The sequence below is a fragment of the Chryseobacterium sp. RU37D genome (assembly GCF_900156075.1).
Classification (GTDB): Bacteria; Bacteroidota; Bacteroidia; order Flavobacteriales; family Weeksellaceae; genus Chryseobacterium.
In genome coordinates this window covers 1-57,671 of sequence record NZ_FTMM01000019.1, presented here as the reverse complement: position 1 = coordinate 57,671, position 57,671 = coordinate 1, and the positions used below count along the sequence as shown (strand labels likewise).

The 57,671-nt window shown below is 34.6% G+C and carries 53 protein-coding genes and 1 tRNA gene (1 of these 54 running past the window's edge); 35 read left to right on the top strand and 19 right to left on the bottom strand.

Annotation, left to right across the window (positions count from 1 at the left end; translation table 11 throughout):
* The 7 genes from BW926_RS10290 to BW926_RS10260 form a co-directional block, all read left to right on the top strand.
* Positions 1 to 2,175, top strand: partial view of a BAR domain-containing protein gene (locus tag BW926_RS10290; protein ID WP_076446821.1) — the 3' portion only. Its footprint begins 1,539 nt before the window's first position; the window shows 2,175 of its 3,714 coding nt (coding positions 1,540-3,714); its start codon lies off the left edge, out of view; the stop codon is at positions 2,173 to 2,175.
* Positions 2,176 to 2,240: 65 nt separating this feature from the next.
* The gene (locus tag BW926_RS10285; RefSeq protein WP_076446819.1) at positions 2,241 to 3,506 is read left to right on the top strand and encodes a hypothetical protein; all 1,266 of its coding nucleotides are present in this window, start codon (positions 2,241 to 2,243) and stop codon (positions 3,504 to 3,506) included.
* Positions 3,503 to 3,874, top strand: a complete 372-nt coding sequence (locus BW926_RS10280) for a hypothetical protein (protein WP_076446817.1) — start codon at positions 3,503 to 3,505, stop codon at positions 3,872 to 3,874. The genes BW926_RS10285 and BW926_RS10280 overlap by 4 nt, the downstream gene beginning before the upstream one ends.
* Before the next feature lie 351 nt (positions 3,875 to 4,225).
* Positions 4,226 to 6,562, top strand: coding sequence for an EcoAI/FtnUII family type I restriction enzme subunit R (hsdR, locus tag BW926_RS10275; protein WP_076446816.1), 2,337 nt, complete (start codon positions 4,226 to 4,228; stop codon positions 6,560 to 6,562).
* Positions 6,563 to 6,566: 4 nt separating this feature from the next.
* Positions 6,567 to 8,057 carry a type I restriction-modification system subunit M gene (locus tag BW926_RS10270; RefSeq protein WP_076446814.1) on the top strand — a complete coding sequence of 497 codons (1,491 nt, stop codon included), beginning with the start codon at positions 6,567 to 6,569 and terminating at the stop codon, positions 8,055 to 8,057.
* Positions 8,047 to 9,921: a restriction endonuclease subunit S gene (locus BW926_RS10265; protein WP_076446808.1), complete on the top strand. Its 1,875-nt coding sequence runs from the start codon at positions 8,047 to 8,049 to the stop codon at positions 9,919 to 9,921. The genes BW926_RS10270 and BW926_RS10265 overlap by 11 nt, the downstream gene beginning before the upstream one ends.
* 67 nt (positions 9,922 to 9,988) lie before the next feature.
* Positions 9,989 to 11,008, top strand: a complete 1,020-nt coding sequence (locus BW926_RS10260) for a restriction endonuclease (RefSeq protein ID WP_143756534.1) — start codon at positions 9,989 to 9,991, stop codon at positions 11,006 to 11,008.
* A 156-nt stretch (positions 11,009 to 11,164) separates the two neighbouring features.
* Here the strand turns inward: BW926_RS10260 and BW926_RS10255 are convergent.
* A tRNA-Gln gene (locus BW926_RS10255) sits at positions 11,165 to 11,238 on the bottom strand.
* A gap of 310 nt (positions 11,239 to 11,548) precedes the next feature.
* Here BW926_RS10255 and der point away from each other — a divergent pair.
* Both der and BW926_RS10245 read left to right on the top strand, forming a co-directional pair.
* The gene (der, locus tag BW926_RS10250; protein ID WP_076446806.1) at positions 11,549 to 12,859 is read left to right on the top strand and encodes a ribosome biogenesis GTPase Der; all 1,311 of its coding nucleotides are present in this window, start codon (positions 11,549 to 11,551) and stop codon (positions 12,857 to 12,859) included.
* An 8-nt stretch (positions 12,860 to 12,867) separates the two neighbouring features.
* Positions 12,868 to 13,509, top strand: a complete 642-nt coding sequence (locus tag BW926_RS10245) for a 4'-phosphopantetheinyl transferase family protein (RefSeq protein ID WP_179078005.1) — start codon at positions 12,868 to 12,870, stop codon at positions 13,507 to 13,509.
* 104 nt (positions 13,510 to 13,613) lie between these two features.
* On the opposite strand, the gene BW926_RS10240 is transcribed toward BW926_RS10245, so the two are convergent.
* A complete protein-coding gene (locus BW926_RS10240; RefSeq protein WP_076446803.1) occupies positions 13,614 to 14,096 on the bottom strand; it encodes a GNAT family N-acetyltransferase in 483 nt (160 codons plus the stop codon).
* A gap of 94 nt (positions 14,097 to 14,190) precedes the next feature.
* A complete protein-coding gene (locus BW926_RS10235; protein ID WP_076446801.1) occupies positions 14,191 to 18,105 on the bottom strand; it encodes a Pls/PosA family non-ribosomal peptide synthetase in 3,915 nt (1,304 codons plus the stop codon).
* Positions 18,106 to 18,388: 283 nt separating this feature from the next.
* Between BW926_RS10235 and upp the strand changes: the two genes are divergently transcribed.
* Positions 18,389 to 19,039, top strand: coding sequence for a uracil phosphoribosyltransferase (gene upp / locus BW926_RS10230; RefSeq protein WP_076446848.1), 651 nt, complete (start codon positions 18,389 to 18,391; stop codon positions 19,037 to 19,039).
* 37 nt (positions 19,040 to 19,076) lie between these two features.
* Here upp and BW926_RS10225 read toward each other — a convergent pair whose 3' ends face one another.
* Positions 19,077 to 19,763 (bottom strand): alpha/beta fold hydrolase, encoded by a 687-nt coding sequence (locus BW926_RS10225; protein ID WP_076446800.1) that lies wholly within the window; start codon positions 19,761 to 19,763, stop codon positions 19,077 to 19,079.
* 81 nt (positions 19,764 to 19,844) lie between these two features.
* Complete coding sequence (locus BW926_RS10220) at positions 19,845 to 20,498, bottom strand: ComF family protein (protein WP_076446798.1); 654 nt, start codon at positions 20,496 to 20,498, stop codon at positions 19,845 to 19,847.
* A 101-nt stretch (positions 20,499 to 20,599) separates the two neighbouring features.
* Here BW926_RS10220 and BW926_RS10215 point away from each other — a divergent pair, with 101 nt between their 5' ends.
* From BW926_RS10215 to BW926_RS14565, 5 genes are all read left to right on the top strand, one after another.
* Positions 20,600 to 20,983 (top strand): acyl-CoA thioesterase, encoded by a 384-nt coding sequence (locus BW926_RS10215; RefSeq protein WP_076446797.1) that lies wholly within the window; start codon positions 20,600 to 20,602, stop codon positions 20,981 to 20,983.
* Positions 20,984 to 21,141: 158 nt separating this feature from the next.
* Positions 21,142 to 21,588: a 6-carboxytetrahydropterin synthase QueD gene (gene queD / locus BW926_RS10210; RefSeq protein ID WP_076446795.1), complete on the top strand. Its 447-nt coding sequence runs from the start codon at positions 21,142 to 21,144 to the stop codon at positions 21,586 to 21,588.
* Between the two features lie 18 nt (positions 21,589 to 21,606).
* Entirely contained in the window at positions 21,607 to 22,398 is a 792-nt protein-coding gene (locus BW926_RS10205) for a UDP-2,3-diacylglucosamine diphosphatase (RefSeq protein WP_083672300.1), read from the top strand.
* Positions 22,399 to 22,575: 177 nt separating this feature from the next.
* Positions 22,576 to 23,556, top strand: a complete 981-nt coding sequence (locus BW926_RS10200) for a LuxE/PaaK family acyltransferase (RefSeq protein ID WP_076446844.1) — start codon at positions 22,576 to 22,578, stop codon at positions 23,554 to 23,556.
* Positions 23,557 to 24,003: 447 nt separating this feature from the next.
* On the top strand, positions 24,004 to 24,258 hold the full coding sequence (locus BW926_RS14565; protein ID WP_228403433.1) for a hypothetical protein: 255 nt from the start codon (positions 24,004 to 24,006) through the stop codon (positions 24,256 to 24,258).
* A 45-nt stretch (positions 24,259 to 24,303) separates the two neighbouring features.
* Here the strand turns inward: BW926_RS14565 and aqpZ are convergent, their stop codons facing one another.
* Positions 24,304 to 25,035 carry an aquaporin Z gene (gene aqpZ / locus BW926_RS10190; protein ID WP_076446842.1) on the bottom strand — a complete coding sequence of 244 codons (732 nt, stop codon included), beginning with the start codon at positions 25,033 to 25,035 and terminating at the stop codon, positions 24,304 to 24,306.
* Positions 25,036 to 25,250: 215 nt separating this feature from the next.
* Here aqpZ and BW926_RS10185 point away from each other — a divergent pair, with 215 nt between their 5' ends.
* The 7 genes from BW926_RS10185 (at position 25,251) to BW926_RS10155 (ending at position 34,690) form a co-directional block, all read left to right on the top strand.
* Complete coding sequence (locus BW926_RS10185; protein WP_076446794.1) at positions 25,251 to 25,871, top strand: DUF5715 family protein; 621 nt, start codon at positions 25,251 to 25,253, stop codon at positions 25,869 to 25,871.
* 468 nt (positions 25,872 to 26,339) lie between these two features.
* Complete coding sequence (locus tag BW926_RS10180) at positions 26,340 to 28,274, top strand: ABC-F family ATP-binding cassette domain-containing protein (protein WP_076446792.1); 1,935 nt, start codon at positions 26,340 to 26,342, stop codon at positions 28,272 to 28,274.
* 235 nt (positions 28,275 to 28,509) lie between these two features.
* On the top strand, positions 28,510 to 28,866 hold the full coding sequence (locus BW926_RS10175) for a hypothetical protein (RefSeq protein ID WP_076446790.1): 357 nt from the start codon (positions 28,510 to 28,512) through the stop codon (positions 28,864 to 28,866).
* A gap of 140 nt (positions 28,867 to 29,006) precedes the next feature.
* Entirely contained in the window at positions 29,007 to 31,391 is a 2,385-nt protein-coding gene (locus BW926_RS10170) for a TonB-dependent receptor (RefSeq protein WP_076446789.1), read from the top strand.
* Positions 31,392 to 31,441: 50 nt separating this feature from the next.
* Positions 31,442 to 32,014 (top strand): hypothetical protein, encoded by a 573-nt coding sequence (locus BW926_RS10165; RefSeq protein WP_076446787.1) that lies wholly within the window; start codon positions 31,442 to 31,444, stop codon positions 32,012 to 32,014.
* A 549-nt stretch (positions 32,015 to 32,563) separates the two neighbouring features.
* The gene (locus BW926_RS10160) at positions 32,564 to 33,898 is read left to right on the top strand and encodes a trigger factor (protein WP_076446786.1); all 1,335 of its coding nucleotides are present in this window, start codon (positions 32,564 to 32,566) and stop codon (positions 33,896 to 33,898) included.
* 105 nt (positions 33,899 to 34,003) lie between these two features.
* Positions 34,004 to 34,690 (top strand): hypothetical protein, encoded by a 687-nt coding sequence (locus BW926_RS10155; RefSeq protein WP_076446784.1) that lies wholly within the window; start codon positions 34,004 to 34,006, stop codon positions 34,688 to 34,690.
* 138 nt (positions 34,691 to 34,828) lie between these two features.
* On the opposite strand, the gene BW926_RS10150 is transcribed toward BW926_RS10155, so the two are convergent.
* The gene (locus BW926_RS10150; protein WP_076446783.1) at positions 34,829 to 35,413 is read right to left on the bottom strand and encodes a DUF3109 family protein; all 585 of its coding nucleotides are present in this window, start codon (positions 35,411 to 35,413) and stop codon (positions 34,829 to 34,831) included.
* 6 nt (positions 35,414 to 35,419) lie between these two features.
* Positions 35,420 to 36,325: a DUF6427 family protein gene (locus BW926_RS10145; RefSeq protein ID WP_076446781.1), complete on the bottom strand. Its 906-nt coding sequence runs from the start codon at positions 36,323 to 36,325 to the stop codon at positions 35,420 to 35,422.
* A gap of 42 nt (positions 36,326 to 36,367) precedes the next feature.
* Here BW926_RS10145 and BW926_RS10140 point away from each other — a divergent pair, with 42 nt between their 5' ends.
* Positions 36,368 to 36,601, top strand: a complete 234-nt coding sequence (locus BW926_RS10140) for a DUF6341 family protein (RefSeq protein ID WP_076446780.1) — start codon at positions 36,368 to 36,370, stop codon at positions 36,599 to 36,601.
* 79 nt (positions 36,602 to 36,680) lie between these two features.
* Here BW926_RS10140 and BW926_RS10135 read toward each other — a convergent pair whose 3' ends face one another.
* From BW926_RS10135 to BW926_RS10110, 5 genes are all read right to left on the bottom strand, one after another.
* Positions 36,681 to 37,118 carry a universal stress protein gene (locus BW926_RS10135; protein WP_076446778.1) on the bottom strand — a complete coding sequence of 146 codons (438 nt, stop codon included), beginning with the start codon at positions 37,116 to 37,118 and terminating at the stop codon, positions 36,681 to 36,683.
* A 59-nt stretch (positions 37,119 to 37,177) separates the two neighbouring features.
* Positions 37,178 to 37,783 (bottom strand): fumarylacetoacetate hydrolase family protein, encoded by a 606-nt coding sequence (locus tag BW926_RS10130; protein ID WP_076446777.1) that lies wholly within the window; start codon positions 37,781 to 37,783, stop codon positions 37,178 to 37,180.
* Between the two features lie 504 nt (positions 37,784 to 38,287).
* Positions 38,288 to 38,692, bottom strand: coding sequence for a putative signal transducing protein (locus tag BW926_RS10120; RefSeq protein ID WP_076446772.1), 405 nt, complete (start codon positions 38,690 to 38,692; stop codon positions 38,288 to 38,290).
* 4 nt (positions 38,693 to 38,696) lie between these two features.
* Positions 38,697 to 39,461, bottom strand: coding sequence for a 3'-5' exonuclease (locus BW926_RS10115; protein WP_076446771.1), 765 nt, complete (start codon positions 39,459 to 39,461; stop codon positions 38,697 to 38,699).
* Between the two features lie 88 nt (positions 39,462 to 39,549).
* On the bottom strand, positions 39,550 to 40,263 hold the full coding sequence (locus BW926_RS10110; RefSeq protein WP_076446769.1) for a CDP-alcohol phosphatidyltransferase family protein: 714 nt from the start codon (positions 40,261 to 40,263) through the stop codon (positions 39,550 to 39,552).
* Positions 40,264 to 40,398: 135 nt separating this feature from the next.
* Here BW926_RS10110 and BW926_RS10105 point away from each other — a divergent pair, with 135 nt between their 5' ends.
* The 9 genes from BW926_RS10105 to BW926_RS10065 all read left to right on the top strand — a co-directional run bounded on the left by BW926_RS10105 (position 40,399) and on the right by BW926_RS10065 (position 51,485).
* Complete coding sequence (locus tag BW926_RS10105; protein WP_076446767.1) at positions 40,399 to 42,330, top strand: LTA synthase family protein; 1,932 nt, start codon at positions 40,399 to 40,401, stop codon at positions 42,328 to 42,330.
* 178 nt (positions 42,331 to 42,508) lie between these two features.
* Positions 42,509 to 42,925 (top strand): DUF2147 domain-containing protein, encoded by a 417-nt coding sequence (locus BW926_RS10100; protein WP_076446766.1) that lies wholly within the window; start codon positions 42,509 to 42,511, stop codon positions 42,923 to 42,925.
* A gap of 108 nt (positions 42,926 to 43,033) precedes the next feature.
* A complete protein-coding gene (locus BW926_RS10095) occupies positions 43,034 to 44,014 on the top strand; it encodes a pyruvate dehydrogenase complex E1 component subunit beta (protein WP_076446764.1) in 981 nt (326 codons plus the stop codon).
* 123 nt (positions 44,015 to 44,137) lie between these two features.
* Positions 44,138 to 46,132 (top strand): KUP/HAK/KT family potassium transporter, encoded by a 1,995-nt coding sequence (locus BW926_RS10090; protein ID WP_076446763.1) that lies wholly within the window; start codon positions 44,138 to 44,140, stop codon positions 46,130 to 46,132.
* Positions 46,133 to 46,200: 68 nt separating this feature from the next.
* Positions 46,201 to 46,674 carry a Fur family transcriptional regulator gene (locus BW926_RS10085; RefSeq protein ID WP_027374694.1) on the top strand — a complete coding sequence of 158 codons (474 nt, stop codon included), beginning with the start codon at positions 46,201 to 46,203 and terminating at the stop codon, positions 46,672 to 46,674.
* A gap of 3 nt (positions 46,675 to 46,677) precedes the next feature.
* Positions 46,678 to 48,417, top strand: coding sequence for an OstA-like protein (locus BW926_RS10080; RefSeq protein ID WP_076446761.1), 1,740 nt, complete (start codon positions 46,678 to 46,680; stop codon positions 48,415 to 48,417).
* A gap of 440 nt (positions 48,418 to 48,857) precedes the next feature.
* Positions 48,858 to 50,033, top strand: a complete 1,176-nt coding sequence (locus tag BW926_RS10075) for an aspartate aminotransferase family protein (RefSeq protein WP_076446840.1) — start codon at positions 48,858 to 48,860, stop codon at positions 50,031 to 50,033.
* 179 nt (positions 50,034 to 50,212) lie between these two features.
* Positions 50,213 to 50,599: an START-like domain-containing protein gene (locus BW926_RS10070; RefSeq protein ID WP_076446839.1), complete on the top strand. Its 387-nt coding sequence runs from the start codon at positions 50,213 to 50,215 to the stop codon at positions 50,597 to 50,599.
* Between the two features lie 76 nt (positions 50,600 to 50,675).
* Positions 50,676 to 51,485 (top strand): aminotransferase class IV, encoded by an 810-nt coding sequence (locus BW926_RS10065; RefSeq protein ID WP_076446759.1) that lies wholly within the window; start codon positions 50,676 to 50,678, stop codon positions 51,483 to 51,485.
* Positions 51,486 to 51,568: 83 nt separating this feature from the next.
* Here the strand turns inward: BW926_RS10065 and BW926_RS14245 are convergent, their stop codons facing one another.
* From BW926_RS14245 to BW926_RS10050, 3 genes are all read right to left on the bottom strand, one after another.
* A complete protein-coding gene (locus tag BW926_RS14245; protein ID WP_143756533.1) occupies positions 51,569 to 51,682 on the bottom strand; it encodes an N-acetylmuramoyl-L-alanine amidase in 114 nt (37 codons plus the stop codon).
* On the bottom strand, positions 51,673 to 51,888 hold the full coding sequence (locus BW926_RS10055; RefSeq protein WP_076446757.1) for an N-acetylmuramoyl-L-alanine amidase: 216 nt from the start codon (positions 51,886 to 51,888) through the stop codon (positions 51,673 to 51,675). The genes BW926_RS14245 and BW926_RS10055 overlap by 10 nt, the downstream gene beginning before the upstream one ends.
* A 107-nt stretch (positions 51,889 to 51,995) precedes the next feature.
* Positions 51,996 to 52,544 (bottom strand): YqgE/AlgH family protein, encoded by a 549-nt coding sequence (locus BW926_RS10050; RefSeq protein ID WP_076446755.1) that lies wholly within the window; start codon positions 52,542 to 52,544, stop codon positions 51,996 to 51,998.
* Positions 52,545 to 52,568: 24 nt separating this feature from the next.
* Between BW926_RS10050 and pdxH the strand changes: the two genes are divergently transcribed.
* Positions 52,569 to 53,210 carry a pyridoxamine 5'-phosphate oxidase gene (gene pdxH / locus BW926_RS10045; RefSeq protein WP_076446753.1) on the top strand — a complete coding sequence of 214 codons (642 nt, stop codon included), beginning with the start codon at positions 52,569 to 52,571 and terminating at the stop codon, positions 53,208 to 53,210.
* Positions 53,211 to 53,380: 170 nt separating this feature from the next.
* Here the strand turns inward: pdxH and BW926_RS10040 are convergent, their stop codons facing one another.
* Positions 53,381 to 53,671 carry an HU family DNA-binding protein gene (locus BW926_RS10040; RefSeq protein ID WP_027379880.1) on the bottom strand — a complete coding sequence of 97 codons (291 nt, stop codon included), beginning with the start codon at positions 53,669 to 53,671 and terminating at the stop codon, positions 53,381 to 53,383.
* A 399-nt stretch (positions 53,672 to 54,070) separates the two neighbouring features.
* On the opposite strand from BW926_RS10040, the gene panD reads away from it, so the two are divergent.
* Positions 54,071 to 54,421, top strand: a complete 351-nt coding sequence (panD, locus tag BW926_RS10035; RefSeq protein WP_076446750.1) for an aspartate 1-decarboxylase — start codon at positions 54,071 to 54,073, stop codon at positions 54,419 to 54,421.
* Between the two features lie 5 nt (positions 54,422 to 54,426).
* Positions 54,427 to 55,452, top strand: coding sequence for a lysylphosphatidylglycerol synthase transmembrane domain-containing protein (locus tag BW926_RS10030; protein WP_076446748.1), 1,026 nt, complete (start codon positions 54,427 to 54,429; stop codon positions 55,450 to 55,452).
* Between the two features lie 61 nt (positions 55,453 to 55,513).
* Here BW926_RS10030 and BW926_RS10025 read toward each other — a convergent pair whose 3' ends face one another.
* Both BW926_RS10025 and ampC read right to left on the bottom strand, forming a co-directional pair.
* Entirely contained in the window at positions 55,514 to 56,137 is a 624-nt protein-coding gene (locus BW926_RS10025) for a hypothetical protein (protein WP_076446746.1), read from the bottom strand.
* 131 nt (positions 56,138 to 56,268) lie between these two features.
* Complete coding sequence (gene ampC / locus BW926_RS10020) at positions 56,269 to 57,444, bottom strand: class C beta-lactamase (RefSeq protein WP_076446744.1); 1,176 nt, start codon at positions 57,442 to 57,444, stop codon at positions 56,269 to 56,271.
* Positions 57,445 to 57,671 lie beyond the last annotated feature (227 nt).

Genomic DNA, 57,671 nt, shown 5'->3' with positions numbered 1-57,671 from the left:
AGAGCAAGTGTAGCTTTTAAGATAGAAATTATCTTCGATAACGGAAGTGTAGCATATGCAGATCTTGGTCAGCAATATATTAAACAAGATATAAGCCTTACCGGAATGCTTACATTGAAGAGAGCTGTCATTGAAAATCCTCAGGAACCTGAAACGGTGATTATTCAGAAACGTAAAAATTTCGGGATTAAAAGATTGGGTGTCGCAGATTATCTGAAAGTGGTACAAAGTGTTCATGCATATGTTCCGGGAGAAGTTTCCAATATTGAGAACGTTATGGCGAGTGAATTGAGACACAAATCTTCCGTAGCGAGGGATTATTCCGAAATTACAGATACAACTTCCAAATCTCAGGAAACCGAAAAAATTTCCGATACTACCAAAACCTCCAGAACAGATATGCAGACGGAGGTCGCCAAAGAACTGGATAAACAACAAGGTATTACGGCATATACAAGATATAGCTACGGAACAGATGCCATGAAATTTGAAATCGGAGCTGACTATGCTAACAATACTGCACAGCACGACAGTACAAGACAGGCAATGATGAAATCTCAGGAAATTACGGAAAGAGCTATGGAAAGGGTTCTTACTAAAATTTCCGAAGAAAGGGTGCAGAAAATTATCAAGGAATATACTGAAACCAACGTACACGAATATGATAACCGTGGAAAAGTGATTAATACGGATAATCCTGATGCCGCACAACCAAAGCATATCACAGGTGTTTACAGATGGATCGATATGAAGTATAAGAACCAGATTTATAACTACGGCAAACGTACGATGTTCGAATTTATGGTTCCGGAACCTTCAAGATTACACCGCTTGGCTCTTACTGTAGCTAAAGCTCAGGTACTTACTGCTCCTGTAGATCCAAGAACTGCTCCGGAAAGAGCATGGACAATGCCGAATCCAAAATCTGCTACAGTAGAACAAATCCAGCATTGGGCACAAATCTATGGAGTATCATTAGATGCTTTCCCTGCCGCGACTAAACAGGTAATACACAATGCTGCAAGTGTACCACAAACCAATGATGATTTTGGGGTAGATTATTCTCAGATTACAATTCCGGACAACTATGCTGCAAAAAATGCAAGTTTTAGCTGTAGATCATCCAGAAACCGAGGTGGAGGATGGCAAGGGTCACGTTATTCTGAAATTGTTTGCTCTAATTTAAAAGGGGATATGAATGGTCTCTCTACTCGTGGAGATGTTAATTTTGATTATGGAGTATCCGGTCTTAATCTAACGGGAAATATCTCTTTCCAGATAAAAGGACATAATGTTAGAAATTATAACATTAAAGTAACAGTAAACTGTGAACTTAGTGATGAATTCATCAATAAATGGAAAACAGAAAGCTTCAATGCAATTATTAAGGCTTATGAAGAAGCTTATCAAAAATTCTTAGAAGAACAGGCAAGATTGGATGCTGAACAAAAGGAAAAAGAAGAGGCAGCTAAAGAAAGACAAGGGAATTACTACCGTTACATGGAGCATGATACCTTGAAACATAACTGTATTGCTTACTTATTACAGGATTATATTACTACGCTTGGACAGGTAATGACAAATGGAGCTGAGGATACTACCAGAATGGATAATTTCCAAGTGTATCTTAATGACAATCTGGATCAGTATGCAGCTTTGGCTAAGTTTATGGAACAGGCTTTTGAATGGGAAATTATGGATTATACATTCTATCCGTATTACTGGGCAAACCGTAAAAGCTGGCAGGAATTTTATCTTACTGAAAGTGTAGATCCTTTGTTCAGAAGTTTCCTTCAAGCAGGTATGGCGAGAATTATTGTTACCGTAAAACCTGGATTTGAAGCAGCGGTACAGTTCTTCCTTGAAACAGGATTGATCTGGAATGGAGGCGCGGTTCCTGTCATTGGAGATCCGATGTATATGTCTATTGTAGATGAAATGAGACAGCCAACCGGAGAACCTCAAGGGAAATACTGGATCACAAGAGTTCCTACGACACTTACTATTTTACAGGATAAATCTACCGGATTGCCTGTTGATAAGCCACTTCCGATCTTCCCTGAAGATGACCCTAAGAATTGTGAAAATCCTAAGGAACTGGAGTTTGAAACGAGTTTTGAGCAGAGAGATATTCAGTTAACTCATGGAGATAAGGAAACAAGTACTTTGGATTAAACATAACGAAATGGTGGTGTAGCTGCCACCATTTCTATTTTTTTAACGATTAAAATCTAAAAATAATGAAACAAATAAAAGCATTGGGATTACCCAATAAAATAAAACCGTTGGGATTGGGACATGCTGAAATAAAAAATAGAACAGAGTCTGAAGCCGGCGATAAATATGATTTTCTACCCGTTGTAAAAATAAATGGAAATGAAAGTCCAAAGAATGCTGTAATTTCATTAAATGATTGTACCGAAAATAAATTAGAGTACTTAAATCTAGGGAATGACTATGATAATGAATGGAGGAAATATCCCGTGGCAAATATCGTAATTGCAAAAAATTCTGTGGCAAGAATTCCATTACTTATAAAAATGGGTTATGATCCTATTGGATGGCAGGATGGAGATGGAATATTGGAATTTAAAAGCTCTAATGCATCTGCAAAATTGAAATTCATTGACAATGATGATACGGATTATGAAAGTGATGAAGATGCTTACGACTTAAAGGATGCAGAATATGGTGATGAATTAGTACTAGAAATTGATGCAAAAGCACTAGCTAGAGGTACAAAGTTTAGTGTTTCTGTGTTCGCATCAGATGATGGTGATGGCTTAGGAAAAACTTCTAAAAGAAATGCAATTTGCGGAAAGTTTAATGTTAAGATTATTGAAAATGATGTGTTTTTAAGTGAAGAATTAAAAAAGGGATTTGATGTATTATCAATTATTTCTCAGGAATATCGCAATAAACATACTGAAGGAGAATATTCTGTCAATTACTGTATACAGGCCGCAGATAGGTTTTTGGGTGCTGTTGTTGACAATAAAAAAAATTTTTATGCCTATGATGATAAAAAGAAAATCCGCTTAAATGTTCCAGATTTAAATAATGCTGTAGCTCGAGCAAAAAAATTAAAAAGTTTGGGGTATGGATATGACTACAAAGACTTCGAAGGCAGCATTTTTGGTTATCGAGAGGTTAATCAAAAAGATGAGTATGGAAACAATCCATCAAGAACTCTCTTTTCGAAAAATGACAAAGTAATAGTTGATTATTTTAAGGCAATCATTAAAAATAAGATTGGTTTTCATATTTTTTATCTATCAATTGTTGATTCATTGCATACTTTATTTATTGTAGTTGACAATACTAAACCATGTAAACCCACATATAAAATATATGATGAAGCTGGCGAATCAAGTAGTAAGGGTTCATTAAAGGATATAAATCAAGGAATATTAAGCCAGTCACAATGGGTGTATTTATGGACAAAAAAACATGTTGGATATTGGGCTAAATTAAATGTATCTTTGCTAAAATTTCAAAGAAAATGAAAATAATTATTGGATTATTCACCGTTTTTATGGTTTGTTCATGTAGCCAACAGAAAAAAATGAAAGATATTAAAGATAATATACTATATGAAGACCAACAAGGTAATATTTATTTAAAGAGAGAAATTGATATTATGAACGAGAAAAATTCACAAAATAATCAATCTCGATTTTTTGATTTGGTTTTTTATAAGGATAGTACTTATCAATTAAAGAATATTGTTGATATTAAAACTTTCCATTTTGTTAAATCTGTTACAGATACAGTTCCATTGAGTAAATTTGATGTCTTTGAGGATAAGATGCATACTTATAAATTTCAACATTTACCGCCAACTTCACCAGAAATTAAAGCGATGGATAAATAATAGTAAGTCGCCACATTTTAATATGAGGCGACTCTTTATCATTATTTTGGGGGAAATTATTTAATTAGTTGTTCAGTCCATTCGAATCTCATTTTTTTTCTTTATCAATATCATTTCATAAAGAGCAAAATTAACCAATACAATTAATTTAAAATCGTATAAGAATGTTGAGGTAGTAAAGATCCTGTAACAGCTACTTTTAAATGAGTTAACATTGCATTGCTTGACAAAAAAATTATGATTTTGCTCAATATAAAAACCATTAAAACGCTATTATTCAGTGTTTTAATGGTTTTTTAAGTTTTACTAAGACTATTTTTGTAAATTTGAAAACTTAAAAAAAACTAATATTTGTCCTATTCAGAACACGATACCAGAGCTAAATTTATAGACCCACAGTTACGATTATCTGAATGGGACGAGGCTTACATTATCCGTGAGCATTATTTTACTGACGGAAGAAAATTATCCGGGAATAAAAGAGGAGAACGATTATATGTAGATTATTTGCTTAAATATAAAAATGTTCCTCTTGCAATTATTGAGGCAAAGCGCTATGATAAAAAACCAACTGAAGGTTTACAACAGGCTATTGATTATGCTCAAAAGCTAAGAATTGATTTTGTTTATTCCAGTAACGGAAAGAAGATTTATGAGTTTTGCATTTCAGAAGGAAAGGGAGATTTCATTAAAAACTATCCGACTCCGGAAGAAATGTACAATAGAATCTTTGCTCAGGAGAATAGTATAAAAGAAAAGCTCTTAAGCATACCTTTTTATTTAACAGGAGACTTTAAACCTAGATATTATCAAGAGATTGCAGTAAACAAGGTAATTGAAGCCATAGCTGAAGATAAAAAACGTATTCTTCTTACTTTAGCAACAGGAACAGGAAAAACATTTGTTGCTTTTCAAATTGCTTACAAACTTTTCACAGCTCGTTGGAATGTAGATAAGATAGAACGAAGACCAAAAATTTTATTCTTAGCTGATCGAAATATTTTGGCTGACCAAGCCATTAATACATTTAATCCGTTGGAAAGAGATCTAGTTAAAATCAACGGTGATGAAATCCGGATCAGGAATGGTCAAGTTCCAACGAATGCAAATGTTTTTTTTGCAATTTATCAGGCAATTGCTGAAAAAGAAAATATTGGAGGTTATTACAAGCAGTATCCTTCTGATTTTTTTGATATAGTTATTATTGATGAGTGTCATCGAGGTTCAGCCAATGAAAATGGTTCTTGGAGAGATATTTTAGATTATTTTACTACGGCAGTTCACTTAGGACTTACTGCAACTCCAAAGCGTAATGACAACGTAAATACCTATAATTACTTCGGAAAACCTGTTTATGAATATTCTCTTAAGGATGGAATTAATGACGGGTTTTTGACACCTTACAAGGTTAAAAGAATCAGAACCAATATTGATGAGTATATTCCAACAAAGGATGACATTGTAGTAAGTGGAGAGCTTGAGGACAGGATTTATGGTCTTTCTGATTTTGAAAGTAAAATTATTGTTGAAGATAGAACGGATTTAATTGCCCGAGCAATTTTGGCAAATATCCGAGAAATGGATAAAACAATTATTTTCTGTGTCAATCAAGAACATGCATTAATGATGCGTGATGCGATCAATAAGCATAAATCCGTGAAAGATGCTCATTATTGTGTAAGAGTTACAAGTGATGAAGGAGAAATTGGAAAACAACTTTTAGAACGGTTTCAGGACAATGATAAAGACATCCCTGTGATTCTTACTTCATCACAGATGCTCACAACAGGCGTAGATGCTCGAAATGTTAGAAATGTAGTATTAGTTCGTGTCATCAATTCTATGGTGGAATTTAAGCAGATTGTTGGTAGAGGCACTCGTATTTTTGAGAACAAAGATTTTTTTACAATTATAGATTTTACAGGAGCTACGAATAATTTCTATGATAAAGATTGGGACGATTCTGCAGAAGAAGAGGATGAAATTATAATTGATGGCGAAGAAGATCTAAACCCAATAACAAAGCCGAAACAAAAACCGAAACCTAATTCACCAGATGGTAATGATGAAGGAATCTATACAGCACCTGAACCCCCAAAAGAAAAAATTATAGTCAAATTAAATGGAAGGAACATTAAGGTGATAGATGTGGAAATTCGTTATGTTGGTGATAACGGAAGACCACTTACGGTTTCAGAATTTTTGGAAAAATTGATCGAATTTTTACCGAATTTATTTAGTAGTGAAGAGCAACTTCGTGAATTATGGAGTAAACCTGAAACAAGAGAAGAGCTTCTTATAAAGTTAGGGCAAACTGGATTTGATGATGAACAAATAGAAACGCTCCAAAAAATGTTTGAAGCCGAAGAGAGTGATGTGTTTGATTTACTTGCCTATATAAGTTACAGCAAAGAGCTTGTTACTCGAAATCACAGAGCTGAAACGACAAAACAAAAATCTGATTTTTTTAAAAACTATGAAAATGAAAAAGCTCAACAATTCCTGTATTTTGTATTAGATAGATACAAGAAAGATGGAATTGAAGAGTTGAAAAGAGATAAACTTTCCGAACTTATTCAGTTGAATGGTTTAGGAACGACACAGGAAGCCGCCAAAGCATTTGGCAATGCGAATAATTTAATTAATGCTTTTTACAGATTACAACAAGTAATGTATCAGGCAGTGTAAGGATATGACGATAGCGAATTTACAATCAAGAATAGACAGAATTACAGATATTCTCCGCAGAGACGATGGAATTAGCGGAGCAATGCACTATACCGAACAAATCAGTTGGATTTTATTTTTAAAATATTTACATGATTATGAAGAAAACAAAGCATCTGATGCTTTAATTGATGGTAAACAATACGAATATATAATTGATCCCAAATATCGTTGGGATAAATGGGCTTATCCACTTAAAGAAGATGGAAAGTATGATTTAAAAGGTGCAATGGGAGGAGATGATCTTATTGATTTTGTTAATGATGATCTTTTCCCTTATTTGGAAAACTTTAAATCCAATCAACAGGAAGTAAAAAGTGTAAAATATAAAATTGGTGCTGTTTTCGAGTTCATCACCAATCGAATTGCGAGCGGACATACACTAAGGGAAGTTATAGAAAATATTGCAGACCTTAATTTCCAGAGCCAAGAAGATTTATTTGAGTTAAGTATTATTTATGAAAACTTGCTTAAAGGTATGGGAAGCGACGGTGGAAATTCAGGAGAATTTTACACACCTCGTCCTGTCATAAAAGCAATGGTCGAAGTCCTTGAGCCTAATGTAAACGATACTATTTATGATGGAGCAGTCGGAAGTGCTGGATTTTTAATTCAGGCGTTTGATTATGTAATGCAAAAGAAAAATGAATACAGCACCACGCAGCTAAAACACATCAAAGAAGGAATGTTTTTTGGGAACGAAAAAACACCTTTGGCGTATGTAATGGGTGTGATGAATATGATTTTGCACGGTATCGAAAGTCCTAACATCTACAAGCAAAATACACTTACCCAAAACATCCGAGATTTTCAGGAGAAAGACCGCTATTCCATTATCCTCGCCAATCCACCTTTTGGTGGTAAGGAAAAGAAGGAAGTCCAAAACAATTTTCCTGTGGAAAGTACTGCTACCGAGCTATTATTCTTGCAACATTTTATGAAAAAATTAGCTTTGAATGGAAAAGCAAGTATTGTAATTCCCGAAGGTGTTTTATTTCAAACCAATAATGCATTTACTGCTGTAAAGAAGGACTTGTTAGACAGCTTCAATTTGCACACGATACTAAGTTTGCCTGCTGGTGTTTTCTTGCCTTATAGTGGAGTAAAAACCAATGTAATCTTTTTTGAACGTAAAGGCGGAACGCATGATGTTTGGTATTACGAAATTAATTTGGAGAAGAAACTCACTAAAAATAAGCCCATTCAATACGAGCATATTGCTGAATTTGTAGAATTGTACAACAAGCGTAGTACTACTGAAAATTCTTGGCTCGTTACAGCCGATGAAATCAGAGAATGCAACTACGATTTAAGTGCTAAAAATCCAGCAAAACAAAAAGAATTAATACACCAATCTCCAAACGAAATTTTAGCAGAAATCCAAAATAATGATAAAAATATCAATTTGCTTTTGACTGAAATTGACAACTTAATTCTAAAAGGTTATGAAGGATAAGTTGCCAAAAGGCTGGAAAGAAACTACATTAAATGACGTTTGTGATACTATTACAGACGGTACACATCATACACCAAAATATGAAGATGAAGGCGTTATTTTTTTATCATCTAAAAATGTAACAAAAGGACAAATTGATTGGAGTGATGTAAAATATGTTTCTAATGATTTACATAAACAACTGCAAAAAAGAGTTTCTCCAAAAATCAACGATATACTTTTAGCCAAAAATGGTACTACTGGAGTTGCTGCAATTGTAGATAAAGACTTAATATTTGATATTTATGTAAGTTTGGCTTTACTACGTCCCAAAAACGAAATATTACCAAAATACTTGCTTAACTTCATAAATTCGCCCAATGCTAAAGAGCAATTTAATTCAAGACTAAAAGGGGTTGGAGTTCCCAATCTTCATTTAAGAGAAATCAGAGAAGTTAGTTTAAACTTACCTTCTCTCGATGAGCAAAAACAAATTGTTTCGGTATTAGATAAAATTTTTGAAAAGCTAGACCAAGCCATTGCTTTGTTAGAAGAAAATATCCAAAAGCTAAAACAACTCAATGAAAGTGTTCTAGACAATATTTATGGAAGTCTAGAGAGTGAGAAAGTAAAACTTGTAAGCATATCAGAGTTTGAGCCTAAAAAGGCTGAAGTTAAAAACCTATCTGAAATGGATTGCTCTTTTGTTCCAATGGCTGTATTAAATGAAAGAAAAATTAACTTCTATCCACAGGAAGTTAGAAAGATTTCAGAAGTATATAAAGGTTACACTTATTTTAAAGACAATGATGTTTTATTAGCCAAAGTTACTCCTTGTTTTGAAAATGGAAAATCAGGAGTTGCAGAAAACCTAGTAAATGGTATTGGCTTTGGTTCAAGTGAATATTATGTTTTTAGACCTTCTGAAAAAGTTCTTTCGAAGTTCATTTACTATTTCATTTCGAGACAGAGTTTTTTAATAGAAGGTGCTAAAAATATGAGTGGGGCTGTTGGTTTAAAAAGAGTAACAAAAGTATTTATTGAAAATACCCATATTCCATTACCTTCAATCTCTGAACAGCAATTTATAGTTGCATATTTAGACCAAACTACTGAGAAAAGCCAAAAACTAACCCAATACTACCAAAATAAATTAGAGGCTTTAAAAAGGCTTAAAAACAGCGTGTTGGATAGTGCGTTCAAAGGTGAATTGAGGAGAGCTAAAGTTATTCCTATCACTCAACCTGTAATTGACCCATATTTTGCAAGAACTAAGAGTTTCAATGCAAAGAAAAAAGCAGACAAACAGGCAATGGTTATTGCTCTTGCAATAGAAGCTCACGAAAAAGTCGGAAAATCTTTATACCGAACCAAAGGAGAAAAAACGGTTGAGGTTATTGAAAAGCATATTGACTTAGATTTCGGACGGGAAGCAAAAAAAATGGCTGCTGGTCCGGCTGCTTTTGAACATTTGGTAAAAATTGTAGAACCTTTAGCAAAAGAAAAGAGATGGTTTTCGGTTCAGGAAGTAAAAGGAGAGAATTATGATAGTCATAAATATATTAAAGCAGAGAATTTTAATGCGTTTATGATGAGGTGTGTTCTGGATCTAAAACCTTATTTACAAGAGATTAGAAGAGTAATCGACTTATTTGCTAATATGAAGACTACTCATGAAGCTGAAGTCGTGGCTACTACATATTCAGGATGGAATAATCTCATTATTCGGAAAATTCAAATTAATGATGAAGCAATTGTAACTGAGGCCAGAGAAAATTGGCATGATTCAAAATTAAAAATTGAGCGTCAGGAATTTTTTAATGCAATTGAATGGTTAAAAAAAAATAACCTTGTTCCGAAAGGGAATGGTAAAGAAGTAAATTAAGTTTGATAATTCAAGCCATTGAATAATTAAGAAAAAACTAACTAAATAACAATAAAAACATCAATTAGTGGAACAAGATTTTAAAATATGGATGGTTCGTGCTGGTAGCGGAGGGTATTTAATAGATGAGTTTTTATCAGCAGGTATTGCTGCTATAGGATGGAATGATCTTGGAGAGATTCCGACAGATATATCTTATGATTCTCTAAAGCAACTTTACGAAAGGACATATCCAGAAGATAGCACCGGAAGAATTAATCAGAATACTTCTCAGGTTTGGAGGTTTGCAAAAGATATAAATATTGGTGATAAAGTTGTCACATACGATTCGACCAGTCGAAATTATTATTTAGGTGAAATTACTTCTGATTATGATTTTGATACAACCTTAACTTTCCATCATATCCGTAGAGTAGAATGGATGCCTGAACCTACTGGTAGAGATGTTCTTTCAACGGCGAGTAAGAATACACTCGGTTCAGTCCTTACTACTTTTGAAATAGTGTCAGACGTTTGGGAAGATTTACTGGAATCAAATCCTGAAAATGCTACTGATGAAGAGATTGTGTTAGAAGAAAAACAAAACATTGAAGAAGAACCTGAAAAATTAGTGGAACTTAAAGAAGATGTACAGTACAAATCTCAGGAATTTATCAAAGACATAATTGCGAATTTGAGTTGGCAGGACACTGAAAGACTCGTGGCAGGTATTTTCAGGGGAATTGGATATAAGACACGTATGACGCCTTCAAGTTCTGATTTAGGAAGTGATATTATTGTTTCACCCGATGAATTAGGAATGGAAGAACCTCGTATTAAGGTTGAAGTTAAGAAGAGAACTCGTGAGAAAATTGGAACACCTGATATCAGAAGTTTTATTGGAGGAATGAGAGATTACAATAAAGGAATTTTTGTAAGTACGTCAGGTTTCAGCAAAGATGCCCGACATGAAGCTGAAAGAGCTAACATTGCAATTACATTGGTTGATTTAGATTGGTTGGTGGAGCTGCTGTTAAACAACTATGAGAATTTAGATGTAGAAACAAAAGCGTTAGTTCCTCTTAAGCGAATATACTGGCCTGTTTAAAAGTATTTTTAATTATAATAAATTTATAATTCTGTCTCAGTTTCAACTGAGACTTTTTATATTAATATTTTTAAAGATGTTGTGGGGAATTTGTGGGGAAAATACAAATAAAACAATAGCTAATTATTTATAAATCAAATAATTAGCTATTGTTGTTGGTAGACCCACAGGGATTCGAACCCCAGATGACTGAACCAAAATCAGTAGTGTTACCGCTACACCATGGGTCTCTGTTTCTATGTCGCGAAATTATAGAATTTATTTTAAATATAAAAGTCAAAATTAAAAATTGATAGCATAAAAATGTAGGTATAAAGTTTTATTACTGATATACAAAGTTTTGAATAGAAGCAAAATTTGTTGCTTAAAGAAAAGAGTATAAGTCATCAGCTTTTTGCTATTTGGCTTATTTGTTTTCCTGACTTTCACTGCTTTAAATAAAAACCTTATCTTTGCAAAAAAAATTGGGCTCCAAAAGTTGGAGAAACCCATTAATAACTTATCCTGAGTTTAGTCGAAGGATTATTAAACATTTTTTTTATGTCAAATATTGTCGCAATCGTTGGACGCCCCAACGTTGGAAAATCCACACTATTTAATCGTTTGCTGGAAAGAAGAGAGGCTATTGTAGACTCTACTGCTGGCGTTACCAGAGACCGTCACTACGGAAAGTCTGACTGGAATGGGGTAGATTTCACTGTAATCGATACCGGAGGTTATGATGTAGGAACAGATGATATATTTGAAGAAGAGATCCGTAAGCAGGTGCAATTGGCTGTGGATGAAGCTACTTCAATTATTTTCATGATGAATGTGGAAGAAGGGCTTACAGATACGGATTACGAAATTTATCGTCTTTTAAGAAGATCAAACAAACCTATTTATATTGTTATCAATAAAGTAGATTCTGCAAAAGAAGAACTTCCCGCAACGGAATTTTATCAGCTGGGAATCGATAAATATTATACCTTATCTTCTGCCACGGGCTCAGGAACAGGTGATCTGCTGGATGATATTGTTAGAGATTTCCCGACCACGGAATACAAAGATCCATTTGAAGGCTTACCCAAAATCACCATTGCGGGCCGTCCCAATGTAGGAAAATCTACATTGACAAACGCTTTACTTGATGTTGAAAGAAATATAGTGACAGATATTGCAGGAACTACAAGAGACAGTATCCAAACCCTTTACAATAAATTTGGGCACGAGTTTGTACTGGTGGACACTGCGGGGATGCGTAAAAAATCTAAGGTAAATGAAGATCTGGAATTTTATTCCGTGATGCGTTCCATCCGTTCCATTGAGTTTTCTGATGTGGTTATCATCATGGTAGATGCTACTCAGGGGTGGGAATCTCAGGATATGAATATCTTTGGATTGGCTCAGAAAAACAGGAAAGGAATCGTTATTTTGGTAAACAAATGGGATTTGATCGAGGATAAGCAGACCAATACGATACGTGACTTTGAGAAGCAGATCAAAGACAAAATAGGGCAGTTTCAGGATATTCCGATCTTATTTGTTTCAGCTTTGACAAAGCAACGAATTTTAAAAGCTGTAGAAGTAGCCATGCAGGTTTATGAAGATCGTAAGAAGAAAATCAAAACTTCAAAATTAAATGAAGTAATGCTTCCGATTTTTGAAGGAACACCACCTCCTGCGAACAAAGGGAAGTATATTAAAATTAAATATTGCGTACAGCTTCCGACACCTTCACCTCAGTTTGTATTCTTCTGCAACTTGCCGCAATATGTAAAAGAGCCATATAAAAGATTTACTGAAAACCAATTGAGGAAAGAATTCGGGTTTACCGGAGTTCCGATTGAGGTGTATTTCAGGCAAAAATAAAATTGTCAGTGGAGGTCTGGGTAATATATAGTTTCCTATGTAAAAATAATTCCGAAAGAATAGAAGAATTATTTTCGAAGCTTCCGGAAAATCTTGTAAAGTCTATCAATCAGTATAAATATGAGGAAGACAGAAAATCAAGAATAATTTCAAAATTATTATTAGAAATTCTGGTGAGGAAAATAGCTCCTGATCAGAATTTTTTTTGGAATCTGTATCAAAAAGATTCTTTTTCCAAACCATATTTTAAAGGACTGGAAATTAATTTCAGTACTTCGCATCATGAAAATTTTTCTGTTGTTTGTGCTACAGGAAAAAATCAATGTGGAATCGATTCTGAATTAATAAAACCTTTAGACGTCAATATTTACAAGGATTTTCTTCATCCAAACGAACAGCAATTTATTCATCAGCAACTCAATCCGCAAACTGCTTTTTATGAAATCTGGACTAAAAAAGAAGCTGTTTTAAAAGCATCAGGTTTAGGGATTTCTCAGGATTTGCAATCCATTGATGCGCATGAAAATGTTGTCCAGATTAATAATGAAAAATATTTTACTAAAGAATTAAATATTTCCGAAAATTCGATCACTTATATTGCAACAGATCAGCAAAATATTCAATTAAATTTGGAAGAAGTAATCTTTTAATTATAACAAACTTTTCTTAAATAATTTTTACTCATACAAAACAAACCTTATAGGTTTTCAAAACCTATAAGGTTTCGATATATAAATCATTTTAAATCAAAAAATCACAACCACTTTTCATAAACAATCCTTACGGGGCGATATCCTTGTCTATCCAGCCATCTCTGCATTGTGTGATTATTGCATAAAGTATAACGGTAAATTTTTCTAATATTATAGTCTTTGTAAGTCTCTTCAAAAGCTTTATTAAGAGCAGAATAAATTCCATGTTTTCTGAATTCTTTCTTCACATAGCCTTCGGAAACATATAGGTCATCATCTTCTCCAGTCTCAAAATTACTGTCATCTTTTTCATCAATATACCCAAAAATAAAACCAATCGGTTTTCCGCCTGTTTCAGCAATAAGGAAAGTGCCATCACTTTCTTCTTCACAATCTTTCATAAAACTCAGGTAACTGTCACGAATTAAACTCCATTCGGCAGTCTTATCATTCATTTTCTTTTCTGAAACATGAAGTTCTCCTACTAGTTCATTTACGATATCAATATTTTCTGATATTTTTATTTTCCGGATATTATAGTTCATAAGTATATTGTTTTTTATTTGGAGAATAGGATATGAATTAAAATCTCTATTCTGATTTATAACTTCCAATCTCTCCCGTCGAACTTTTGTTGTGTTATTTTCCTCTTATTGGGCTGCCATACCAAGAAGTTTCATCGGATAAAACTTCACCTTTCATCACTAGCGAGAGCGCGTCTATATTCACATGATCCCCAATTTCAGTATCATACAAGATTATGGTTCTTGAATTAATTGTTGTCTGTTTTCCTATTTTCACACTTCCTATTTTCATAATTCTATCTTCGAAAAGATGGGTCTGTGGTCCGCAATCTTCGTTTAGCATAGTTTCATCTCCAATTGTTACCATATCGAATTCTGTAATGTCAGTTGTATTTAACCAAACTTTTTTACCAATCTTCACGCCTAAACATCTCATAAAGAAAGGAAGCCACATGGTCCCTCTTAAAAAATCAAGAAAAAATTGTACTGGAAGTGCCTCATAAAGTGTTGTAATTCCTTCGCTTAACCAAACTTTTAAGCTATACATCGGCATTTCTGTCTTTTTATATTTTCCTACGAAAACCCATTTTAATAAAACAGTGAAGAAAAATGAAGGAAGCGCAACAATTCCGAGATAATAAAACGGTGAAAACAACAGCAAATGATGTATTCTTCCTTCCATATACTTACTTGTGTAGGCTATGTAAAGCACGCTGCAGATAATTACAACGGTTTGTGGAAGAATGATTCTGATACCCTCAATTAGCCCCCTGGCAATTTTTAATTGTAAAGAAGGATTAAATGTAAGGTTGTCTTTAAAAACATCAGATTTCTGTCTTGTTGGAAGCCCGATTGGTGGAGAGCCAAACCAGTCTTTTTCTGTCGAATTTTCCAGCTGTTCTTCTGTCGGAGCTTTGCTTAAAACACCGATAAGCATATTATTTCCCAATTCATAACCCTGCGGAATAAGCCCACTGTTTCCTACAAAGCTGTTGTTCCCGATTTTTGTTTTAGCTAAAATTAATTTTTCATTTCTTACATCATGCTCTCCCAAAACTACTGCATCAGCAATGAATGAGCCCTCACCGATTTCCAGTAAATTGTGTGAAACGTCGCTGGCTGTAGATATTTCTGAATTTTTTCCAACTTTTGAACCCATCATTCTGTAAAATTTACTGATATAAATCGATGCAAAAAGTGGGTGAACAACTATTAGCGAGAGGTTGAAAATTTGGTCTTTCATCCATTTTCGATAGTACGTAAAGCTATAAACGGGATAAACTCCGGGCTGCATTTTGTACTGTAAAATTCGGGTAGCAAAGCTTACGATTAAAATAAATAACAAAATATATACAGCTGAAAGTATCGGAGCCTGCCATAAATAAGAGAAATTATAATCTGAAGCACGTTCATCTAAATAATATAAAGTATATAAAGTCGGAGCCAATGGTAAGACGATTAATAAAGGAAAAAAGAAAAGTGAGCATAAATAAATCAGTGCAAAGCTGTTTCTTTTCGAGGCCGGGCTTAGTTTTGGAGTTGCCAGTTCTTCACCTTCTTTCATTCTGTATTTTTCGGCAGGGCTTCCGTTCCAAATTTCTCCGTAAGCTATTTTTTTACCTTCATTAAGGCAGCTCAGATCCTGCAATTCTCCAAACTCTTCAATCACTGTATCGCCACAGACAATTACTGATGAGCCCAAATAAGCATGGGCTTTTATATGAACTTTTCTGATTTTTAAAATTCCGTTTTCTACAGAAGCATTGTCTATACTACAGCCTGAGCTTGTATTTACATTTTCATCTATGGTTACCAAATCTTCCGCAGCGATAGGTAACAAGCTCAACTGTGCACTTGGATGAACTTTTACACCTAATAATCTTAAATATTTTGGGTATAGGGGTGTTTCTACAATAAATTCTGAAGGCATTAATCTTTTCACGGTTTTCCACAGCCACCATCTGAAATAATACCATCCCCACAGAGGATAATCTCCTTCCTTGATTTTCCCGATTACAAGCCATTTTGTTAATAAAATAATAATTGAATAAACAGGTGGAATTAGAGTATATAAAAGAATAGCACTCAGCAACGCGAAAGAAGTTCCATAGCCATTATCCTGAAAATAGTAATAGCTCAAATAAGGAAAGAAAATTTGTAAGCTAAGTAACGAGAAAACGACCAGCAAGCTTAATGTCTGAGCCGCATTGCATAAATAATACTGCAATGTTGAAACCCTTTGGAAAGGTTCCTGTTCTTTTGTTTGTTCTTGCTTATTTTTTAAACATTCTGCATAGGCTGAAATAGGACGGTTTTCATAAATATCTTTCAAAGAAGCATAAGGAATACCTGCCTTTTGTCTCAAATGAGAAACCAAAGTCGCCGCTAGCAAAGAATGTCCGCCAAGATCTATGAAAAAATCCTGATTCAAATTAATTTCTTTACCTGGAAAAACCCATTGTAAAACCTGTAAAAGTTTGTTTTCAACGGAAGCATTTTTATCAATTACAATTTCTTCACTGCTTTCATGAGCGGTAAAACTTTCGGGGGTGGGAAGTCTTTTTCTGTCGATTTTTCCACTGGGCATTCTTGGCATTTCTTTCATGCTAACAATTGAAATGGGAACCATATATGGGGCTAGAAATTTTGCCAGTTCTTTTCGCATTTCATTTTCATCGAAAGAATTTTCATTGCTCATCAGGGTGTAGCCCACCAATTGTCCCTGTCCGTTAGAATCTTCTTTTACTGCAACGGCAGCGGAAGAAACATTCGGAAGCTGATTTAGTCTTGATTCAATTTCGCCCAATTCAATCCTATAACCACGAAGTTTTATCTGATCATCAATTCTTCCTTGAAAATCAATAAAGCCATTTTCTTGAATAATGACGGCATCACCAGTTTTGTAAATTGTATCTCCCGGAAGTTCCTTGAACGGATTGGGTAGAAATTTTTGTTCAGTAAGCTCTGGAAGATTAAAATATCCTTTACTTACTCCTGGCCCTGAAATAATCATTTCGCCGCGCTCCCCACGCGGAACAATATTCATATTTTCATCTACAATAGCGATATGATAATTGGGAAGAGGTCCGCCAATGGTCAATTCTTGCTGACTGCTCAAAATAGCCATATTCGAAGAAACCGTAGTTTCAGTCGGTCCATAGCTGTTGATGAATTTTCTGTAGGGTTTTGCCCATTTTTCTTGAACTTGTTTTGTACATGCCTCTCCACCAGTGTTAATCAATCGAATGGATGAAACTTCATCAATGATCGCCAAAATACTTGGAACAGCGTGAAGAATAGTGATTTTATTTTTAGTCAAAACGTCACTTAATTCATCTATTGCTTTTACCGTAAATACATCGGCAATCCAGATTGTGGCTCCAGAAAAAAGACTGATCCAAACCTCCTCACACCACATGTCAAATGAAACTGAGAACCCCTGATAAACAATATCAGTATCTTTTATTTGCATGAAATCTTCTTCAGCCCGAATTAAATGACATATGTTTCGATGAGATATCGGAATACCTTTCGGATTTCCGGTACTCCCGGAAGTGAATAAAACGTATGCCCAGTTGTCGGGAGAATTGTTTATTGATAAAGCTTTAATTTTATTTTCGGGTTGAGAAGCAATTGATAAAGACTTACAATGAATATGTAAATCAGTGTCTGAAAAATAAGCTTTAACATTAATATCGGTGAAAACCTTTTTAATTCTGTCTTCTGGCATTTCCCTGTCAAGCGGAACGTAAGCCGCTCCTGCTTTCAAAATTCCGAGAATAGCAACGGGAAGTTCTAGACTTCTGGAATACCAGATCCCTACACAATCTCCCGGTAGTATGCCTTCATATTGAAGTTGTAATGCAATGGCGTTGCTCCAATTGTCTAATTCTTGATAAGTGATCTTTCTGTCGCCAAAAATGAACGCGGTTTTGTCTCTATAATTATTAAAAATAGGGGCTAAAAGTTCAGGCAGTGTTTCATCTCTAATGAATTCAGGTGCTATTTTACCCGTAATAAGGCTTTTCATATTTATTTAATTACTTTTGGTATCCCAATATATAATTTATCTTATTAATTTAATAAACTTGTTTAAACTTTTTAGGAGCAATTTCCCGCTTTTCACTATATCTTTTGTTTCGCTTCGCTACACAAAAGGATGCCGTTACAATCGGGGCTATGGTTATTGTCGCCTATTTAAGCAATAGTAAAGATCTTTGAAAATTAAAAATTTAAACAGATTTAATATCAAATTTGTAATTTTACAATCATTTAAAATAATTATTCCCCTTAAAATTAAAATTAAAATATTCATGCTTACTATTTTATCTCAAAATTTTTCTTTAGTTAATTCTTGGATCAATGAACTTAGAAATGTTGAAATCCAGCACGACAGGATGAGGTTCCGCAGAAATATGGAAAGAATCGGGGAGATTGCTGCTTTTGAGATCAGCAAAAGTTTAGAGCAAAAAGAAATTGAGATCCGTACCCCTTTAGACATGGTAAAGGTAAAAGAAATTGCTGTACAGCCTGTTATTACAACTATTTTGAGAGCAGGAGTTCCTTTATTTCAAGGGCTTTTAAACTATTTTGATAAAGCAGATTGCGGATTTGTCGCAGCCTACAGAAAACACGATGCAAACGATTATTTTTCTATTAAACAAGATTATCTGACCTGTCCGAATATCGAAGGAAGGCCATTAATTTTTGGAGATCCGATGCTGGCAACCGGCGCCTCTTTAATTGAGGCTATCAAAGATCTATTAACCAACGGAAATCCCACACAGCTTCATATTGTGGCTGCAATTGCTTCAAAACAAGGTGTTCAAACCATAGAAAAAGCATATCCCAACGCAAAGATTTGGGTGGGAGCCATTGATGAAAATTTAACATCAAAAGGCTACATTACCCCAGGATTAGGCGATGCCGGGGACTTGAGCTACGGAGAAAAACTTCAGCGATGATTAAAAAAATAGTTGTATTCTTTGATTCAAAAATAAATTAAGAAAGCTTCCAGAAATCTTTCATTGCATTTAATAATAAATTAGTTCGTACTTTATCCAAAGGATGTTTTGTATCCGGGAGCACTGACAGTTTTGCATTCGGGAGGCGTCTGTAAACGTCTGTACTTTCTTCGATTGTCACCATATTATCCTGATCACCCATCATGATCTGCACAGGAATATTAATTGTTGATACATTATCTTTCAGTGGCGGGTTTTTGCCCAGGGAAACCATCATACCGGCAATTGCAGTTAATAGCTGCTTCCATTTCGTTCCGTGCTGATTTTCAAGTAATTCTGCGTATTTCGGAACCTTTTCAACAATGACTTCAGGATTCAGCATTTTACTTTCTTTTAGAGCCTGTTCTTCCGTCCAGTCGAATTTCGTTCCCAAAGTCATGATGGAGTTTAATTTTTCAGGATGTTCCAAAGCGTAGCAGAGTGCTACATAACCGCCCATGCTGTGTCCGAAAATGTATACATCATTTAAATTTTCCTTCAAAATAAAATCTTTCAATTCCTGTGTGTACTTTTCAATCGTGATACCATTTTCCGGGATTTTCATATTTCCATGCCCGGAAAATAGAGGAGTATGGATAGTAAAATATTTTAACAATTCTGCTTTAAATGGTTCAAAAATTTCGCTATGGCTCAAAGCCCCATGCAGTAAAATAAGATTCAGCATGATTATTAATTTGTTTCCTGAAAATTAAGAAAAATTTCGATTCAAAATATTACCCGGAATTCTGAAGTTTAACCCCAAAACCTACAAATCTACCGCCATCACCAAAATACTTACTTTATTGTTTCCCGATTTTAAAATTTCCCATGCAATGGCGGCTAATGTATTTCCGGTGGTGAAAACATCGTCAATCAGCAAAATGTGTTTTCCGGAAATATTTTGGGTGATAGAAAATGTGTTTTCGGTTTTTAGTCTGTGTTTTTTGTCTTTTAAGGCCTGTGCTTTAGAATAATGATTTCTTTTAAATAATTCATGATCAAAGGGAATTTGATAATGTTCAGATAAAGTTTCGGTAAATAAATGGAGTTGATTATAACCTCTTTCCTTTAATTTTTTAGGATGAAGAGGTACAGAAACAAGCAAATCCGGCTTTTGATCTTTAAAATCTAAACGCTCAGCTGTCCATCCGGCAATAATTTTTCCGATTTTTTTCCTCTTTTTGTATTTTAATTCATGAATAATTTTCCGGCTTAAATCTTCTTCTTCAAACTGCATTAATGCAAAAGAATTTTCAACAGGGAAAAGAAGTCTGCATTTTTCTTTTACGGAATTTTCGTCAAAATAATCAAAATGTATAAAATGAATCTGCTTAAAGCAAAGGTTACAGACAAGCTGGTCTGCATTAATGATCCGGCTGCAATTGATACACCGGTCCGGGAATAAAATATCTAAAATCATTTGTGTGTATTGTGAAGCGAAGATAAGATAATTGAACAGAAAAATAAATACTTTGTGAGAATCACGGTGAAATCTAAAATTTATAGACCTTATATTTGAATATGAGTTTGATATTCAAAAAGAGAATACAGGTAACGGAGGAGCATATTGACGGGAATAATCACGTCAACAATGTTCAGTATGTACACTGGGTGGAGGAAATTGCAGACGCACACTGGGATTTTGTAAAACATAAAACAGATTATCCAAATGATATCTGGATGCTGCTCGACCATCATATTCAATATAAAAAACAGGTTTATCTGGGGGATTTCATTACTGTTAAAACCTATCCGAAAGCTCCTGAAGGCATCCGGCAGCCCAGAAAAGTTGAGTTTTTTTGTAATGACCAGATTGTTGTGGATTCTCTGACGCTGTGGGTTTTGATCGACAGGGAAACTAAGAAAATTAAAAGGTTGGAAAGTGATTGGCTGAATAGACTGTAATTATTCTTTCAAAATAGTAACTAAGGCATCGAAATTATTTTCATCAATAATCTCTTTGTAATTACCATTTTAATAAACAATGAAACGCATAGGGCTTTGTAAATTACTTTGCCGGGTCCGATATTCAGGGAAACAAACGAATTCCTTATCTTTGCACTATGATACGTATTACAAAAATTTTTACATTCGAGACGGCCCATGTGCTGTACAATTACGATGGAAAATGTAAAAATATGCACGGACATTCCTATAAGCTGTTTGTAACAGTAAAAGGAAAACCTATTAATGACCTGGAGAATCCTAAAAATGGGATGGTAGTGGATTTTGGGGATATTAAGACAATCGTGAAGTCTGAAATTGTAGATGTTTGGGATCATGCAGTTTTAATTAATGCCCTTTCTCCCCATAAAGAATTGGGCGAAGATCTTGAGCAGAAGGGGCATAAAGTAATCTACTGTACTTTTCAGCCTACCTGCGAAAATATGTTGTACGCTATCGCTGCTAAAATAAAATCCAGGCTTCCAGAAGGAATTTCATTAGCTTATCTTAAACTTCACGAAACCGAAAACTCTTACGGAGAATGGTTTGCGGAAGACAATCAGTAATTTAGAAAAACTCAGACGGTGTTAAAAACGATCATCAATTTAGAACCCGGTAAAAAGGTGTATTTCGCTTCAGATCAACATTTTGGGGCTCCAAACCCAAAGGAGAGCAAGGTGCGTGAAGAACGTTTTATTCGTTGGATGAATGAGATTAAACATGATGCACAGGTTTTATTTTTGATGGGCGATCTGTTTGATTTTTGGCACGAATGGAAACACGTAATCCCGAAAGGCTATGTGCGTGTTCTGGGAAAAATTGCAGAATTGAAGGATCGTGGGATTCATGTTTATTTTTTTGTGGGAAACCATGATCTTTGGATGAAAGATTATTTAGAAGAAGAAATAGGGTGTACGGTTTTTTACAAGAAACAATATTTTGAAATTGCGGGTAAACAATTTCTACTGGCCCACGGCGACGGTCTCGGGCCTGGAGATAAAGGGTATAAAAGAATGAAGAAGCTCTTTACAAATCCTTTTGCCCAGTGGCTTTTCAAATGGCTTCATCCGGATATTGCAATGAAAATAGCATTGTATCTGTCTCAGAAAAATAAAATAATTTCTGGGGATGAGGATAAAGAATATTTAGGTGAGGATAAAGAGTTTTTAATCATTTATTCTAAAGAAAAGCTTAAAACACAAAACATCGATTACTTTATCTATGGCCATCGCCATCTTCCTATGGTGCTGAATTTGGGAGAAAAAGCAAAATACATCAATCTTGGAGACTGGATTTCGTATTTTACATATGGTGTTTTTGAGCATAATTTTGAATTGAAGATTTTTGAGGAAAGCACAAAAAAAATTACCCCATAAAGGGGTAATTATCCGAATGAATTGAAATTCACTCTTGTTTTTAATCCATATTCCAGATATTTCATTACAAGAATCTGACCAAAGAATTATTTTAAAAGATAAAAAAAGTATTAAAAACTATGTTTTTCTTGTTGACCTGTTTGAAATGTGACAATAAGATTTTTTAAATTTTTAGAAGTGGAAAAGATATTCGACATATTGACAGAAGAAGATTTTTTGAAATCATCACTAGAAACGTTCTCTTACCAATATGAAAATATTGAGATATATAGGAAATTTGTAGACTATCTGAAAATCGATCCGAAAAAAGTAGACAATCTGGCGCAAATTCCGTTTCTACCTATTGAAATGTTCAAAAATCATAAGGTAATAGACGAAAATGCGACGACTGATTTGTTTTTTCAAAGTTCCGGAACGACAAAGATGAACTTGTCAAGACATTTTGTAGCTGATGAAAATATTTATAAAGAAAGTATATATAGAAGTTTTAAACAGTTCGTCGGAAAGCCAGAGGATTTTATTTTCTTGGGTCTGTTGCCTAATTATCTTGAGCGGCAAAATTCTTCGTTGGTATATATGGTTGATTATCTGATGAAGAAATCCGGCAAACCGGAAAATGGGTATTTTCTATACAACCACTCAGATTTATTCGAGTTATTAAATACATTAAAAAACAAAAAGGTTATTCTTTTCGGGGTTTCTTTCGCGCTGTTAGATTTTCTTGATTTTTGCAACTCCAACACTCCAACACTCCAACACTCTAACACTCTGACAGTAATCGAGACTGGAGGTATGAAAGGCAGAAAAGAAGAAATAACCAAAGACGAATTGCTGAAAATCTTACAGGAAGGCTTTAAAACAAATAAAATTTATTCAGAATATTCTATGACAGAGTTGCTTTCTCAGGCCTATTCTCTAGGAAATAATGAATATGAATGTCCGAATTGGATGAAAATTATGATACGCAATGCCGAAGATCCATTTAATTATGAAAAAGAAGGCAGAACAGGTGCCATCAATATTATCGATCTGGCAAATATTCATTCGTGCTCATTCATTGCAACACAGGATTTAGGGAAAATTATTGGCAATAAGTTCCAGGTAATGGGAAGAATTGATCACTCGGATATTCGAGGGTGTAGCTTACTTGTAAGTTGATATGAGAGAATGGGGAGGGGTATATAGTCGTAAGGTTGAAGTTCAGAGTTTCAATTAGTATGCTTTAAAACCCCCATTATAATTTGCTGAGTAAAACCACCTTGTGAAGTGAACAGAAACTTAAAGATAGTAATATTAAAATAAATCTTTGCGGTTTTTGCGTTAAAATAAAAAACAAAATTAAAGTGTTAAAAATAGAAGAGTTAGTACACGCATTTATCTATTCTCACTGTGATTTTGAGAAACAAATTTGTATTGACTAATCATTTCCAGGCAGATTGGGAGGTGGATTTGCTCATTATTGATTCCAAAGGTTTTAGCCATGAGATTGAAATTTAGCTTTCTAAAAAGGATTTTAAAAATGACTTTAAAAAATCCTTTACAAATTTACATACAGGGAAAAATTTTTAGAACCATAATTCCTTCAGCTTCTTGTTACCTATGGGAATGGTAGATCACGATTTGATTCCGGAACATTGTGGAATCATTGAATTTTACCATAATATAGATTTTTGGGAAACGGAATTTTATGTGATCCGAAAGCCAAAGCGTGTTCACAAAGATTCTTACTGGGAGCTTAATGACAAAGACCTTTTCATCCGAAAAGTGGCACTCAATTTATTGCAGCGAAAACTCGAAATCAAAAGCAAACATAAAGAATTAATTTTTAAGAATTTTTTTGATATAAAAAAGTTGAAATAAAAAATCCTGTCTTTTAACAGGATTTATTTTTTATATTAATTGAGGTTAATCAACAACAACATCAGAATCTCTCTGAAGTAAAAATTTGTAAATCAGTCCTCCCGCAACACCTCCGAGAATTGGAGCTACCCAGAATAACCAAAGTTGTGATATTGCATTTCCGCCAACAAATATAGCTTGAGAAAGTGATCTTGCTGGGTTTACTGAAGTATTTGTAATCGGGATTGAAATCAGGTGGATCAATGTTAAAGCTAGTCCAATTGCAATTCCGGCAAATTTCCCGTTAGCATACTTATCCGTTGCGCCCATGATGATAATCAGGAAGAATGCTGTAAGTAAAAATTCAGTTAAAAATGCCGAACCCATTGAATATCCTTTTCCAAAATAAACGGCATCGCCATAAAAATTGGTGGCAAAAGCTCCCGGCCCGGAAAAATCTGGCGTTCCTGAACCATTTAGAATTGCGAAAAGTGCCCCCGCTGCTGCAACAGCTCCTAAGCATTGAGCAACAATGTAAGGGATGAGATCTTTAGCAGAAAACCTTCCTCCGGCCAATAATCCGAACGAAACAGCAGGATTGAAGTGTCCTCCGGAAATGTGTCCTACGGCATAAGCCATTGTAAGAACAGTAAGCCCGAAAGCCAAAGCAACACCTATAAGGAGAATCCCTAGTTGACCATTAGATGCGGGAGCAATTTGAGAAGCAAAGATTGCACTTCCACAACCTCCAAAAACAAGCCAAAATGTGCCGAAAAATTCAGCGAAAAGTTTTTTTATCATGTTGTTTATTTTAAATGTATCTCAAATTTAAAATTAAAATATTAAAATAAAAAAGAAAATGTAAAAATATTTCAAATGTCAGAATGATTTTTTTATGAATTTAATAATTCAATTTTGTATTTATTGGATAATTTATTTTAGTTATATCTTATTAGTAGTTGAATTGTATGCAATAATTGCTTATTTTTAGTTATAAATTTAAAAGCATCTTAATGAAAAAGTTTTTGTGTACGATTTTAGTGTCTTTTATTTTTCATAATTACTATTCTCAATCTGCAAAAAAAGTTCTTCCCTGTTACGATCTTACAGAGGTTTTGAAGATAGAGCCTACAGCTCTTTACAAGCTGCATTTGGATGCTTCAAAAAGCTTTGGCATTAAACTTCTTAAAGATTCAAGGACCTTTCAGAAGTACATTGTCAACCGAAAATTTCACAAAATAAAAAAGTCAGGAAAAGGATATAGGGTTCAGAAGCTGGATTACAGCAGGGCATGGATGGTTTCGAAAGCAAAGCTGATGCTGGAAAAGATTGGGACAAGATTCGGCAAGGAAACAAAAGGCCATACTTTTACGGTTTCTTCCATGACCAGGACGCTGGAGGATCAGTGCAGACTAAGAAAGGTTAATTCTAATGCTTCTTTAGGAATAAGCTCACACAATTACGGCAATTCTTTCGATATTTCTTATGTACGTTTTAATAATGTTTTAAAGTATAATCCAAAGATGGAGATTGCCTTGGAGAAGGTTCTGAAATATTATTATAAGCTAGGAAGAATTTATTATATCAAAGAGAAACATCAAAGCTGCTATCACATTACGGTCAGAAATTATTAACAAATTTTCAATTATAGATATGCAAATAAAATTCGCAGTATAAGTTAAGCTTGATTTTTATAAATTTTATTTTGATTGTTAAATTCTCCAATAGTTCTATAATTTATAGTATTATGTCTTCTTATTTATTGTCCATACAAAAGTATTGTTAAATTTTTTACTTGTATACTGAATCCTCTTGCTTGAATGAAAAAATTAATCTATAGTTAACTTTTTTATTTTTGACAGCCATTTTCTATGTGGCTGAATTTGTCTCCGTAGTACTCATTCCGGTACTTAATCTCCAGCAATTACTTTTCGGTCATACAAATCCATAAATTCAAAAAAATTGTTTAACCTTGCAATGATAAAAAACACAAAAAAAGATAGAGGATTGGTTTTAATTTCTTTACATTCTCCTAATCATTTCTTTTTCCGTATTTTTGCATGCGAAAAATTCATTATTCATTATTAATCATTATTTAACACATGCTTTCGGTTCAAGGTTTAGGATTACATCACTCGGGAAATTATCTTTTTCAAAACGTAAATTTCACAATTAAAAAAGATGATAAAATTGGTCTGGTTGGTAAAAATGGAGCAGGAAAATCAACTTTATTAAAAATGCTCTCCGGCGAAATCAATTTCTACGAAGGAAATGTAGTACCCGAAGGGAACATCACAATCGGCTTCCTGAAGCAGGATCTTGATTTTGTGAAAGGAAGAACGGTCTGGGACGAAACCATGCAGGCTTTCGAACAGATCAACGCATGGAAAAATGAGCTTGAGGAGGTAAATCATCAGATGGCTGTAAGAACCGACTATGAAAGTGATTCCTATACAGATTTGATTAATAAAATGACGGAACTGAACGATCTTTTAATGAATCACGATGCCTACAACCTTGAAGGCGATATGGAGAAGGTATTGTTTGGTCTTGGTTTCAAAGCAGATGACTTCCAAAAGATTACCGATGAGTTTTCCGGAGGATGGAGAATGAGAATCGAGTTGGCAAAGCTACTTCTTCAAAAGAACGACATCATGCTTCTCGATGAGCCTACCAATCACCTCGATATGGAATCCATCATGTGGCTGGAAAATTTTTTGAAAGATTATCCGGGTGCCATTGTGCTGGTAAGCCACGATAAGCAGTTTATGACGGCAGTCTGTAACCGTACTTTTGATATCAACAATAAAAAAGTTGACGATTATAAAGCCAATTACTCAAAATATCTCATCATGCGCGAAGACCGCCGTGAAAAGCTGATTCAGGCTAAAAAGAATCAGGATGCGGAAATCAAGCAGATGGAAGATAATATTAATAAGTTCCGTGCAAGTGCCACAAAGGCTTCTTTCGCACAGTCCCTTATTAAAAAATTAGATAAAATCGAACGCATTGAAGTAGATAATGAAGACGTTTCGAAATTCAATATCCGCTTCGTTCAGTCGGTTGTTCCCGGAAAAGTAATTTTTGAGGCTCAAAAATTAGGGAAAGCTTACGGAGAGAAGCAAATTTTTGATGATGTAGATTTTATTGTTCAAAGAGGAGACCGAATCGCGCTTCTTGGGCAGAACGGGCAGGGAAAAACAACATTGGCGAAAATTCTTGCCGGAGATATCAAGGATTATTCAGGTTCATGGAATCTTGGGCATAATGTGAATATCGGTTATTTTGCTCAAAATCAGGAGGAAGTTTTAACACCGAATAAGACCGTTCAGGAAGAGGCGGAAGATGCAGCAACGGAAGAAACAAGGCCGAGAGTAAGAGATTTATTAGGATCTTTCCTGTTTCAGGGCGAAGCGGTGAATAAAAAAACAAAGGTGCTTTCCGGAGGGGAGAGAAACCGTCTGGCGCTTTGTAAATTATTGCTTCGTCCATTCAACACATTGATCATGGACGAACCGACAAACCACCTTGATATCCAGTCTAAGGAAATTATCAAGCTGGCTCTTCAGAAATTTGAAGGCACTTTAATCGTAATTTCGCATGACAGGGAGTTCCTGCAGGGGCTTTGTGACAAGATTTATGAATTCCGTGACGGTAAAATGAAAGAATTCTTAGGAGATATCAACGAATATCTTGAATTCCGACAAAAAGAATCGATCCGGGAAATTTCTGCCGAAAAAGCAAAGCTTCACGGAGAAGAGACTAAAGTTGAGGTAAACGCTAAGAAAGAGGAAAAGCCAGCAACCGAAAACCTGCAACAATCAACCATTGTAAACAAAGAGCAGAAAAATATTCAGAATAAAATAAAAAAAGTAGAAGAAAAAATTTCTGAGCTTGAAACAAAAGTTGAAAAGTTTGAAGCTTCTTTTATCAAAGAAAATCCTTCTGAAGAAACGTTGGAAACCTATAATAAAACCAAGGAAGAACTGGAGCTAGCTCTACAGGAATGGGAATATTTGGGTTCTCAGTTGGATTAATTTTTTTGAATTAAAACATATAAATGAGATGCTTCGGCAGGTTCAGTATGACATCGCTACAAATTCACCGTTAAATAATGCGGTTAGTGTTAGAGCTGTCATACTGAACCTGCCGAAGCATCTCAATAAATTATAAGAGAAATTGTAACAAAATCTCAATAACTTCTACATATCAAACAACGTTTTTAATAAAACTTTAATCTAAAAACTTAAAATATTTTTATAATTTTGACGAATGATTGTTAAAGAAAGCAGAAATCTGAAAAGTTTTATTTCCAAATTATTGTTTGGGATATACTTTATTGCGCTGTTTTCTCAAAGTTTTCACACTCATAGTTCTGAAGATATTTTCAAGAATTTCAGTTTCAAAAAATCAGAAAATTCGGTTTCAAAAAATATTGCTAAAGAAAAAGCTGCAGATTGTCTTGCTTGCCATTTCTTAGCAGCCGGACATACATTAGTTCCTGAGGAATTTAGCTTTTTTTTTGAAAATTATACGCATGAAGTAAAGCAGATCATTGCTGTTCAGGAAAAAATATGGTCCCAGACCAAATTCACTTTTCAGCTTCGGGGGCCACCCGCAATTTCATAATTTCATAGATTTTTGGTTTAAATTTTAATGTTTTGAGTTCCAGGTTTTTGCAATCGTAAAACTCTTACGTACAAAAAATTTAATAATTTTTTTAACGAAAAAATGTACTTCAGTGAGGTACACAATCAATCTATTTAACAATGAAATTGATATATAGCCTAATGCTTATCTTTTGCGGATTCGCATTTACAAACGCACAAAAAGCTTATGCGGTAGAAGGAACTGTCCAAGATTTCCATGATAAAACGATACTGGAAAATGCCATTGTGAAAATCGGTGATTTCACTACAAAAGCGGATAATAAAGGTAAGTTTTTTTTCGATAAAATTCCTTCGGGAAAATATATACTCATTGCTAAACATCCTGATTGTAATGATTATACTGAAAGTATTTTAGTTAATCAGGATTTGCATTTAATGATCATACTGGAACACCATGTTCAGGATATCGAAACGGTAACCATTCACGGAAGCCATAAAAGCAATGGCTCTTTAATTATCAAAATGCTGGATAAATCTGAAATTGAAAGGAATTCTACAGATAATCTGGGTAATTTACTGTCAAAAATTTCGGGTGTGGCAATTTTAAAAACAGGGAATAATATTTCAAAACCCATTATTCATGGATTGTACGGCAGCAGAATTTCTATTTTAAATAATGGAGTGAAACTTGCCGAGCAGGAATGGGGAGTGGAGCACGCACCAAATGTTGATATTAATAATTTTCAACATATTGATGTGATCAAAGGGGCATCTGCATTAAAGTACGGGAGTGGCGCCATTGGCGGAGTTGTGGTAATGGAACCAGAAGTTTTTCCTAAAAAAGATACCATTAAAGGTTCAATAAACCTTTCGGGTATTTCAAATGGAAAAGGGCTTGGTTTAGAAGCTGATATTGCTAAAATCTGGAAAAACGGCTGGGCAGTAAAAACTGGCGGAAGCATCAAAAAATTAGGAGATCAGCATACTCCTGATTATAATCTAATGAACACAGGGATGGATTTTTCATCATTCAATTTTACGGTTCAAAATAATACTTATGAAAAAGGAATTTCATTTGATTATTATTTAACTAACCAGAATATTGGTATTTACAGAGGTTCTCACGTTGGAAATAATGAGGATTTCTACAATGCAATTATATCAAACATTCCTGCGTATACCGGAAGTTTTACTTATGATATCAATAATCCGAGACAAGTGATCGAACATCATATTGCTAAAGTCTCTGCGTTCAAAAGGTTTGAAAATATTGGGAAATTGTCTGCAACGTACAGCTATCAGTACAACCACAGAAAGGAATATGATATCAGAAGAGGTGACCTGGCAGACACGCCGTCCTTGGATCTGGAGCTCATGACCCACCAGTTTAATATCAATGATTTGCTGGAAAGAGGGAAATGGTCTCTGGAAACAGGAATTGATGCGAGTTTTCAAAACAATTATTCGGATCCGGAAACGAAGGCGAGACGCCTGATCCCAAATTATGATAAATATTCAGCAGGAATTTATTCTGTTTTTAAATATAAAATTTCACACGATTTCAATGCAGAAGGAGGGATGAGATATGATTTCAACCGCTATGACGTGACTAAATGGTATGATAAAAGCGACTGGGAAAACCTGTACGCAAATTCTTATTCTGAGTTTTATGTAAGAGCCAATCAGAACAGGGTGTTGACACGTCCAAAACTAAATTATGAAAACATCTCATTCAATGCAGGTTTGGAATATCGTCCGAATGCTAATTTTGATGTTAAATTTAATTATGCAAAAGTAGGAAGAACACCGAATATTGCAGAATTATTTTCAGATGGTCTGCATCACTCGGCTGCGGTGATTGAAATCGGAGATCTCGGTCTGAAAAATGAACAGGGGCATCAGTTTAATCTTACGGTTGATACAAAATTTAATGTTTTGAAAGGCTTAAATATCTCTGTGAATCCGTATTTTTTTATTACTAAAAATTTCATCAATGAAGTTCCGACGGGAATTCAGAATACCATCAGAGGTGTATTTCCAGTTTGGTCGTACCAGCAGATTGACGCTAAAATGTATGGGATAGATCTGGATGTCAGCTGGAGGCTTACTGATAATCTTACCTATGTAGGAAAAGGAAGTTATGTCTACGGACAGGACGATACACACAATGTTCCGTTGATTTTAATGATGCCTCCGAATTTTTCCAATGCATTGCAGTTTAATAAAGAAAACTGGAATCATTTCTATTTTACGTTAGAAAATCAGACATTTTTGAGACAAAACAGATTTCCGGTTTATAATGCAACGATTCCGGTGTATGTAGATGGAAATGAAGTGGATAAAACAGTTGATTTCAGTACTCCTCCAAGCGGATATTCGCTATGGAATATCCAGGCGGGAATCAACATCAGCAAAAATCTTTCTGCAGGTCTTATTGTGAATAATCTTTTCGATGTTTCGTACAGAGATTATCTTAATCGGATGAGGTTTTTTGCGGACGAAGCGGGAAGAAATTTTGTTTTAAACTTTAGATACAGATTCTAAAGAGGTTAAAAAATTATTTAAACAAAATTTACAATCTTAAATTTTTAAAAATGAACAAATTATTCAATACTAAAAATATTTTCAAATTATTAGCTATCTTATTCATCTCTATTACTGTTGTTTCTTGCCAAAGGGACGGTTCTGCAGAGGAAGACGATATTCCGCAGGAGGAACTTACAAATGTGGTCCTTTTGGTGACTGAAGATACGCCAGGCGCAATAACCAACAGCTATAATTACAGTATCGGGGCAGGAGGAACACAGACGATTCCATTAGTCGACGGGAAATCTTATAATGTAGAAGTAAGATTTAAAAACGGAAATGAAGATGTTACCCAGGAAATTATTGATGCTAAAGATGAGCACTTTTTAATTTTTGACTTTCCTAAATCCAATATCAGCATTACTAGAGAAGATACTTCAGCCTCTACAGGAGCTCTTGGAAAGGTAGGACTGCACACAAAATGGAATGTTGTAAAAGTGGTGAATTCTTCTGCGCCATTCTTAAAATTAGGCTTAATTCATGCGCCGCAAAGTGCAAGTCCGGCGCAAAACGGAACTGCTTGGGGAAATGTTGTAGGAGGAGAAACAGATGCTGAAGCTACATTTAATTTAAGCAATTAATATATCCTTAATCTTGTTAGCTAAACCATCGGAAATTTCTGATGGTTTTTTATTTTAACAACAAAAGTGACAACACATCAACACATTGGTTGTTTTAAATTCATTATTAGCAGCAAACAAGAAAATATTAGTTTAGAAATCTTTGATTTTATTCTTTTGTGGGCTTTTGTATCCAAATAGCTTATTTTAAGTAGTTTAAATAGATTTTTATTTAAAATAACCCCTTTAAAGGATATTACATCTATAATCTGTTTTATTTTTTAGATGAAATCAAAGATTCAACACAATCAAATGCCTTTATATCTTTATTAAATGGTTTTATTTCAAAAACGTGTTTACCCATGTGATGATAAAAAACGCAAAAAAAGACAAAGGATTGGTTTTAATTTCTTTATACTATTAAACAAAGCCTTTCACTTAATTCCGAAATATAAAGATTCAAAATACATAACGGATATCATTTTAACATTATTTAGCTTTTAAGTTTATTTTTAATGGCAGATTTTCATAAAATTTTCATATTTTTGCATCCTAAAATTTTAATCAATAATGAAGGTTACTGCAAAAAACCATGATGATGTAAGTGCAATACTTACAGTGACATTGGAAAAATCTGACTATAAAGAAAAAGTTGAGAAACAATTGATTAATTATGCTAAAAATGCGCAAGTTCCTGGATTCAGAAAAGGGAAAGTGCCTTTAAGTATGGTTAGAAAACAATATGAAGCAGGTATTGCTTTTGAAGAAATCAACAGACAGGTTTCTGATGCTTTGAATAATTATGTGAACGAAAACAAATTAAGATTAGTTGGTCAGCCTGTACCTCAACCTGTAAATGAATTTGATTACAATGCTGATCAATTATCAGTTGCTTTCGAAGTAGGATATGAGCCTGCATTCACTATAGATTTAGCTAAATACGAAGCTCCTCACTACAAAGTAGAGGCTTCTGAAAAAGAAATCAACAAGAGCATTGAAAACATGCAGAAGCGTTTTGCCGAGCAGGTTCCTCAAGATAAAATTACTAAAGATTCTTATATCGTCTTGGAAATTTCTCAGGTTGTGGAAGAAGATGCTGAAGGAGAGCACCACCACCATCCAAAGAATGTTACAGTTACAGGTGAAAACAAAGAAGCTTTCAAACTTGTTAAAGGTTTGAAAATGGATGGTTCTATAAAAGTAACTAAAGAAACTCTTGTTGGTGACGAAGAATTGGCTAAAGAATTAGGTTTTTCTAAAGAAGAAGTTGAGCATTTACACCACAACGAAGTTGAGGTAAAAGTAAAGGATTTCTATTCTTTGAATCTTGCTGAACTAAATCAAGAACTTTTTGATAAAGTTTATGGCGAAGGAAACATTAAATCTGAAGAAGAATTAAAAGAAAAAGTAAAATCCGAGCTAGACGAATACTTCCAGCAAAATGCTGATGTTCACTTTGTGAATAAAGTATTGGAGCAGGTTTCTGAAAAAGAAGAAGTAAAGCTTCCTGAAAATTTTCTTATAAAATGGTTAGTTTTCTCTAATCAGAATATCCAGTCTGAAGATCAGGCTAAAGAAATTCTTGAATCAGAGAAAAATCAATTGAAATATCAAATCATCGAAGGTAAATTGATGACTGATAACGAAATTCAACTAGACTATGCTGATGTTTTAGGACAAGCTGAGCAATTGGTAAGAAATCAGCTAGCTATCTACGGAATCCACCACTTAGGTGATGAAGAAATTCAGAAATATGCTGTTGAAATGTTGAAAGATCAGGAACAAGTAAGACAAATTTCTTCTGAAGTTGCTATGACGAAGTTGAAAGATGTAATTCTTGAGAAAGCAACCAAGAAGGAAACTAAAATGTCTCATGATGAGTTTTTAGAAGAACTTAAAAAATAAGTTAAATTTTTTAATATTAAAACCACCAAAACGGTGGTTTTTTATTTTTACAACCATAATATTTATCATTCAATATTCATATATTTACGCTTTAAACTTTAATATATGAAAAAGATAATCGTTCCGTTTTTTTGTGCTGTACTTTTTTCTACATCAGTCGCTGCACAACAGACCGCTCCCACCCCAGCAAAAATCGAAGCAGTAAAATCGAAGCTTACTTCTAAAGAAGTTATTGACAATTATTTGAAAGCTCTTGGAGGAAAAGATAAATTAGAAAGTATTAAAACTACTCTTATCGAAAATACAATTACCGTTCAAGGGATGGAAATTAGTATGACAACAAAGAAAATGGGTAACAAATTCAAATCTGAACAATCTGTAATGGGACAGAAAATGGTTCAATTTTTTGATGGTGAGAAGGGATACTTTGAGCAGGGCGGTCAAAAAATGGATATTCCGGCAGATAAGCTTACAGAGCTAAAGAAAAGTAAAGTAATTGATGCTTTAGCCTACGATCCTGCAAACTATTCTGCTGTAACTGTTGAAAAGCTGGACGGAAAGGATTACAATGTTTTGAATTCAGACAAAGGAAAATTTTATTTTGATACAACTACAGGATTACTATATAAATCTTCCGGAGCGGAGGGAAGTGCAGTTGTAAAAAGCTATATGACTGTTGATGGAATCAGATTTCCGCAAGAAATCGAAGCTGAAGGAAACGGACAGAAAGTTATAATTAAAACTATAAAAGTAACAATGAATTCGGGGATTACTGATGTAGATTTTAAATAATTAAAAGCTGTATAAAAAAGAAAGAAAAACCACTTCGTAATTTTACAAGGTGGTTTTTCTTTTTTATATGATAAATAAATATCAAGTTTTAAATAAATAATTTACTCTCTTCCAGTTTTCAGCCATCCAATTCAAAAGCTACGAGCCATATTCCTTCTTCCATTCCTCAGCCACATCGCTCAGAATATCATAAAACTCTTCACCATATTTTCTGATCAGTGGAGTTTTTAAGAATTTATAAACTGGGACCTGAAGTTCCTTTCCCAAAGCGCAGGCATCGCTGCAGACATTCCATTCGTGGTAATTCAGTGCTTTAAAAGTTGAATATTCCGTTACACGAATCGGGTAGAGGTGGCAGGATATTGGCTTTTGCCAGTCAACAGCACCATCTTCATAGGCTTTTTCAATGCCACATTTTGTGATTCCTTTTTCATCGAAAGTTACATAGGCACATTCACGGTCTTGCACCATTGGGGTCACATACATTCCGTCCATCGGATCCGTTGTCCATGTTCCCTGCTCCTCCAGAGCTTTAATGCCTTCTGGGGTAAGATAGGGTTTGATTTTATCAAAAATAGTATCTAAAATCATCAGCTCATCTTTATCCAACGGAGCACCTACATCTCCTTCTACACAACATGCCCCTTTACATTTCGTAAGGTTGCAAACAAACTCTTCAGAAAAAATATCTTCAGAGATCAATTTATCATCAATCTGAATCATAATCTTTTAAAATAAATCAAAATAAGTAGAGGCTTTAAAGCCAATTAAACTAAAAATAATTAACCATACGCTTACTTCCTGCATCCAGTATTTCGGCAAAAACCTCAGCATCCTGCTAATAATGATGGTCGAAGGAAAGGCAAGAAGTAATAAATATTCATAGCTTTTATTCATGTAAAGAATAATGCTGACAAGCTGCGCTACAGAGAAAACCAATATAAATGTGTATTTATAGCGGCTTATAGGACTCTTTTTATTGTAATTCCTGAAATGATCATAAATGGCATAGATTAGCATTAAAGCAATCGGTAGTAAAGGAAGTAATCCTGTGTAATTTTTTACCAGTTTCATCTTTCCGAAGGGTAAATAATCCATATTCCAAGCGGTAAAATTCAAAAAAAACATAACTGAAAAATACCCGAATCCTATTAATATAATTCCCAGTAAAAATCTGAAAATATTTAGGCCTACTCTTTCCGAGGTGGCAATTACATGAATAACTACGAAAAGTGCCATTGGCCATGTAGTGGGAAGAAATATAAAATTTAAAGCGATGATGGAGCCTACCAGTACATAAGATTTTTTCCTGATATCTTCATTGGTGCTTGTAAGAAGAAGTAAAAGGAAAGAATTGGTAAGCAGGGAAACGGCTATCCCGATATCCAGGTTTCCGGGATAAAGCCCAAAAACAAAAAAAGTATACAGAAATAAAGGAAGATGGGTATGATAATTCAGAGCAATGCTGTGAAAACAAAAATATCCCAAAGCAATCCCCAGAAAGGTAATTCCGGCAATAATCGCTTCATATGTATTGAAAATCAGTATGTTAAATAATATTACTATTAAAAGAAGAAAACCAATATAAACAGGAATTGAAAAAATATTGCTTTCTTTTGAAAGTAATTTAAACATTTTTTATAAATTTGTACAAAGTTAATTTAAAAAAGGAAAATAATGACGTCTTTCTTTCTATTCTTAAGCAAAGTTTTCAAATGGTCTTTCGGTTTCTTTGATGCTTTCGGTAATGTTTTGAACTGGATTCTGTTTATCGTTTGCTGTGCATTGTTTACTTACTGGTGTTACGTTTTGGTTGTTACGTTAGGTGGGGACAAAGATAAAGACTACTATTCTCCAACCGAAGGTAAGCATCCTTACTATGATCCGAATATCTATAAAAAAGAAGGTTAATTAATTGGTTATATAGTAAAAAGCCGATCAAATTTATTTGGTCGGCTTTTTTATTATTAACGATTAAATTTTAATTTTTTCAATCATGAATGGGAAGTACCAGTACCGGAACACTCGAATCCTTCGTGATACCTTTGGTAAGGCTTCCTACAAAGACATCATAGATTCCGCTTCTTCCGTGAGAGCCCATTACGATGAAATCTGCATTTTTAGCTTTGGCATATTCAAGAATAATATCTTTTGCGATGCCTTGTTTCAAAAGGTGTTCGCATTCTACATCATGAGCCAAAATTCTTTGTTCAAGTGTGTTAAGCTGGATGAGCTCTTCCCTGATCTCATTTTCTTCGACTTCCGGAAAATATTGAAATCCCATATCGCCAATGGCAAAGCCAATATCTGAAGGCGCCACATGGATCAGGAAAATTTTACCATTGACTTGTTTTGCGAATTTTACTGCGCCATCTACAAGATGTTCTGTTTTGTCCCCAAAATCTACGGGTAATACAATATTAATCATAACCTCTGGTTTTGTTTACTAAAGATAGGAAAATTATGCCAAAAGTTGTGTTAAATTACTTATAATATTCGGATGTCTATAATTTTTTCACTTTCAAGATAAGCTTCAAGAATATCATTCTCTTCTACCTTCCCGACACCTTTCGGAGTTCCTGTAAAAATCAAGTCGCCTACCCTCAATGTAAAATATTGAGATACAAAAGCAATAATATCATCGATAGTAAATATCATATCTTTTGTATTTCCATCCTGCACTTTTTCTTTATTTTTCAGCAATGAAAAATTCAAAGATTTCATGGTATAGTTTTCTTTTTTAAAGAAATTTCCTACCACAGCAGAACCATCAAAACCTTTTGCCAATTCCCACGGAAGACCTTTGGATTTCAGCTCGCTTTGAAGATCTCTCGCCGTAAAATCTATTCCTAAGCTAATTTCTTCATAGTGTTTGTGCGCAGTTTCTTTCTGGATGTATTTTCCACCTTTCGAAACTTTCACCACAACTTCTAATTCATAATGAATGTTGTTCGAAAACTCAGGAATATAAAAATCATTTCCTTTCAGAACCGCAGTATCCGGCTTCATAAAGATCACCGGTTTCTCAGGAACTTCATTTCCCAATTCTTTTGCGTGCTCGCTGTAATTTCTTCCTATGCAGATTATTTTCATAATATTTATTACTAATTACTTATTTGTACATTTTTTAGAAGCTATTTCCTGCTTTCCACTGTATCTTTTTGGTTACGGGCTACTGAACTACGTTCGTAAACTTTCAGTTTATACTCCGCCCGCAACCAAAAAGGATGTCGTTTCAATCGGGGCTAGGAAATTCATACTGCTGAAAACCACCCCGGCAAAAATTCTTTCGAATTTTAGCCACCCCTCCAGAGGAGGGGAATTTTACACACATTGTTTATCATCCTGAAAGGATCCAAGCAAGTATTAGAAGTGAGTTTCAAAGGAATAAAGCAATGTAAAAGATTCTTTAAGAATGGCAAACATACCGCTCATTTGCTGAGTATAAACTGAAAGTTTACGAACGTAGTTCAGCCCTTGCGAACGAAAAATATCCACAAAAACTTTGCAATCTTTGCGTTTAAAATACATTCTTCACTCCATTCCTGAACTATGTTCGCAGACCTTCAGTCTATGTTCAGAATGACAAGATTGTGCTTAATCTTTATGTGTAAACTCATTCCCGCAATAATAACAGACAAACTTATGGCTTTTCAAAATAGAAACCCCGAAAAAGCTTGTCGCACTGTCGTCTCTGTAAATATGATTCGAACCACATTTTGGGCATACAAAATCAAACTCCGGATCTTCAATGGTGTGCTCTACTTCCAGGGAAAATTCTTCATTTTCCTTATAATCCTGCAAAACCTGATTTGCTTTTTCAATATCTTCCTCAAAAACCTGAAGCTGAATTCCGCCCACAGCCTGAGAAAGCAGCCAGTCTGACTGTATCAGCTGTTCATTTGCAATAAAGCTGTTGATTCCGTTTTCGGCGAGGATTTGTTTATCCCTGTTGGCCTGAAGTGCGGTTTCGTAAAATTTAAACTTGATTAATTCGCTCATTTTTTTAAAATCTTGAAGACAGTTGAATTTTTGTAAAGACTTTCTTCGTATAAAGAGGGAATTCCGCATTCTGAAGCCATCCGAAATACCCTAAATCTTTCTGGAAAATCACCTTTACACACTGGCCTTTGTATTTTCCGAAGTTGAAAACCTCCTCCAATTTTTCATTATATCCGATAAACCCTGCCAGATCTGCATGCTTATTATGGAATGTAAACTCACTTAGCGGACCTATTTCATTTGGAATATCATCGTATTTTCCGACTTGTGCGTCAAGCACTTCAAAAGTTGCCATCACATCAGCCTCCGCAGAATGGGCATTTTCCAGTGTTTTTCCGCAGTAAAACTGGTATGCTGCGCTTAGATTTCTCGGCTCCTTTTTGTGATAGATCGTTTGAGCATCCACCATTTTGAATTTGCTTAAATCAAAATCAATGCCCACTCTCAATAGCTCTTCAGCCAATAGAGGAACATCAAATCGATTGGAATTAAAACCTCCAAGGTCGCTTCCCGAAAGCATCTCCATAATTTTCGGAGCAATTTCTCTGAATGTTGGCGCATCTTTTACATCTTCATCATATATTCCGTGGATTTCGCTGCATTCTTTAGGAATCGGCATTTCAGGATTTACGCGCCATGTTTTACTTTCTCTCGACGAATCCGGATTTACTTTTAAAATGCAGATTTCCACGATTCTGTCTTTTCCGATATTTGTTCCTGTAGTTTCAAGATCAAAAATGCAAAGCGGTTTATGTAGTTTTAAATTCATTTCTGTAAGTTATGAGTTAAAAGTTATGAATTATGAGTTACAGGAAAGCAATTAATTAACTTATCACTAATAACTCAAAACTTATAACTTATGTAAGTTGTTTCTGAAAAATAATTGATATTAAAATATAATAAATAATCACCATCGGGATTCCGACAGTTTTAAAAATAATCAAAATGATAACAGCACCGATCAGCAAAGCAAGCTTAGGATAATTGTCCTGTAATTTCATGGATTTGAATTTCATGGCAATCATCTTTATTGGACTGATCAGTAACCATGAGAAGATTGCAGTAAGCAAGATTAAAAACAGTTGGTTTTCAAACAAAAATATAAAGTTTCCGGCTTCTTTATAAGCGTAATATAATCCAAAAATTAAGATCGTATTGGAAGGTGTATTTAAGCCTTTAAAATAGTATTTCTGATCTTCATCCAAATTGAAAATAGCAAGCCTTAGGCATGAAAAAAGAGTAATAAATAATCCTAAATATTTAATTTCGAAAGGTAATTCCATTCCCATGAAAATCCTTCCGAAAGGCTCCAAAGCAGCATACATCGTCAATCCCGGAATCACTCCAAAACTAACCATATCCGCCAAAGAATCCAGCTGAACTCCCAAATTAGAATTCGCCTTCAAAGCCCTTGCTACAAAACCGTCGAAAAAATCTAAGACCAACGAAAGAATAATGCAGACAGCAGTCGTCTGATAATCGCCCAAAACCAAATGAATCGCGCCCACACAGCCGGAAAAAAGGTTTCCTAATGTAATGGCGTTGGCAAGATTATTTTTAATAAAATTCATAGCCACAAAATTAATAAATTAATGTAACAATGTATCAATTTAGCCATGCATCAATTATCGCTTCATTTCCGAATTCTTATAATGTTAAATTAATACATTGTTACATTAACTTGGAATTTAATGTAAATTTGCGCCATGAAATTTTTTAAAGAGTTTAGAAAACAGGAAGTTCTGGTGCTTTTGTACAGGATTTTTTTAGCTTATTTTTTCTATCAGATCGCAAGATTTTTATTCTGGTTTTTCAACAAAGGGCTCATAAAGGTCGAGTCTGTATCTGATTATTTCAGTCTTTCTTTTCATGGGATTGCATTTGATACAACCGCGATTTTGTACGTCAATGCCTTATTTATCCTTTTGAGCATCATTCCAATTATCATTAATACAAAAAAAGGATATCAGAAGTTTCTTTTCTGGCTTTATTTTATTACCAACGGTATTGCTTATGCCATGAATTTTGGGGATATGGTCTACTTCAGATTTTCTCAAATGCGGCTTACTTCAGCAGCGCTTCAGGTGGCACAGCACGAAAACAATATTTTTAAAGTTTTTACAACCTCCATTGTTCAGAACCCTTTTGTTCTGATCTCGTTTGTTGTATTAATGTGGTTTTGGGTTTTTCTTTATAAAAAAGTAAAAATTACCGAACGGAAGCCTGTAAAATTGGTTCCGTATTTTATATGGTCTGTTCTTACGCTTTGTGTTGTTGCGGTTTTAGCGGTTGGTGGAATTCGTGGAGATTTTAAGCATAGTACAAGACCTATTAATTTGGTAGATGCCAACCGTTTTGTAAAGCTTCCGGCACAGGGAAATATGGTGTTGAACAGCACATTTTCCTTTTTCAGGACTTTAAATACAAATAATTTTAAGGAAGTTCATTTTGTAGACGTAAAATTCATTAATGACAATGTTTATCCTTATAAAATTTACGACAGAAAAGTAGAGCATAAGCCCAATATTGTCATTTTTATTGTAGAATCCTTTAGCAGGGAATATTCCGGGGCTTTCAACAAAGATAAAAATATTAAAGATTACGTTTCTTATACACCGTTTATTGACAGTCTGGCGAATGAAAGCCTTATTTTTCCCAATACCTTTGCCAACGGAAGGCAGTCTATCCACGGGATGAGCAGTGTTTTAGCCGGAATTCCGAGTCTCACCGATGCTTTTACAAGCTCGCCGTATTCTAACCAGAAAATCCAGTCGATTGTATCTGTCTGTAACGAAATGGGATACGACACTTCCTTCTATCATGGTGCTCCGAATGGTTCGATGGGATTTTTAGGTTTCGGGAATATTTTAGGTTTCAAGCATTATTTTGGAAAGACAGAATACAATAATGATAATGATTTTGATGGAATGTGGGCAATCTGGGACGAACCTTTTTTACAGTATTTTGCTAAAAATGTAGGAAAAAAGCAGCCTTTTATGGCAACAGTATTCACGGCTTCTTCTCATCATCCCTTTAAAATTCCTGAAAAATACAACGGCAAGTTTAAAAAAGGGAAAAACCAGATGCACGAACCAATCCAGTATACGGATTATGCGATTAAAAAATATTTTGAAACGGCTAAAAAGCAGCCCTGGTTCAATAATACCATTTTTGTTTTCACGGGTGACCATACCAATGAAGTGTATTACTCCGAATATGAAAAAATTATGAATCGTTTTGCTGTTCCTTTAATACTATATTCTCCCAACCCTGAATATCACTTAAAGGGAGTGAATCAGGAGCTGGCACAGCAAATTGATATTTATCCAACTCTTGCAGACTTAATAGGCTATAATAAGAAAATCAGAAGCTGGGGCAGAAGTTTGGTAAGCGAAAATCAGTATTCACCAATTATTGCTAATTCAGACGGAACTGTTGAGCAATTCATTATCGGAAATTACACCTATCGTTTTGACGGGAAAGAAGTGGTTGGGGTTTTTGATAAAAATGATCTCGGTTTAGAAAAAAACCTGATGGATCAATTAAAAAATAACCCTGAAGTAGAAAAAGGAAAAATGGTCGCCAAAGCATGGTATCAGGATTATATGAACAGGGTGATTAACAGAAAGATGTATTAGGGCAAAGCGACTGAGAAGGTAAGTAAGCTAATTAGCCTTCTTCGTCTTCTTCTTTTTGGCATCCCTATTGTAAGATATGTTCAGGATAATAAAATTTTTTGTTTGTTTCAAATTAATTTTTATTTTTAACAGTAATTAGACGACAAAATTTTATTATTTGAAATTAAACTAAAGAAATATGAAAAAATTATTATTAACATTTATCCTTTCGCTTTTCAGTGTGATGTCATTTGCACAGATTGAAGGAAAATGGAAGACTATTGATGATGAAACCAAACAGGCAAAATCAATTGTTGAAATCTATAAAAAAGGAGACCAGTATTTCGGTAAAGTTTCCCAGTTATTGATAAAACCAGCGAATCCGAACTGTACAGATTGTAAGGATGACAGAAAAAATAAGCCTATTCTGGGTATGGAAATCATCAGAGGCCTGAAAAAAGACGGCGATGAGTTCACCGGAGGAACTATCACAGACCCAAAGACTGGTAAAACGTACAAGTGCACCATCACAAGAAAAGGAGACCAGCTCAATGTGAGAGGATATATCGGTTTATCTTTGATTGGCAGAACGCAGACGTGGCAGAAAGTTAATTAAATTATATTAAATAAAATTATAAAACGGCATTTCATCAAATGAGATGTCGTTTTTGTTACGTAAATAATAAAAAAGTACTATTTTTGTAGTCTAATTTTTCAAAAGAATATGGCAGAATATACTTTTCGTGAGGTAATTGCACAGGCAATGAGTGAGGAAATGCGTAAAGATGAATCCATCTATTTAATGGGGGAGGAAGTTGCAGAATACAATGGTGCATACAAGGCCTCAAAAGGAATGCTGGATGAGTTTGGTCCTAAAAGAATAATCGATACACCTATCGCCGAGCTTGGCTTTGCAGGGATTTCTGTAGGAGCTGCAATGAACGGGAACAGACCAATCGTAGAATTTATGACATTTAATTTCTCTTTAGTGGGGATTGATCAGATTATTAATAATGCTGCAAAAATCCGTCAGATGAGTGGCGGACAGTGGAATTGTCCTATCGTTTTCCGTGGCCCTACTGCATCTGCTGGCCAGTTGGGAGCTACGCACTCACAGGCTTTTGAAAGCTGGTATGCCAATTGCCCGGGATTGAAAGTGGTAGTTCCCTCAAACCCTTATGATGCAAAAGGATTGTTGAAAACAGCAATTCAAGATAATGACCCTGTAATTTTCATGGAATCTGAGCAAATGTATGGTGACAAGATGGAAATTCCTGAAGAAGAATACTACATCCCAATCGGAAAGGCAGATATTAAAAGAGAAGGTACTGATGTTACTTTAGTTTCCTTCGGAAAAATCATGAAGCTGGCTATTCAGGCGGCTGAAGATTTGGCTAAAGAAGGTATTTCTGTAGAAGTGATCGACCTTAGAACTGTTCGTCCATTAGATTATGAAACTGTTTTGGCATCTGTTAAGAAAACAAACAGATTGGTTGTATTGGAAGAAGCATGGCCTTTCGGTTCTGTAGCTTCTGAAATTACATATATGGTACAGCAGAAAGCATTTGATTATCTGGATGCTCCTATCAAGAGAATTACCACTCCTGATGCTCCTGCGCCGTATTCAGCTGCATTATTCGCAGAGTGGTTCCCTAAACTTGAAAAAGTAAAAGAGGAGATCAAAAAAGCAATGTACGTAAAGTAATAGTAGTGATTATAGAGAAAAACTTCCGAAAGGAAGTTTTTCATTTATTATATTCATGGATAAAAGTTCATGGGGTTATAAATTTGACTTAAATTTGCGCTTTTAAAATTAAAATCAGCTGATATGGCAGAAGTTATAGAAGGCGGTCATCATTTTGACATCAAAAAGCTTTCTTTTATTGGAGTTTTAGTTTCTTTAGGAATTGTTTTCGGAGACATCGGTACTTCACCGCTCTACGTAATGAAAGCAATCGTAAATGCAAGAAATGGAGGAAACACAATGCCTTTTAACGAATACATCGAAGGAGCTCTTTCTTGTATTATCTGGACTCTTACCCTTCAAACAACAGTAAAATATGTGATCATTGCTCTCCGAGCAGACAACAAAGGTGAGGGCGGGATCTTGGCATTATTTTCCCTGGTTAAAAACCTAAAAAAGGGCTGGCTATATCTCATCGCAATTATAGGTGCTGCAGCACTTATTGCAGACGGGGTTATTACTCCTTCGCTTACGGTGATGTCAGCAATTGAAGGTCTTGAAATATATAATCCGCATACACCTGTAGTTCCTATCACCATCGGAATTTTGATCGTAATCTTCGTGGTTCAGCAGTTCGGAACCAGCTTTATCGGCAAGTTTTTCGGTCCGGTAATGGTCATCTGGTTCTTAGTTTTGGGTGGACTTGGCCTTTCTCATTTAAGTGAGAATATAGAAATTTTAAGATCATTTAATCCTTACTATGCATACAAGCTCATTATAAACTCGCCGAGTGCAATTATTATCTTGGGAGCGGTTTTCCTTTGTACAACGGGGGCCGAAGCGCTTTATTCAGACTTGGGGCACTGTGGTGCCAAAAATATCAGAGTAAGCTGGGGGTTTGTAAAAGTAATGCTGATCCTGAATTACCTTGGACAAGGTGCTTGGCTGTTAAGTAATTATAATAAACCTGGCTTTTCGGCGATCAATCCCTTCTTTGGAATTATGGAAGAATGGATGGTGGTTCCGGGAGTAATTTTAGCAACAGCTGCTGCAATCATTGCCAGCCAGGCTTTGATTACAGGATCTTTTACTATTTTCTCTGAAGCAATGTCCCTGAATTTATGGCCCAATCAGAAGATTGATTATCCTTCGGGGGTAAAAGGCCAAATGTATATTCCCAGAATCAATTGGGGGCTTTTATTATTTTGCATTGTTGTGGTTCTTCACTTTAAAGAATCTGGAAAAATGGAAGCCGCTTACGGGCTTTCTATTACTGTAACTATGTTGATGACAACGATTCTTCTTATATATTGGCTATTAAAACATAGAGTAAATAAAGGCTTAATCCTTGTATTTGCATTAGTATATATGTCAATTGAACTCGGATTCTTCAGTGCAAATATTATTAAATTCTTTGAAGGTGGCTGGATTACTGTAATTCTTGCAGGATTCATTGGAGTTTGTATGTATGCATGGTATAACGGTAGATCTATTAAAACAAAATTCATCAAGTTTATCAAATTGGAGAATTATATTCCCATTATTAAAGATATGAAGCTGGATGAAACCATTCCGAAATATGCAACAAACTTAGCTTACTTGAGCCGTGCAAAAAGGAATGATGAGATAGAATCAAAAATTATTTATTCAATCATAAAGAAACAGCCGAAAAGAGCAGATCATTATTTCATCTTAAGTATTACCAACCAGGAAGATCCATACACCTTCAAATATGCCGTGGATGAGGTTCTTCCGGGAACGATCTATAAAATCAACTTCATGTTAGGTTTTAAAATTGACAGAAGGATTAATGATTATTTTGATATGGTTTTAAGGGATTTAATGACAGATGGAACCATTCCTTCAAGAAGCAGCCACCCCTCATTGAGAGCCCATAATATACCGCCGGACTTAAAATATGTAATTATAGATAATACCTATATCAACGATATACTATTGACCGTAAAAGAGAAAATTATCTTAAATATTTACAATTTTGTTAAATATATCGGCAGTGATGACTTCAAAGCGTGGGGGATTACTTCACACAATGTAGTCGTGGAATCTGCACCTATGACGGAAGATTGCATAGGTAAATCAAAAATCCAACAATGCGAATTTATACGTCATAATAGTTAAATTCTTTAACACAAACAGTCCAATATTTATTTAAATAAAAATCAATAAATTTGTAGATAATTTTTTTGATGGATACTGTACAAAAAGAAAAAAATATTGCGTTAATTAAAGATGTTCTCAGAAACTATTTATTGGAAAAGGGTTTCAGGAACACTCCAGAGCGATATACGATATTAGAAGAAATTTATAATATGGATCATCACTTCAATGTGGATGATCTGTACCTTCTGATGATGCAGAAAAAATATCACGTTTCCAAAGCTACTATTTACAATACTATTGAGATTTTCCTTGATGCAGGCCTCATCCGTAAGCATCAGTTCGGGGAAAAAACTTTGACTTCTTCATCTTACGAGAAGTCTTATTTTGATAAGCAGCATGACCATTTGGTGATCTACAAAAAAGATTCTGATAAGGAGATTGAAGAGATCATTGAGTTTTGCGACCCGAGAATTCAAGGGATTAAGGAAGCAATTGAAGAAGCATTTGGCGTAAAAATTGATTCTCATTCGCTGTATTTTTATGGCACTAAGAATGATTAATCAATGAGGCTGATTTTTGTACTATTAATTTTTATTTCCACATTAGCATTTGCTCAGGATACACCAAAATCTTTGCAAAAGGATCCCTATTTCACACCCGCAGCGGCTCCCCAAAAAAATGCCTCACCTGCAGATAAGGTAAAGCATGTTCATTCTGATGAGCTGAGAAAGGATGATAAGTATGACGGAAATAATTACTTTGTGGGGAATGTTCAGTTTGAGCATCAGGGTTCAAGGCTGAATGCAGATCTGGTTATATTTTACCAGGATCAAAACTTTGTAAAGGCAATCGGGAACGTAAAGCTTCAGAATCCGGACGGTTCTGTAATCACAGCAGAAGAAATGGAATATGATGGGAATACACAAAGAGGTATTGCCCGGAAAAATGTAGTTCTTACCGATCCTAAACAGACGATCCGCACAGATATTATGTACTATGACAGGGTTTCAAATCAAGCCTACTTCAATACAGGAGGTACGATTACCGATGGTGAGAGTACCATGTACACAAAATCTGCTACTTATTTTCTGGATACAAAACTGATCGATTTTACAGGAACAGTAAAGATTGACAGCAAAGATTATATCATTGAAGGTGATAATATCAAACAAAACCAGGTAACAAAAGTTGCCGAATTTTACGGCCCTACCACAATTACCAACCGGGCCAACCCCAAAAACAAGGTATATACCGAAAGAGGGACTTATAAAATGAATACCAAAGAAGCTTATCTCAATAAGAACTCTAAGATTTTTTATAATGATAAAATTCTTACCGGTGATGATATGTACTATAACCAGCTAACAGGCTTCGGAACGGCAACAGGAAATGTGATGCTGGATGACCCGAAAGAAAGAAGATGGATCAAAGGAGGCTACGGAGAAATTTTTGAAAAGAAAGATTCTGCGATGATTACCAAAAACCCTTATGCTGTAAAGGCTTTGGAAAAAGATTCCATGTATTTTGCGGCTGAGAAAATTATTTCCTTCCAGAAGCCGGATGCGAAAGATATTACTGTAAAGAAAAGTTTCCTGAGAGCCTATAGAAAAGCAAGAATGTACAAATCAAACGCGCAGGGAAGGGCAGACTCTATTGCTTTCAACGAAACGGACGGTGTATTGCATATGTTTAGAGAGCCGATTCTCTGGAGCAACGGAAAACAGGTCACTGGAGATAAAGTTGAAGCATATTTTAATACGCAAAAAGAAAATATTGATTCATTAAAAGTAATTGGAAATGCTTTTGCCATCAGCAAGGTGGATTCCCTGAACATGAAGGATGAATTCAATCAGGTTAAAGGTAAATTAATGACTGTCTACTATGGTGAAGAAAACAATATCAAAGAAGCCAAAGTAATTGGAAATGCCCAAGCAATTAGTTATTCTGATGATGTCAATGCCCAGACCAAAGAAAAGGAAAGAATAGGGATTTCTCTTACCTCATGCGGGATTATTGACGCTATTTTTGAGGAAAAAGCACTGTATGTAGTAGAATGTAATATCGGTGCGACTTCAGATACATATCCCATGAGTAAAATCGAACCCGCCAGAAGAAAATTTCCGGATTTTAATTGGAACACAAAGGATCGAATTATGAAGTGGCAGGACATTCTTGTTGATACGCCAAATTATCCTGAAATAAAATACGAATCTGATAATACCCTGTACAATAAAGCTCAGGAAGTAATTGAGAAAGAAAAAGCTAAGGAAGATGCCAAAAAACCTAAAAGAGTAAGGAGGTAATTCCATTTTTTTTGTTTTAAGTTTTTTAAAAATATACCTATTCACTATTTTCTTGATTGGAAATAGTGAATTATTTTTATGAAAACTATTTGAAATTAGGACTTCCAGTCAGTATTTAAAATTCAAAATTTTTTCAAGCTTCTTATTCCAAACATAGTGAAAGCGAAATCCTCGTCGTAATTGCAATTACTGTTGGTTAATTTACATCTTACTGTCAATTGATTTAATATTTCTGTAAATAATTTTAATTTTTTTTAATGAATTGTAATTTTTATTGATTTTTTATATATGTTTAATTTATAAATAAGTGATATTACTATATTTTGTGATTCAGTGGTTCGCTCTCGATTTATATTGAGGGCGATTTTTTTATTCTATCAGTAATATTTCGGTGTTTCGTTATTGTTTTTTAGTTTTGCTAAAATTTTCACGGAATGGAAATGCAAAAAGATTTTTTTACATATCAGGCTCAGACTACAAAGTTTGCCGCAGGTTTTGAAGTTGAGAAAGCGGAAGGAAGTTATATTTACGGAAAAGATGGGAAAAGATACCTGGATTTTGTTGCCGGAGTTTCAGCCAACACTTTAGGGCATTCTCACCCGAAGATCGTAGCTGCCATTAAAGAGCAGGCGGAAAAATATCTTCATGTAATGGTTTATGGCGAATATGCTCAGGAAAAGCCCGTCGCCTTATGTAAATTACTGGCCGAAGCAACTCCTGATCCATTAGAGGTTACTTATCTTGTAAACAGCGGTGCAGAAGCTATTGACGGGAGCTTAAAACTAGCTAAAAGATATACAGGACGGGAAGAAATCATATCCTTTAAAAATTCTTATCACGGAAATACGCATGGCGCCTTAAGTGTTTCAGGAAATGAAATTCACAAAAGAGAGTTTAGGCCTTTGCTGCCGATGATTACTTTTATTGAATTTAATAATGAAAAGGATTTCGATAAAATTACCGAAAAAACAGCATGCGTGCTAATGGAAACCATTCAGGGGGCGGCCGGTTTTCTGGTTCCGAATGATGATTATTTAATCAAGCTTAAAAAAAGATGCGAAGAGGTTGGGGCTTTGCTAATCCTTGACGAAATTCAACCCGGATTTGGAAGAACCGGAAAATTATTCTCATTTGAGCATTTCGGAATTGTTCCCAATATTCTCGTAATGGGAAAAGGGATGGGGGGCGGTGTCCCGGTGGGTGCTTTCATGAGCTCAAGAAAAATTATGGAATCATTGTCTCATTCTCCTAAACTTGGCCATATCACTACGTTTGGCGGAAATCCTTTAATTGCAGCTTCCAGTTATGCTACTTTAAAAGAAGTTTTAGAAAGCGGTTTAATGAATGAAGTTGCTGAAAAAGAAAAGCTGTACAGAGAATTTTTAGTACATCCAAAGATTAGAAACATCAATGGGAAAGGTTTAATGTTAGCCGTGAATCTGGGTTCGCCGGAATACACCCTGAATGTTGCTGAAAGATGTATGAACAAAGGGCTGATTGTTTTCTGGCAGCTGTACAGAAATGAATATATGAGAATTTCACCGCCGCTTACCATTTCTTTTGATGAAATAAGGCAAGGCTGTGCCATTATACTCGAAGCTTTAGACGAAAAATAAATATTAATCTTTTCAATAAATTGGAGCGATTTTTATATGATCAGAATCATAAAATTAGCTTAAATAAATATTTAAAATTCCGTGATAAATATCATGAAGATTATGTAAAAAAGTAAATACATTTTTGTGTAATAAAAAAATTAATTTATATATTGCGGGACGATAAAAACAAAGATTATATGGCGAAACATAAAGTCCATTACGAATTTCCAATGCATTGTTTATCAGAGATTTTATACGAATATCTGGCGACAGCGGAGGGATTATCTGAATGGTTTGCGGATGATGTGACAGAGAAAGGGGATGACTTTTTTTTCAGTTGGGGCGGAGGGCCTGCTGAGAAGGCTACTTTGATTAGATATAAACCTGAAGGTTTCGTGCGTTTTAGATGGGAAGAGGATGAAGGAACCAAGAATTTCTTTGAGATGACTATCGTGATTGATGATATTACAGAAGATCTGTCGCTTAATATCACAGACTTCTGCGAAGAAGGTGACGAAGAAGAAAACGCTATGTATTGGGAAAACCTTATCGAAAATCTAAGAATAAAATTAGGTGCCGCTTAAACGTAAGCTGTGCTGAATGATAAAACTGATGAACGATTTATCGTTCATTATTTTTTTATAATTAAATCAGATTAAATTGGAAAATCAATATTTTACATCAGACGAAATAAAAGTAAAAAACAGGGCATTCCTTTTTGGGGATGCGGTGAAGGTATCTTTCTTTATTAGAAACGGGCGGCTGATTATGGATGAAGAATGTTATTTTTTTTTAATGGCTTCCATGAGAAAGATGAGGCTTAATATTCCTCTTACTTACACTCTTGAGTTTTTTCAGGCGCTTTTCCAGAACGAGATTATTGATGGGAAAGGAATTAAAAATGGGATTATCAATTTTCAGGTTTTCAGAAATTCTGAAGAGACTTCGCTGTCAAGATCTTCTGTTTCTTACCTCTATGAAGTTACAGAAATGAATGATATTTTAATGGTTCATCATAGACCGTTGGAATTGGATTTAATTAAGGAAATTAATGTAAATAATAACCTTTTAAGCAATATCAGGGTTCACAGTCCGGAAAATATTTATGGTGGAATTTATGCCCAGGAAAATGACCTCGATGATGTCATTCTTTTGAATCCAAATAAAAGAATTGCCCGCACAACCTCTGGAAACCTCTTGTTTTTAGAAGGAGATGTAATCAGGGTGCCAAAGCAAACGGAAGGAGCTTACATTTCTCCTCTAATGGAAAATTTCGTAACATTTTTACATAAAAATAACCTTGCAGATATACAGGAACACGAGATTATTGCCTTTGAATCTCAAAAAGCCGAAGAAATTCTATTAATTTCTGACGAAAAGGGCATGTTTTCTGTAGGAAAAATAAGAAATAAGACTTTCGCTATTACACGCTTTTTAGAATTGGCAGGAAGTTGGAAAGGAAGCTTTTAAATTGACAAACCCGGTAAACAACAAAGTTCCAAAAGTCCTTTACCGGGTTTTATTCTGAGGTGTAATCAGAAATTGTTTTCTATTTAATACTCTTTAAAAACTTCAATGAATTTTTGTGCAGTTTCTTTTTGACCATTCTCGCTGGTCATATATTCTCTGTCTTTAGTATTATTAATATAACCAAGCTCTACGAGCACTGTCGGAGCTTTGGATTCCCTTTAAGTTTCTGGATTTCTTTTCCGATGTTCAAAACAATATTTTTCTCATAAATACCGTTTCGGTTGGCTACTATGTCATTTCCTCCATGTCCGGTGTCTATGACAATTAGATTTTTATTTACTAGACTAAAAGACAAAAATGCTGCAAAGAAGATAGATATAGCAAGTGGTTTTGTTCCTTTCATATCAGTGATTTTTGGTTTAACAAATAACGTAAATTCTTTGCTTAAAATTACTTAACGAATTCTTAAAATTTGTTAAATTTTTTCACCTAAGAATGGAAAATATAGTATCAATTTAATGAGATATCTTCAGGCGAATTTGCCCATAAAAGATACTCGCCACCTAGATTCTGCATGATTGATTTCCAGAGTGATTGATCATTAGGTAGGGTATAATCAAGGTTATAAACATCCACAACCGTCCAGACTTTTCTTTGAACTTCATCGTCCAGCTGCATAGAGGTCCACCCGGAATATCCTGAGAATATTTTAATATCATTAATGCTGATTTCCTTATTCAGGACAGAGCTGATAATACTTTCAATATCTTCCGTAAGATAAAATTCAGGAGTGATTTCAGTATAGAATTCGGTTACTTTTTTACCTTTTACAATAAAGAATACTTTGTCATTTTCTACTGGCCCGCCATCGTAAACTTCAATTTTAAAATCAAAGAAATTTTTAAATTTACTACTCATCTGGCTGTTCCTTTTGTTTAATATTAAACCAAAAGCCCCATGCTCATTGTGATCAATAACCAATACTACCGATCTCGAAAAAATATCACCGGAGATGTCTGGGGTGGAAATTAATATTTTACCTTTGTATGAGTAATTCATACTCAAATTTAATAAAAAATATTTATGGAAAACCTGCACGACAAAAGAAAAGTGTACGAGAAATCCCAACTTATTGAAAGTGAGATAAAACAAAATCCCCTTGAGCAGTTCCGCGACTGGTTTCTGGAAGCCAGCGAAAATTCCAATATTTCTGAAGCCAATGCAATGGCGATTTCTACAGTAGAAAAAGACGGCTGCCCGCGTACAAGAATGGTTCTGCTAAAATCCTATACATATGAAGGTTTTATTTTTTACACTAATTATGACAGTAAAAAAGGCCGGGCGATTGAGAAAACTCATAAAGCATGTCTTCATTTCTTCTGGCCGAGCCTGGAACGTCAAATTATTATTAAAGCAGATTTAGAACGTATTGCAGAAAATCTTAGCGACGGATATTTTCATTCAAGACCGAAAGGGAGTCAGCTGGGAGCGGCGGTTTCACCACAAAGCCAGAAAATTCCGAACCGTGAGTTTTTGGAAGAAAAATTAAAGATTCTTGAAAAAGAATACGAACATTCTGAAGTTCCAAGACCGGAAAACTGGGGTGGATACATCGCGAAGCCTTATGAAATAGAATTTTGGCAGGGCAGACCCAACAGGCTTCATGACAGGATTGTGTATACTTTGGAAGATTTGGATTGGAAAATTTCGCGTTTAGCTCCGTAGATATTATAATTAAAGATGCTTCGACTCTGCTCAGCATGACACTTCTAATACTAACTGTTTTCTAGCGTTAATTTGTAGCGATGTCATGCTGAGCGGAGTCAAAGCATCTAGATAATATACTAAAAAAGGCCGTTTCACCTGAAACAGCCCTAATTTTTTAATCTGAATGATTATTTTTTCTTAGCACCTGAAACTGCGTTTGAAAGATCAGCTCCAGCTTTGAATTTAGCAACTTTTTTAGCAGCAATTTTGATTGGTTTTTTAGTTGCAGGGTTAATACCTTGTCTTGCAGCTCTCTCAGCCACTGAGAAAGTTCCAAATCCTACTAAAGAAACTTTTCCGTCTTTTTTCTTTAAAGTAGAAGTTACGTTACCAATGAAAGATTCTAAAGCAGCTTTAGCTGCAACTTTAGTAATTCCTGCATCTTTTGCGATTGCGTCGATTAATTCAGACTTGTTCATAATTTTTAATATTAAAGTTAGTTCGTAATTATAGCAAATATAATAATATTTTCTAAATGTGCAATTTTTTTATGAAAATATGTATAATTTTTTTGATTTTCGATGAAATTGGTTAAAATATGATAATTCCACTTTTTACGAAAAATCTACGTTACACGTTACTAAAATCATGCCAAATGCTTATGTGTATTGACTTTAGCAAAATTGATAAATTATTTCTTACATTTATTAAATTCTAAATTTTATACGAAGTATTAATAGATTTGAAGATATGATTGTAAATTTGGTAAGTAAAATAAGGAAAAATTACGTTTAATAAAATTAAACAACAGGATGTCCGCAAGTTTTAAAATTCATTTTAAAGACATTTTATAAATTTTTATTAATAAATTTGCAAACATGTTAATAGAAGTTTTTAAGTCTAAAATTCACAGGGTAAGAGTTACGTCTTCTGACCTTAATTATATAGGAAGCATTACGATAGATGAAGACCTTATTGAATCTGCCGGACTGGTGGTAGGGGAAAGAGTCTATATCGTAAATGTGAATAACGGAGAGCGTTTTGATACCTATGTTATCAAAGGGAAAAGAAAATCCGGAGAGGTTTGTCTTAATGGTCCTGCTGCAAGAAAAGTTCAAAAAGACGACATTATTATCATCATAGCTTATGCACAGATGACTCCTGAAGAAGCAAAAACTTTCCAGCCGAAGATCATTTTCCCGGATGAAAAAACAAACCTTTTGACATAATCCCGATGGAAAATAAATCAAAAAATCCTTTAAAATCGATACTTACAATAGTAATCTCGCTTGCTTTTGCAGGCTTTTTTTTATGGTTTGCGCTGAAAGGTTTAGACTTTAAAGTGATTCAAAAATCATTATCAAAAGCAAATTATTGGTGGGTTTTATTTGCGGGATGTTTCGGGATTTCTGCTTATTGGTTCAGGGCAATTCGTTGGAATCTGATGCTGGAGCCGATGGGATATATTATCTCAAGCTCTAATTCATTATGGTCAATTTCTTTTGGTTATTTAATGAACCTTACCATTCCCAGAAGCGGTGAAGTAGCAAGGGCAACAGCTTTGTATGGCGTGGAAAAAGTGCCTGTAGATAAGTCTTTTGGAACAATTATCCTGGAAAGAGTAGTTGATTTGGTGTGTATGATTGTCTTTTTCGGCCTCACTTTATTATTTAAAGGAGACGCTATTTATTCTTTCTATAAAAATTCAGGAATCAATTTTAACCCGGATAAGATTTTAATTATTCTGGGAATTTTACTAGCCGGGACAATTTTATTTTTCATGTTAAAAAAAAAATTATCAAAAGTTCCTGTCCTGGATAAGATCATTAATTTTATCGAGGGGATCTTTCAGGGCTTAACATCTATATTTAAATTAAAGCAAAAAGGAAAATTTATTCTTTACACAATAGGGATTTGGGTTTCGTACTATTTTGCGGCTTATCTGGTTTGTTTTGCACTTCCGGAAACTTCAAATTTTACTTTTGCAGACGGCTTTTTAATTATCGTTGTCGGAACTCTGGGGATGATGGTTCCAGCGAGTGGAGGAATCGGGGCATTCAACCTTGCCATGAAATATGGTTTTATGGCTTTATTTATTTCCATGGGCAAAAGTGAAGAGCAGGGTGGTGAAATCGGATTAACCTATTCATTTATTTCCTTGCCGATGCAGATTATTATTATGCTGGTGATGGGACTAATTTCGATACCAATGCTGGCAAAAGCAAGAAATAAGGTTACAGATAAGGAAGCATACCAATAATTATTTGAATTAAATCAAAAAAGTACTTCAAAATTTAGTTTAATTTTAATTAATAGATGCTTTAAGAATAATAGAGCTTGATAATAGGATCTTTATAAAATCTTGTACAATCGTAGAGCTCCGAGAATTGATTGTAGAGATTTTGTTTGGATAAAACAGTTGCTTTTTTTGAATTAAATTGAGTTTCGGCAAAAGAATACAGATTTTTGTGATCAGATCTTAGAAATTCCGAAAGGATATATTCTTCACCTTTTTCTTTATTGATAAAACCTGTGAAAAATAATCCGTATATCAAAAAATCATTAAATTTTTCAGGATCAAAAATATGCCCAATATTTTCCTGAGAATATTTTTCGTAATCAGAAAGAATTTCCTGAAAAAACTGAACGTTGTCAGAAGAAGTAATTTCATAAAAAAGATCAATGCCGTGTATAAAAAGCTGCGTTTTTATTTCTTCATGATCTCCTTTGAATTTTGCATTGAACCAATTAAATATACTCAGTAATTCTTCTTTTGAAAGATCATTGACGTTTTCTTGTACTTTCTTTTTGATGAGTTCAAGGCTTTGTTTTTTACCGTCATCAAGGTAGTTGATAATGCTTTCTTCTTCACGGCAGAGCTTATTGTACAAGTTGATCTTTGCAGTAACAGGATTGGTTTTTATGAAATAAATTTCTTCTGCCATAATATTATGTAAAACCTTGTTTTACGGTATTTCCTGAACTAAGGTAGCAAAAAACTTAATGCCTTTCACTATTTATTAAAAAAAAATAACTCCTATCAATACCGAAGTTATTTTTAATTAATATAAGATTTTTATTTTCCTGATTTTTCAAGATAGGTTAATATTTTATAGGCAAGCTCTACTCTTGCATTAATGGGATAATTCTTATTGGCAAGAATAACAATTCCTGTTTTCTTTGAAGGAACATACATAATATAGGAAGCAAAGCCATTGGTAGAGCCGGTTTTATTGATCAGTACATTTTGCTGGGGCTGTAATGCAGGCTTGAGTTCCTGGATCGGGTTGGCTTTAAGGATCATGTCGCTGGAATTTCCTTTCAATAGCTGATCAAGAGAAACAGGATAATTATATTGCTCCCAGATAAGATCCTGAGTCATTTCTATAGTTTTAAAGTAACCTGTATGTGTGTTTTCTATAGCTTTTAAAACTTTAGCTTCCGTTTTCCCGATCCCCATATTTGCATCTACAAATTTGATCATATCTTGTGTGCAGGACTTGATTCCATAGGCTTCATCAGCAAGCATGGCTGGGTTGAGACGTACCTGTTCGTCAGCTTTAGTATATCCCTGCGCATATTCTGTCATTTTGGCCTTTGGAACATTGTAATACGTATTATTCATGCTTAGTTTTGAGAAAATATTCTGATTCATAGCTTCTGTAAAAGGCTGGTTGAACGTTTTTCCTGCAATCACACCCAGAAGCCCAATACTTGGGTTGGAGTATACTCTTTCTGTGCCAGGTTTGTAAAGGGGTTTCCATGTTTTGTAATAATTAATCAGCTGATCGTAATTAGTCACTTCATCAGGTAGCTGTAACGGAAGCCCTCCTGCAGCATGAGTACCTAGATCATAGAGTTTTACAGAATCAAAAACAGTTTTTTTCAGTTCCGGGATATATTTGCTCACCGGATCAGAGAAATTCAGGGTGCCATTTAATTGGGATAAGCTAGCCAATGAAGTAGTAAAGGTCTTACTTACAGAACCAAGCTCGAATAATGTTTGATCAGTTACCGGTTTATTGTTGTCCTTGGAAATAATGCCATAATTAAAAAAAGTATGTTTCCCGTTTACAGTGACAGCAATACTCAATCCGGGAATCTTGTTTTCGTTCATGAGGGGTTTTGCAAGGCTGTCTACAAGGGTTGTAAGATCTTTAGAGGATTCTTTTTTGCTTTCTTTGCAATTTGATAGGCTTAGTGATAATGATAGAAGCATTATTGCTACAGGTAAGAATTTTAATTTTTGCATTACTTTGTTTTTTGTGTGATTTTCAGGATGCAAAAATTATTCCCTCCTGTAGCGAAGAAAATTTCTAAAATTATTAATATTCTAAAATATATTTTTATTTAAATATTTTTTAATCAAATAATTTATTACTATGAAGTTGTTTAAACTTATTTAGACAAAAAAGTTCCAAGAAAATTAGCAATTTTGGATTGCAATTTAAAAAACTAATAATCTGGAACTCATCAGTA

Bases quoted from the DNA above. Each gene is read 5' to 3' on its own strand.
- BW926_RS10285 (WP_076446819.1), top strand. From the start codon at position 2,241: ATGAAACAAATAAAAGCATTGGGATTACCCAATAAAATAAAACCGTTG.
- BW926_RS10280 (WP_076446817.1), top strand. From the start codon at position 3,503: ATGAAAATAATTATTGGATTATTCACCGTTTTTATGGTTTGTTCATGT.
- BW926_RS10270 (WP_076446814.1), top strand. From the start codon at position 6,567: ATGACGATAGCGAATTTACAATCAAGAATAGACAGAATTACAGATATT.
- BW926_RS10265 (WP_076446808.1), top strand. From the start codon at position 8,047: ATGAAGGATAAGTTGCCAAAAGGCTGGAAAGAAACTACATTAAATGAC.
- der (WP_076446806.1), top strand. From the start codon at position 11,549: ATGTCAAATATTGTCGCAATCGTTGGACGCCCCAACGTTGGAAAATCC.
- BW926_RS10240 (WP_076446803.1), bottom strand. From the start codon at position 14,096: ATGAACTATAATATCCGGAAAATAAAAATATCAGAAAATATTGATATC.
- BW926_RS10235 (WP_076446801.1), bottom strand. From the start codon at position 18,105: ATGAAAAGCCTTATTACGGGTAAAATAGCACCTGAATTCATTAGAGAT.
- upp (WP_076446848.1), top strand. From the start codon at position 18,389: ATGCTTACTATTTTATCTCAAAATTTTTCTTTAGTTAATTCTTGGATC.
- BW926_RS10225 (WP_076446800.1), bottom strand. From the start codon at position 19,763: ATGCTGAATCTTATTTTACTGCATGGGGCTTTGAGCCATAGCGAAATT.
- BW926_RS10220 (WP_076446798.1), bottom strand. From the start codon at position 20,498: ATGATTTTAGATATTTTATTCCCGGACCGGTGTATCAATTGCAGCCGG.
- BW926_RS10215 (WP_076446797.1), top strand. From the start codon at position 20,600: ATGAGTTTGATATTCAAAAAGAGAATACAGGTAACGGAGGAGCATATT.
- queD (WP_076446795.1), top strand. From the start codon at position 21,142: ATGATACGTATTACAAAAATTTTTACATTCGAGACGGCCCATGTGCTG.
- BW926_RS14565 (WP_228403433.1), top strand. From the start codon at position 24,004: ATGGTAGATCACGATTTGATTCCGGAACATTGTGGAATCATTGAATTT.
- BW926_RS10185 (WP_076446794.1), top strand. From the start codon at position 25,251: ATGAAAAAGTTTTTGTGTACGATTTTAGTGTCTTTTATTTTTCATAAT.
- BW926_RS10180 (WP_076446792.1), top strand. From the start codon at position 26,340: ATGCTTTCGGTTCAAGGTTTAGGATTACATCACTCGGGAAATTATCTT.
- BW926_RS10175 (WP_076446790.1), top strand. From the start codon at position 28,510: ATGATTGTTAAAGAAAGCAGAAATCTGAAAAGTTTTATTTCCAAATTA.
- BW926_RS10170 (WP_076446789.1), top strand. From the start codon at position 29,007: ATGAAATTGATATATAGCCTAATGCTTATCTTTTGCGGATTCGCATTT.
- BW926_RS10165 (WP_076446787.1), top strand. From the start codon at position 31,442: ATGAACAAATTATTCAATACTAAAAATATTTTCAAATTATTAGCTATC.
- BW926_RS10160 (WP_076446786.1), top strand. From the start codon at position 32,564: ATGAAGGTTACTGCAAAAAACCATGATGATGTAAGTGCAATACTTACA.
- BW926_RS10155 (WP_076446784.1), top strand. From the start codon at position 34,004: ATGAAAAAGATAATCGTTCCGTTTTTTTGTGCTGTACTTTTTTCTACA.
- BW926_RS10150 (WP_076446783.1), bottom strand. From the start codon at position 35,413: ATGATTCAGATTGATGATAAATTGATCTCTGAAGATATTTTTTCTGAA.
- BW926_RS10145 (WP_076446781.1), bottom strand. From the start codon at position 36,325: ATGTTTAAATTACTTTCAAAAGAAAGCAATATTTTTTCAATTCCTGTT.
- BW926_RS10140 (WP_076446780.1), top strand. From the start codon at position 36,368: ATGACGTCTTTCTTTCTATTCTTAAGCAAAGTTTTCAAATGGTCTTTC.
- BW926_RS10135 (WP_076446778.1), bottom strand. From the start codon at position 37,118: ATGATTAATATTGTATTACCCGTAGATTTTGGGGACAAAACAGAACAT.
- BW926_RS10130 (WP_076446777.1), bottom strand. From the start codon at position 37,783: ATGAAAATAATCTGCATAGGAAGAAATTACAGCGAGCACGCAAAAGAA.
- BW926_RS10120 (WP_076446772.1), bottom strand. From the start codon at position 38,692: ATGAGCGAATTAATCAAGTTTAAATTTTACGAAACCGCACTTCAGGCC.
- BW926_RS10115 (WP_076446771.1), bottom strand. From the start codon at position 39,461: ATGAATTTAAAACTACATAAACCGCTTTGCATTTTTGATCTTGAAACT.
- BW926_RS10110 (WP_076446769.1), bottom strand. From the start codon at position 40,263: ATGAATTTTATTAAAAATAATCTTGCCAACGCCATTACATTAGGAAAC.
- BW926_RS10105 (WP_076446767.1), top strand. From the start codon at position 40,399: ATGAAATTTTTTAAAGAGTTTAGAAAACAGGAAGTTCTGGTGCTTTTG.
- BW926_RS10100 (WP_076446766.1), top strand. From the start codon at position 42,509: ATGAAAAAATTATTATTAACATTTATCCTTTCGCTTTTCAGTGTGATG.
- BW926_RS10095 (WP_076446764.1), top strand. From the start codon at position 43,034: ATGGCAGAATATACTTTTCGTGAGGTAATTGCACAGGCAATGAGTGAG.
- BW926_RS10090 (WP_076446763.1), top strand. From the start codon at position 44,138: ATGGCAGAAGTTATAGAAGGCGGTCATCATTTTGACATCAAAAAGCTT.
- BW926_RS10085 (WP_027374694.1), top strand. From the start codon at position 46,201: ATGGATACTGTACAAAAAGAAAAAAATATTGCGTTAATTAAAGATGTT.
- BW926_RS10080 (WP_076446761.1), top strand. From the start codon at position 46,678: ATGAGGCTGATTTTTGTACTATTAATTTTTATTTCCACATTAGCATTT.
- BW926_RS10075 (WP_076446840.1), top strand. From the start codon at position 48,858: ATGCAAAAAGATTTTTTTACATATCAGGCTCAGACTACAAAGTTTGCC.
- BW926_RS10070 (WP_076446839.1), top strand. From the start codon at position 50,213: ATGGCGAAACATAAAGTCCATTACGAATTTCCAATGCATTGTTTATCA.
- BW926_RS10055 (WP_076446757.1), bottom strand. From the start codon at position 51,888: ATGAAAGGAACAAAACCACTTGCTATATCTATCTTCTTTGCAGCATTT.
- BW926_RS10050 (WP_076446755.1), bottom strand. From the start codon at position 52,544: ATGAATTACTCATACAAAGGTAAAATATTAATTTCCACCCCAGACATC.
- pdxH (WP_076446753.1), top strand. From the start codon at position 52,569: ATGGAAAACCTGCACGACAAAAGAAAAGTGTACGAGAAATCCCAACTT.
- BW926_RS10040 (WP_027379880.1), bottom strand. From the start codon at position 53,671: ATGAACAAGTCTGAATTAATCGACGCAATCGCAAAAGATGCAGGAATT.
- panD (WP_076446750.1), top strand. From the start codon at position 54,071: ATGTTAATAGAAGTTTTTAAGTCTAAAATTCACAGGGTAAGAGTTACG.
- BW926_RS10030 (WP_076446748.1), top strand. From the start codon at position 54,427: ATGGAAAATAAATCAAAAAATCCTTTAAAATCGATACTTACAATAGTA.
- BW926_RS10025 (WP_076446746.1), bottom strand. From the start codon at position 56,137: ATGGCAGAAGAAATTTATTTCATAAAAACCAATCCTGTTACTGCAAAG.
- ampC (WP_076446744.1), bottom strand. From the start codon at position 57,444: ATGCAAAAATTAAAATTCTTACCTGTAGCAATAATGCTTCTATCATTA.